The organism is Kitasatospora sp. NPDC053057, from assembly GCF_044546945.1.
Classification (GTDB): domain Bacteria; phylum Actinomycetota; class Actinomycetes; order Streptomycetales; family Streptomycetaceae; genus Kitasatospora.
The window spans coordinates 1-57,671 of record NZ_JBITZP010000006.1; the positions used below are offsets into that span (position 1 = coordinate 1).

A 57,671-nucleotide genomic window follows, 5' to 3' on the forward strand; every position below is an offset into this window, starting at 1 on the left:
GACACCCCCGTCATCACCCTCGACGCCCGCCGCCGGGACAGCGCCAAGAGCGCCCTCATCACCCTGGTCGAGCACGCCCTGCTCGCCCGGCTCCGCTGACGAACGTGCCTGTGGCCCACGGAACTTCGCCAAGTCCCGCGGGCCACAGGGGGTTTCGTGGCGGCTACTCGGTCGGCTCCAGCCCGGAGCGGATCAGGCCGTAGGTGTACGCGTCCTCAAGTGCCAGCCAGGAGGCGGCGACCACGTTGTCGGCCACTCCGACCGTGGACCAGGTGGCGGTGCCGTCGGTGGACTCGATCAGCACCCGGGTCTTGGAGCCGGTGCCGTGCTGCCCCTCCAGGATGCGGACCTTGTAGTCCACCAACTCGAAGGTGGCCAGCGGCGGGTAGATGCCCTCCAGAGCCGTCCGCAGCGCCTGGTCCAGCGCGTTGACCGGGCCGTTGCCCTCGCCGATGGCGATCCGGCGCTCGCCCTTGGCCCACAGCTTGACGGTCGCCTCGTTGCCGGAAACCCCGTGCGGCCCCTGCTCGCTGATGGTCCGCCAGGACTCCAGGCGGTAGAAGCGGTCCCGGCTGCCGCGCACCTCGTCGCGCAGCAGCAGCTCGAAGGAGGCGTCGGCGGACTCGTAGGTGTAGCCGAGGTTCTCCTGCTCCTTCACCTTCGCCACCACCCGGCCCGCGAGATCCCGGTCGGTGGACAGGTCGTAGCCGAGCTCCTTGCCCTTGAGCTCCACCGAGGCCCGGCCGGCCATGTCGGACACCAGCATCCGCATGGTGTTGCCGACCAGTTCGGGGTCGGTGTGCTGGTACAGGTCCGGGTCGACCTTGATCGCGGAGGCGTGCAGGCCCGCCTTGTGGGCGAAGGCCGAGAAGCCGACGTACGGCTGGTGGGTGGACGGGGCCAGGTTGACCAGCTCGGCGATCGCGTGCGAGATCCGGGTCATCTCGGCCAGCCGGCCCACGGGCAGCACCCGGCGGTCGTACTTCAGCTCCAGTGCGCCGACCACCGGGAACAGGTTGGCGTTGCCGACCCGCTCGCCGTAGCCGTTCGCGGTGCACTGCACGTGGGTGGCGCCGGCGTCCACCGCGGCCAGGGTGTTGGCCACCGCGCAGCCGGTGTCGTCCTGGGCGTGCATGCCGATCCGGGCGCCGGTCGCGGCGATCACGTCCGCGACGGTGTCCCGGACGCCGGCCGGCAGCATCCCGCCGTTGGTGTCGCACAGCACCACCACGTCCGCCCCGGCCCGGTACGCGGTGCGGACCACCGCGAGGGCGTACTCGCGGTTCGCCCGGTACCCGTCGAAGAAGTGCTCGCAGTCCAGGAACACCCGACGGCCCTGGGCGCGCAGGAACTCGACGCTGTCCCGGATCATCTCCAGGTTCTCGTCCAGCGTGGTGCGCAGCGCCAGCTCGACGTGCCGGTCGTGCGACTTGGCGACCAGGGTGACCACGGGCGCGCCGGAGGCGACCAGCGCGGCCAGCTGCGGGTCCTCGGCCGCCTTGCCGCCGGCCCGGCGGGTGGCGCCGAAGGCGACCAGCTGGGCGCTGCGCAGCTCCAACTCGGCGGCGGCGCGGGCGAAGAACTCGGTGTCCCGGGGGTTGGCGCCGGGCCAGCCGCCCTCGATGAAGCCGACCCCGAACTCGTCCAGGTGCCGGGCGATGGCCAGCTTGTCCGCCACCGTCAGGTTGATGCCCTCCCGCTGCGCGCCGTCGCGCAGGGTGGTGTCGAACACGTGGAAGCTGTCGTCGGTACGGCTGACCTCGGTCATGACCCCTGGTTCTCCGTTCGGGAGGTTCGTACTGCTCTGCCGGATTCTCGTCCCGGCTCCACTGTCCAGGATCCCGTGCGCGGCCCCGGTGTCCCCGGGCCCCTTGTGGGGGCCTTCGGCCGGTCCGGGCTGTGCTCGTCGGGGCTGCGCCCCAAAAGCAAAAGACCCCTCGCGGGTGCGAGAGGTCTGCGCGCGGGTCTGGACGCTCGTGGTCGCTCCGCATCGGGTCCTGCGGAAGCGGTCACTGCGGACCGGCGCGCCTGCTGCTAATAATCAGCGAAAGCGAGGACACGCTCGCAGTCTGGCACAGCCCCCGGGATCCGGCCCGCCCGTCTCGCGATGCGAAACGGGGCAGGCCGGAGGGGTTTCCGGCGTCCGGATGGTCAGACGATCTTGTGCAGCCAGTTGTGGGTGTCCGGCTGCTGGCCGCCCTGGATGGCCAGCAGGGCGCGGCGCAGCTCCATGGTGATCGGGCCGGGCTCGCCGGTGCCGACGGTCCAGTCGGCGGCCGCGGACTTCACCGAGCCGACCGGGGTGATGACGGCGGCGGTGCCGCACGCGAAGACCTCGGTGAGGGTGCCGTCGGCGTTCGCCTGCTGCCACTCGTCGGTGGAGATCTTCCGCTCCTCGACCGCGTAGCCCAGGTCGGCGGCGAGCTGGAGCAGCGAGTCGCGGGTGATGCCGGGCAGCAGCGCGCCGGACAGCTCCGGGGTGACGATCCTGGCGTCCTTGCCCTCGCCGAAGACGAAGTAGAGGTTCATGCCGCCCATCTCCTCGACCCACCGGTGCTCGGCGGCGTCGAGCCAGACCACCTGGTCGCAGCCCTTCTCGGCGGCCTGGGCCTGGGCGACCAGCGAGGCCGCGTAGTTGCCCGCGCACTTGGCGGCGCCGGTGCCGCCGGGCGCGGCCCGGACGTACTCCTTGGACAGCCAGACCGAGACGGGCTTGATGCCGCCCTGGAAGTAGGCGCCGGCCGGGGAGGCGATGATCATGAAGAGGTAGGAGTTCGCCGGACGGACACCCAGGCCGACCTCGGTGGCGAACATGAACGGGCGCAGGTAGAGGCTCTGCTCCTGCTCGCTCGGAACCCACTCCCGCTCCTGCTGGACCAGCAGCTCGACGGCCTCGACGAAGGTCTCCACCGGCAGCTCCGGCATCGCCAGGCGGCGGGCCGAGGCCTGGAAGCGCAGGGCGTTGGCCTCCGGGCGGAACGTCGCGATCGAGCCGTCGGCCTGGCGGTAGGCCTTCAGGCCCTCGAAGATCGCCTGGCCGTAGTGCAGGGTCATGTTCGCCGGGTCCATCTCCACCGGCGCGTAGGGGACCAGCTGGGCGTCGTGCCAGCCACGGCCCTCCGTCCAGCGGATGGTGACCATGTGGTCGGTGAAGACGCGGCCGAAGCCGGGGTTGGTCAGCCGGGCCTCGCGCTCCGCTGCGGACAGCGGGTGGGCGGAGGGCTTGAGGTCGAACGTGATGGGCGCCTGGGTGGGCGTGCTCATGGCTGTTTCCTTCACCGTGGGGTTCGTTCGGGCCGCCACCGCCGAAGGGACGTCACGGCGATCCAACGCCGAACGAACGCACAACGGCACGGCCCACTGTCGATACTCGCATCCAGAGGGCCGTGCCGAACAGCTGCCCGCTCCTTGGGGAGCTGCAAGCTGTGGTTATGCGGTCCGGCCCACCTGGCCGGATCCTTGTGGGTCCGGCCCGCTAGCCGGCTACTCGCTCGGCGAGCGCGTCGCCGACCTCGGAGGTGGAGCGGGCGCCGGTGCGCTCGGTGAGGTCCGCCGCGACGGCGGCCTCGACCTTCGCGGCCTCGGCGGCGTAGCCGAGGTGCTCCAGCAGCATGGCGACCGACAGCACGGTGGCGGTCGGGTCGGCCTTGCCCTGGCCGGCGATGTCCGGCGCCGAGCCGTGCACCGGCTCGAACATGGACGGGAACTCGCCGCTCGGGTTGATGTTGCCGCTCGCCGCCAGGCCGATGCCGCCGGTCACGGCGGCGGCCAGGTCGGTCAGGATGTCGCCGAACAGGTTGTCGGTGACGATGACGTCGAAGCGCTCCGGCTGGGTCACGAAGAAGATGGTGGCCGCGTCGACGTGCAGGTAGTCGGTGGTGACCTCCGGGAACTCCCGGCCGACCTCGGCGAAGATCCGCGACCACAGGTGCCCGGCGTGCACCAGCACGTTGTTCTTGTGCACCAGGGTGAGCTTCTTGCGCGGCCGCGCCTGGGCCCGGCGGTAGGCGTCGCGCACCACGCGCTCGATGCCGTACGCGGTGTTCAGGCTGACCTCGGTGGCCACCTCGTGCGGCGTGCCGGTGCGCAGCGAGCCGCCGTTGCCGACGTACGGGCCCTCGGTGCCCTCGCGGACGACCACGAAGTCGATCTCCGGCTGCCCGGCCAGCGGGGACGACACCCCGGGGAACAGCCGGCCCGGCCGGAGGTTGATGTGGTGGTCGAAGGCGAACCGCAGCTTGAGCAGCAGCCCCCGCTCCAGCACCCCGGACGGGACGCTCGGGTCCCCGATGGCGCCCAGCAGGATGGCGTCGAAGGCCTTGAGCTCGGCCAGCACGCTGTCCGGCAGCGTCTCCCCGGTCCGGTGGTAGCGCCGGGCCCCGAGGTCGTACTCGGTGGTCTCCAGCTTCACGTCGGCGGGAAGCACGGCGCCGAGGACCTTGAGGCCTTCGGCCACCACTTCCTGGCCGATGCCGTCACCCGGGACAACTGCGAGACGAATGGTGCGAGACATGCTCGGACCCTACTCCGCCGTCCCAGGGGCTGACACCTCGCGTCCAGCATCTGGACCAGTCAGGTCAGATCGATCTCCACCGGGAACGGCTGATCGACCTTCAACTGCTTGTGGTAGATCCCGGTCGGGAAATACCGCTTGGATGCCGGCTCAAGCTCGAACGTGTAAACGACCGGGCGGCCCTCGTCACATTCGACGCGCCAGAAATGACGAATGCCGGCTGCCGCGTACTTGCCAGGCTTGATCTCCCGGTCACGCTCGCGGGACTCCTCCGAAACGACCTCGATCGCGAGCAGGACATGCTCGGCGGAGAATCCCGTTTGGCGATAGCCCGTGTCCGAGTCCTCGTGGACCACAAGGAGATCGGGCTCCGGCCGGTTCCGCCGGTCTAGCGTGACGGTCATCTCCGGCCACACCTCCCAGCCCTCCGGAACCGCCTTCTCCAGCCCTCGTTCGAGCACGCGCTTCGCTCGGACATGGAACTTCGTCTGCGGACTCACGAAGATCAGGCTCCCGTCGATCAGCTCGGTGTGCGGCGGGAGATCAGGCAGCCGGTCAAGATCCTCTGCGGTGTAGCCACCAGCAGGAGGCCGAATCCAGTCGGGGTACGGCGCGATGCTCATGGTTCCTCCCATACGGGCATCCTGGGGGCGCTCCCAGGCTACTCGGCAAAGCCTCCTCAGACGCCACTCCTTCGAGGGAGCGCGGGTGGCCCATGGTGCGCTGGGGGCGCGCTTAGGGTGGCGTGGTCTGGGGTTCCTGGCAGAACGGGGCGCGTGGGTGAGGGCCGAGCGGCGGCGGGAGGTGCTGGTCTGCGGGGGTGCGGCCGGGCTGGCGATGGGCGGGTTCGCGCTGGCGGCGGGGCTGCGCGGGCGGTGGCCGGCCGGGGCGGGCGCGGTCGCCGTGCCGTACCACGCGCACCTGTGGGACCTGCTGCACGGGCAGGCGGCCGGGGACCTGCTGTTCAACTGGAACAGCGGCTACGGCGTCCCGTTCCTGGCGGACTTCTTCGCCTACCTGATGAATCCGTTCTCCTGGCCGACCGCCCTGCTCCCCCGCGACCAGGGGCAGCTCGCCGTCTTCCTGGTCGCCCTGGCCACCATCGGCCTCGGCACCGCCCTGATGGCCCACCTGCTCGGCCGGGTGCACCCCGGCCCCCGGTGGCTGCGGGTGCTCGCCGCCGTCGGGTACGGGCTCTGCGCCTGGGTGCTGGACGTGGGCGGGGCCGCGCCGATGTGGCTCTGGGGCCTGGTCTCGCTGCCGCTGCTCGGCCTGGTCGGGGACTGGTGCCTGCACGAGCGCCGCTGGGTGGCCGGCTCGCTGTGCGTCGCCCTCGTCTGGGCGGGCAACCTCTACACCGCCGCGCTGGCCACCCTGATGGCCGGACTCCTGCTCGCCGTACGGCTGTTCGCCACCCCGCGCGCCTTCCGGCACCGGGTCCGGGCGACCGGGCGGGCGATCACCCTGACCACCGCCGGGGTGCTGCTCGCCTCGCCCGTGCTGTTCGTCGCCGTCCGGGCCGCGCGCGGCGCCCAGCCGGAGTCCCCGGTGCAGCCGCTCGGCCCGTCCGGGCTCGGCGGGCACCTCGCCCAGCTGCTGCCCACCACCACCGGCGGGCGGCCGCTGCCGGACATCGCGATCGGGGTGCTGGGGCTGCTGCTGGTGTGCGGGCTTCCGTTCAACCGCAGGGTGCGGATCCGCGAGCGGGCGGTCTGGTGCGCGGCGCTGGCGCTGATCGTGCTCAGCTTCGTCTGGACCCCGACCGTGCTGGTCTGGCACGGCCTGGCGATCCCGGCCGGCGGGCCGTACCGGGTCGCCTTCGTGCTCAGCGGGCTGCTGGTGCTGGCCGGCTGGGTCTCGCTCGCCCACCGGCCGGACCCGCTCACCCTGCTGGGCGGCGCCGCCCTGGTCGCGCTGATCGCCGCGCTGGCGGCCACCCGGCACTCGGTGCACACCTCCACCTGGGTGCTGCTGGGCGTCGGCGGCGCCGTCGTGCTCGCCGCGCTCTGGCTGCTGGAGCACCGGCACACCGACCGCCGGGCGAACGCCCTGGCCACCTGGGTGCTCGGCGGCGCGGTGCTCGGCAACGCCGTCTGGTCCGGGTACGCGGCGCTCGGCGCGGCCCCCGAGGACTCCGTCCCCCCGGCCGCCGTCCGGGCCGGGCACGCGGCCGTCCGGGCCGGCGCCGACTGGCCGGACGGGCGCAGCGACCCCGGCCCGCACGCCTTCACCCCCAACGACCCGCTGCTGCTGAACGGCCAGGGCGGCGGCTACTTCAGCGGCTACCTGCCGACCGTCGTCGCCCAGCTGCTGCACGACCTCGGCGCGGGCTGGACGGCCGGCGGTCGGCAGACCGGGAGCGTCACCGACCCGGTCGGGCAGGCGCTGTTCGGGATCCGCGCCCACCTGGACGACGGACCGCCGCCGCACGGCTTCACCCCCGGGCGGGCGCCCGCCCCGCCGCTGGTCACCGTGCTGCCGCCGGGCGCCCGGCCGGAGACCTCCTCGGTCTGGTCCCGGCAGGAGTCGCTGCTCGGCAGCCAGGTGTACGACGCCCCGCTGCCCGTCCCGGCCGGCGGCCCGGCGCCCACCCTGCACGGCACCAGCGGCTGGTCGGTGCCGGGCGGCGGGGACGGCACGGTGTTCACCGCCGCCTGCACCCCGGGCTCGACGGCCTACTTCCACGGGGTCTGGTACAACGGCACGGTCAGCGGCCTGGGCACCACCTACCGCAGCGACGGCGAGCAGCCCACCACGGCGGTGGCCGTCCACCGGCTCGGGACCGTCCCGGCGGACGGAGTGGTCCGGGTGACCCTGCGGTCGGACGCCATCAGCCAGGTCCCCGCCCGCCCGATCGGCTGCCTGCGGGCCGACGCCCTGGCGGCCGCGGTCACCCGCCTCACCGCCACCGGCGCCGGCCACGTCGAGGCCGGCGGCCACACCGTCTCGGCCACCCTCCCTCCGGGCTCAACCGGCACCGCGCTGCTGTCCGTCCCCGCCACCGAGGGCTGGACCTGCGCCACCGACGGCGGCGCCCGCACCGCGCCCACGCCGGTCCTCGGCATGATCGGCGTCCCCCTCGGCGGCGGTGCCTCCCGCGTCTCCTGCGCCTTCCGCCCGCCCGGCCTCACCGAGGGCCTCACCGTCACCTCCGGCACGGCCGCCGCCCTCGCGCTGGTCGCCGTCTTCGGCCGCCTCTCCCGCCGGCCCACCCGCACCCCCCGGCGCCGGCGCCGCCTGGCCGCCGCCCCCTGATCCGGACACCGTGGGAGCCCCCGAGGAGCGGCGGGACACGGGAAGGGGCGGCCCGCCGGTCGGTGCCGACGGGCCGCCCCTCGGTACCGGCTACGGCAGGGTGAGGACCTGGGCCCTCCGGTCGGCCGGGTTGAGGTGGTACAGCAGCAGGAGCCGCGAGGTGTCGCCCGGGGCGCGGTGCACGTCGAGGACGGTGCCGGGGCCGGCCGGGGTCACCATCGCGGTCGGGCCGGTGAGTCCGGACCGGACGGTGAGGGCCGGGTGCAGGACGTCCACCGGGACGGTGGGGCGGGTGCCGCGCAGGCCGATGGCGGAGTAGGCGTCGGCCGGGTCGGGCTTGCCGGAGGCGGCGCCGGCCCAGACGCCGTAACGGACGGTGCTGTGGCCGGGCTTGACCCCGGGCAGGGCGCTCAGCCGGACCGGCAGGACCACGACGTCGCTGTCCAGCAGCTCGGTGTCGGTGTCGCCCCAGTGGGCGTTGAGCGGCTGGACGTCGAGTTCGGCGCCGGTGCGGGCGTCGAGGGCGCGGGAGACCAGGACGTCGCTGCCGCGCAGCCGGTCGGCCTTGAGGATCACGTCGGTGACGCCGTCCCCGTCGGTGTCCAGCGACACCCGCACCCCGTACAGCCCGACCGGCGTGGCCGCCGGGGCCCACAGTCGCGCGCCGACGTACAGCAGGTCGGAGTCGACAGCGGCGCCCGCAGCCCGCAGGTCGGCGGCCCGGTCGCCGGGGTGTTCGACGCAGAGGTCCTGGGGCGGGTCCTCCGGCTCCGTCGCGCCCTCGGGCCGGATGCCCGCGCCGGGGCCGACGGCCTTGCCGCTGCCGGGCGGGCAGTCGGGCCAGCGGGGGCCCTCGCCGCCGAGCGCGAGGGCGCTGACCAGCCCGGGCGCCTCGCCGGGGGCGGCGCTGCCGCCGAGGGTGACGAGGGTGCCGTCCCGGGCGGTGCGGGCGGAGGCGGTGACGCCGAGGTCGCCGGTCGGGCGCGGGGCGGCGAGCACCGGGACCCGCAGCTGCGGCAGGGTCTGGTCGCCGAGCGGGCTGAACAGCACCCGCCCGGAGAGCTCGCCCCGGTAGCTGCGGGCCCGGCCGCCCTGCTGGGTGTCGATGGTCGGGTCGGGCGTGCGCCCCAACTCCCCCGGTACGGACAGCGTCACCCGCACCCGGGCGGTGCCGCCGGCCGGCACGTCGATCTGAGTCGGTGTCACCTGGAAGGCGGCGCCGGGCAGTTCGGTGGCCGCCGCATAGCCGGTGCGGTAACTCAGCGGCGCTGAGGAGTGGTTGCGCAGCTCGATCTCGCGGTCGAGGGCCGTCGGCCCGCCGATCTCGACCGGCCCGTAGGAGACCCCGACGCTGCCCGCCCGGGCGCCCTCCCCCGCGGCGTAGGCGACGACGGGGGTGTGGACGGCCCGGTCGGCCTGGGCCCGTCCGGCGCCGGTGCGCTCGGGCCCGTAGACCGGCCCGCCGTGGTCGTCGCCGAGGTAGGTGTCCGTGCTGGTGTTCATCAGCGCGGCCTTGACCTGCTCGACCGGCCAGTCCGGGTGGGCGGCGCGGACCAGCGCGGCCAGTCCGGCGACGTGCGGGGCGGCCATCGAGGTGCCGTTCTCGCGCTGGCCGCCGCTGCCGCTGCCGACCAGGGCTGACCAGATGGTCTCCCCGGGGGCGGCGAGGTCGGGCTTGATCACGCCGGGCAGGCCGATCCCCCGGGAGGTGAAGTCGGTGAGGGTGTCGGCCCGGGCCGGCTGGTTCTCCGCGACGGAGCCGTGCAGCGGGTTGCCAGGCGCGGCGAGCCGGACCTGTGCGCCGCCCTCGGCGGCGGCGTGCCGCAGCCGTTCGCCGTCCGCGTGGCCGAGCAGGACGGCGGGGATCCGGTCGTTGCCGGAGATCTCCGCGAGGTGGTCGGTGTCGGCGGCGTAGAGCGCGCCGATCGCCCCGGCGTCGGCGGCGTGGTCGGCGCGCGGGCCGGAGTTGCAGGCCCGGTCGGCATCGCGGGTGAGCCAGGTGAGCACCGCGATCCTCCCCTTGAGCCGCTGCTTGTCTGCCGCGCTGAAGTCCGTGCAGCCGTCCGTCTGGTCGACGGGCGCGGCGAGGGCGCCGCTCACCTCGGTGGTGGACCAGCCCTGGTAGCGCTCGCTCCAGTGGCCGGGCACGACCCCGGCCAGCGCGGCGGGGGCGAGCACGGTGATGCCGTCCACGTCGGCGTGCCCGTGCACGGAGGCGGCGACGGTGATCGCCCGGACGGCGGTGCCGGGGCTGCCGCCGACGCCGTACACGTCGCCCTCGTTGCCGGCGGCCGCGACCACCACGGTGCCCAGTTCGGCGAGCCGGTCGACGGCGAGCGCGTCGGCGTCGTCGGGGCTGCCGAAGCGGCTGCCGAGCGACAGGTTGACCACGTCGAGCCGGTCGCCGAGGTCGCCGTCGCCGTTCGGGTCCGCGGCCAGGTCGAGCGCCTGGGCGAGCCGGTCGGTGGAGCCGTCGCAGCCGAACACCCGGATCGCGTACAGCTGCGCGCCGGGGGCGGCGCCGGGGCCGATCCGGAACGAGGCCGGGTCGAGCCCGGGCCGGTACGGGCCGGCGTACGGGTGGCCGTCGGCGGTGACGCCGTACCCGGCGGCCGTCCCGGCGACGTGGGTGCCGTGCCCGTTGCGCACGCAGTCGAGCGGGTTGTCGCTGGGGTGCGGGACGGGCTGGTGGTTCGGTGCGGTCGGGTCGGGGTTGTAGTCGTCGCCGACCAGGTCCTTGCCGCCGACCACCTTGGCGTTGGGGAACAGCGCGGCGGGCGCGGGCTTGCCGCGCTCGACCGAGCGGAAGGCCTCCTCGGTGCCGGGGCCGCCGAAGTCGGCGTGGGTGTAGTCGATGCCGCTGTCGATGATGCCGATCCGCATGCCCTGGCCGGTGTTCCCGGCCACCGCCGCGTCCCCGGACCAGACCTGCGGGGCGCCGGTCAGCGGGACGGAGTACGCGTTGTCGCGCTGCTTGTTCACGATCGGGTGGACGGCCCGGACGCCGGGCAGCGCCCGCAGCGCGGGCAGCCGCTCGGCGGGGGCGTCGACCGCCAGGCCGGTGAGCAGGGTGTGGGTGCGGTAGAGCTCGCGGGCGGCGGGGGCCGACCGGTGGACGGCCTCGGCGAGCCGGTCGAGCGCGTCCCCGGCCCGGGCCCGTTGGGTGGCGCCGGCCTGGGCGGCGTCCCGGCGGACGGCCTCCGGCGAGCGCTGGGCCCGCCGGGCGCTGTCGGCGGCGCGCCGCCAGGCGGGACCGGCCGCCTCGGTGGTGAGTTCGAGCAGGACGGAGGCCGTACGGCCCTGACCGGGCGGTCCGGCGCTGGACGGGCCGCCCGCGGCCGGGGTGGCGGCGAGCGCCGCGCCCCCGGCCAGCAGGGTCAGGGTGAGGCCGATCCGGGCGAGCGGTCGGCGGACGGGTGGCAGGCGCACGAGGGACCCTCTCCCCCGGCAGGGGGGAATGATCCGCACACCGAGGAGGTCGCTGGCGCCCGCCCACACGGACGTCGATCACCCTTCCGGGGGCCCCAAATTAGGATGATCGCGCCATCCGGTGCGAGCAACTTCCCTCGAACGGACCTCGGTTGCACTCTACGGGGTGACAGGGCGTCAACCCGGTCGGCCCAGTAGCCCGATGAACGCCAGCCACCGGCGGCACCGCCCAGGCGCCGCTCAGCTGTGGCCGCGCTCAGTGGTGACCGGTGGCGCCACCGTTGTCCCGGCGGTCCAGCGAGCGCTGCAGCGCGGCGGCGGCGAAGGGGTTCCGCTCGGCGGCCCGGCGGCGGCGCGGGGCGCGGACGGGGGTGGCGGCGGGGGCGGGGGTGGCGTGGCGGTCGGCGGTGGTGGGCATACCGGGCTCCTTGGAAGCGGCGCCGTACAACAGCGCGATGAGGGGAGGTGGGTACGCGCGGAGCAGGGATCGCCTGCCCGTGGGGGCGCACGCGCACACGGGCCGCGTGCCCTGGCTACAGGGGCGGCACGCCGTATGGCCCTTCCACGGTACGACCCCGCCCCGGCCGTGTCTGCACGAATACTTGGATTTCCTAGTATCTGAGACGGGCGACACCCGGGAGAACGCAGCAGGGCCCGGACCGCCGTTCGAAACGCGGTCCGGGCCCTGCTCAGGGCGGGAAACTCAGCCCAGGTCGACCGAGCGCGCGAAGTGGGCGCCGATCTCGGCGGCGATCACCGTCAGGACGTCCTGCGGGATCTCGCTGTCCACCGTGATGGAGGCGAGGGCGCTGCCGCCGTCCCGGGCGACCTGCATGCCCGCGATGTTGATGCCCGCGTCGCCGAGGTGGCGGCCGAGCACGCCGACCACACCGGGGCGGTCCTCGTACTTGAAGAAGGCCATGTGGTCGGTGAGCGCCACGTCGACGTCGAAGGTGTCCACGCCGACGATCTTCTGGGTCTGCTTCGGGCCGGCCAGCGTGCCGGAGATGGCGATCTCCTCGCCGTTCGCCAGCGTGCCGCGCACGGTGATCACGTTGCGGTGCTCGGGGCTCTCGCTGGAGGTGGTCAGGCGGACCTCGACGCCGCGCTCCTGGGCGAACAGCGGGGCGTTGACGTAGGACACCGTCTCCGCCACCACGTCCTCGAACACGCCCTTCAGCGCGGACAGTTCGAGTACCTTCACGTCGTGCTGGGTGATCTCGCCGCGGACCTCGACGTCCAGGCGGACGGCCACCTCGCCGGCCAGCGCGGTGAAGATCCGGCCGAGCTTCTCGGCCAGCGGCAGGCCCGGGCGCACGTCCTCGGCGATCACGCCGCCCTGGACGTTGACGGCGTCCGGCACCAGCTCGCCGGCCAGCGCCAGGCGCACCGACTTGGCGACCGCGATGCCGGCCTTCTCCTGCGCCTCGTCGGTGGAGGCGCCCAGGTGCGGGGTGGCGACCACGTTGTCGAAGGCGAACAGCGGGGAGTCGGTGCACGGCTCCTTGGCGTACACGTCCAGACCCGCACCGGCCACCCGGCCGTCGCGCAGGGCGCCGGCGAGCGCCTCCTCGTCCACGATGCCGCCGCGGGCGGCGTTGACGATACGCACGCTCGGCTTGACCTTGTGCAGCGCCTCGTCGCCGATCAGGCCGATCGTCTCGGGGGTCTTGGGGAGGTGGACGGTGATGAAGTCCGAGGTCTCCAGCAGCTCCTCCAGCGAGACCAGCTTGACGCCCATCTGCGCGGCGCGGGCGGCCTGGATGTAGGGGTCGTACGCGACGATCTTCATCCCGAACGCGGACATCCGCTGGGCGACCAGGACGCCGATCCGGCCGAGACCGACCACGCCGAGGGTCTTCTCGCTCAGCTCGACGCCGGTGTACTTGTTGCGCTTCCACTCGCCCTGCTTGAGCGCCGCGTTGGCGGGGGCGATGTTGCGGGCGACGGAGATCAGCAGACCGCAGGCGAGCTCGGCGGCGGTGACGATGTTGGAGGTCGGCGCGTTGACGACCATCACGCCGGCCTTGGTCGCGGCGGCGACGTCCACGTTGTCCAGGCCGACGCCGGCCCGGGCGACCACCTTGAGCTTGCGGGCGGCGGCCAGCGCCTCGGCGTCGACCTTGGTGGCCGAGCGGATCAGGATCGCGTCCACGTCGGCGATCGCGGTGAGCAGCTCGTTGCGGTCGGCGCCGTTGCAGTGGCGGATCTCGAAGTCGGGGCCGAGGGCGTCGACGGTGGCGGGCGACAGCTCTTCGGCGATCAGAACTACGGATTTGCTCACGACAGTGGGGTCCTTAACTGTCCGGTTCCCCCGGGCACGTAGGTGGCGTGGCGGGCGGGGGAAGGTGGCATGGCCGCGTAGGTAGACGCACGACGCTGTGGGCCTGACGCGCACTCGGGAGTGTATCGGCGGGCAGGGTACGGGGCTGCTCCCGTCCGGCGAAATCACCCGGACGGGAGCAGCCTACTTGTACAAGGGCCCTGCGAAATCGGGCCTTGGCGAAATGGTGGGGCGAAAAGGCTCAGGCCTTGTCGTTGACCCAGCTCATCAGCGAGCGCAGCTTCTTGCCGGTGGTCTCCAGCAGGTGGTCCTCGTCGGCCTTCTTGTACTCGTTGTACTTGGGCAGGCCCGCCTTGTACTCGGCGATCCAGGTCTTGGCGAAGGTGCCGTCCTGGATCTCTTCGAGGACCTTCTTCATCTCGGCCTTGGTGTCGGCGGTGATGATGCGCGGGCCGGTGACGTAGTCGCCCCACTCGGCGGTCTCGGAGACCGACCAGCGCATCTTCTCCAGGCCGCCCTCGTACATCAGGTCGACGATCAGCTTCAGCTCGTGCAGGCACTCGAAGTAGGCGATCTCCGGCTGGTAGCCGGCCTCGACCAGGGTCTCGAAACCGGCCTTCACCAGGGCGGCGGTGCCACCGCAGAGGACGGCCTGCTCACCGAACAGGTCGGTCTCGGTCTCCTCGGTGAAGGTGGTCTTGATGACGCCGGCCTTGGTGGCGCCCAGGCCCTTGGCGTACGACAGGGCCAGGTCGAACGCCTTGCCCGAGGCGTTCTGCTCGACCGCGACGATCGCCGGGACGCCGCGGCCCTCCTCGTACTGGCGGCGGACCAGGTGGCCCGGGCCCTTCGGGGCGACCATGCAGACGTCGACGTCCGCCGGGGGCTTGATGAAGCCGTAGCGGATGTTCAGGCCGTGGCCGAAGAACAGGGCGTCGCCCGCCTTCAGGTGCGGGGCGATGTCGGCCTCGTAGACGTCGGCCTGGATCGGGTCCGGCACCAGGATCATGATGACGTCGGCCTCGGCCGCGGCCTCGGCCGGGGTGACCACGCGCAGGCCGGCCTCCTCGGCCTTGGCACGGGACTTGGACTCCGGCTTCAGGCCGACCCGGACGTCGGCGCCGGAGTCGCGCAGGGACAGCGCGTGGGCGTGACCCTGGCTGCCGTAGCCGATGACCGCGACCTTGCGGCCCTGGATGATGGACAGGTCGGCGTCGTCTTCGTAGAACAGCTCGGCCACGGGGGCACATCTCCTTGCGTGATGGGTGCCGGGGGTTCCTACCGTAGGCGCACCCGGCGGGGTACGGATCGTTGCTTCAGAAGGTGAGACGGTTACGCGCTACGGTCGAGGGCGCGCAGCGAGCGGTCCGTGATGGAACGCGCGCCGCGGCCGATGGCGACCAGGCCGGACTGGACCAACTCCTTGATGCCGTACGGCTCCAGCATCCGGAGCATGGCCTCCAGCTTGTCCGAACTGCCGGTGGCCTCGATGGTCACCGCTTCGGGCGACACGTCGACGGTCTTGGCACGGAACAGCTGGACGATCTCGACGATCTGCGACCGGGTCTCGTTGTCGGCGCGGACCTTCACCAGGACCAGTTCCCGCTGGATCGCAGCGGACTGGTCGAGTTCGACGATCTTTATCACGTTCACGAGCTTGTTGAGCTGCTTGGTGACCTGTTCCAGCGGGAGGTCCTCGACGTTGACCACGATCGTCATCCGGGACACGTCCGGGTGCTCGGTCGGGCCGACGGCGAGGGAGTCGATGTTGAAGCCCCGACGGGAGAACAGCGCGGCGATGCGGGCGAGCACGCCGGGCTTGTTCTCGACCAGGACGGAGAGGGTGTGCTTGGACATGTGGTTCCTCAGTCGTTCTGGGCAGGGGGCAGTCAGTCGAGATCGTCGCCGAAGTCGGGGCGGACGCCCTTGGCGAACTGGATCTCGTCGTTGCTGGTGCCGGCCGCGACCATCGGCCACACCATCGCGTCCTGGTGGACGATGAAGTCGATGACCACCGGGCGGTCGTTGATCTCCATCGCCTGCTTGATGACCGCGTCCAGGTCCTCGGGGCGCTCGCAGCGCAGGCCGACGCAGCCCATCGCCTCGGACAGCAGGACGAAGTCGGGGATCCGGGTGCCCTGGGCCGGCGGCGCGATGCCGTCGTGCCCGGGGCCGGAGTGCAGCACGGTGTTGGAGTAGCGCTGGTTGTAGAACAGCGTCTGCCACTGCCGGACCATGCCCAGCGAGCCGTTGTTGATGACCGCGACCTTGATCGGGATGTCGTTCAGGGCGCAGGTGACCAGCTCCTGGTTGGTCATCTGGAAGCAGCCGTCGCCGTCGATGGCCCAGACCGCCGACTCCGGGCGGCCCGCCTTGGCGCCCATCGCCGCCGGGACGGCGTAGCCCATGGTGCCGGCGCCGCCGGAGTTGAGCCAGGTGCCGGGCTTCTCGAAGCGGATGTACTGCGAGCTCCACATCTGGTGCTGGCCGACGCCCGCGGCGTAGATGGCCTCCGGGCCGACCAGCTGTCCGATCCGCTCGATGACCTGCTGCGGGGAGAGCTGGCCGTTCGGGGCCGGCTCGAAGCCCAGCGGATAGGTCTTCTTCCACTCGTCGAGCTTCTCCCACCATTCCGCGTAGTCGCCCTTGTGGCCGGCGTCGAACTCGGCCTGGACGGCGACGATCAGGTCGGCCAGCACCTCGCGGGCGTCGCCGACGATCGGCACGTCCGCCGGGCGGTTCTTGCCGATCTCGGCCGGGTCGATGTCCGCGTGCACGACCTTGGCGTACGGGGCGAAGCCGTCCAGCTTGCCGGTGACCCGGTCGTCGAAGCGGGCGCCGAGGGTGAACAGCAGGTCCGACTTCTGCAGCGCGGTGACGGCCGGGACGGAGCCGTGCATGCCGGGCATGCCCAGGTGCTGCGGGTGGCTGTCCGGGAAGGCGCCGAGCGCCATCAGGGTGGTGACGACCGGCGCGCCGGTCAGCTCGGCGAGGATCCGCAGCTCGGCGGTGGCCTGCGCCTTGATCACGCCGCCGCCGACGTACAGCACCGGGCGCTTGCTGCTGACCAGCATCTTCGCGGCCTCGCGGATCTGCTTGGCGTGCGGCTTGGTGACCGGCCGGTAGCCCGGCAGCGCGGTCTCGACCGGCCACCGGAAGGTGGTGGTGGCCTGCAGGGCGTCCTTGGCGATGTCGACCAGGACCGGGCCGGGGCGGCCGGTGGCGGCGATGTGGAAGGCCTCGGCGATCACCCGGGGGATCTCGGCCGGGTCGGTGACCAGGTAGTTGTGCTTGGTGATCGGCATCGTGATGCCGCAGATGTCAGCCTCCTGGAAGGCGTCGGTGCCGATCGCCTTGGAGGAGACCTGACCGGTGATCGCGACGATCGGCACGGAGTCCATGTAGGCGTCGGCGATCGGGGTGACCAGGTTGGTCGCGCCGGGGCCGGAGGTGGCCATGCAGACCCCGACCTTGCCGGTGGCCTGGGCGTAGCCGGTGGCGGCGTGGCCGGCGCCCTGCTCGTGGCGAACCAGGATGTGGCGCACCTTGACCGAGTCCATCAGCGGGTCGTACGCGGGAAGGATGGCCCCGCCCGGGATGCCGAAGACGGTGTCCGCGCCCACGGCCTCGAGCGAGCGGATGAGCGACTGGGCTCCGGTCATGGTCTCGGCGACGTGCTGGGGAGCGGGAGCGTGGGCGGCCGGGTTGTCCCCGCGGCGGGGGGATGCGGCGTGCTCGGTCATCTGCCTGTCTCTTCTCGGGTTTTGCCGGCCCGGTACTGCGGGCCCCGGTGGTGCGAGGGTGGGGTCCCGGTCCGGGCCGATCGCCGGCTCTGCCTCAATCGTCCCGCTCGATCCGACGAATCGGACGCTCCGGGGCGGTCGGGGCCAGGGGTCTTGCGGTGGGAACAGCGTCAGTGCAACAAAAAACCCCTCGTGCCCAAGGGCATGCGAGGGGTGGCGCGTCGGTCTGTCACGAGCGGGGCGTGCGAGCCCACTCAGCCGACGCGCCCGCCAAGTACGAGAATTCGGGTGCGCATGGCAACGACCTTCCTCCCGTCCGGGGTGGCGTGTCAAGCAGGTGGGATGACCGTCTCGCCATGCGGACCGGCTCCCGGACCGGCGGCGGCCGGGTGTTCGGGCAGGTCGGAGGCCCCGTGGTGATGTGCGACACGACCCCCCGCGGCGTCCGGGCGGCCACTCGTACGGGCGTCCGCTGCCAGGTGGGCGCGGCGGGCGGACAGCGAGCCGAGCGGCTTGGGCAGCGGGTAGCCGCGGCGGGCCAGCGCCCGGCGCAGCCGGGTCTCGTCCAGCGGCGGGGCGAAGGCCGAGCCCTGGGCCAGCCGGCAGCCCAGCTCCTGCAGCGCGGTGACCTGCCGGGGCAGGTCCACCCCCTCGGCGGCGGTGGCCATCCCGAGGTCCCGGCCGAGCCGCAGGGCGTGCCCGGCCAGGGTGCGGCCGAGCGCGGACTGGCCGAGGTCCTGGACCAGCGTGCGGTCCAGCTTGAGCCCGTCCAGCGGCAGCCGGGCGAGCGCCCCCAGCGAGCCGCTGCCGGCGCCGTAGCCGGCCAGCCAGGTGGAGACGCCGAGTCTGCGCAGGGCGGTCAGCCGGCGGCCGAGTTCGTCGGCGACCTGGTCCGGGCCCATCCGGGCCACCTCGATCACCAGCTCGCCGGCGGGCAGCCCACTGTCGCGCAGCACAGCGGCCACCGTCTCGTACAGGCCGGGTGAGCAGAGCCGCTCGGCGGAGAGCCGGACGGCCACCGGGACGGGCACCGGCACACCGCCGCGGATCCGCCCGGACACGGCGCGCCGGTCGGCGGCGGCCGCGACCGCCTCCTGCACCAGCCAGCGGGAGAACCTGGTGCCCGCGTCGCCGTGTTCGGCCGAGCGCAGGAACTCGGCGGGGGTGAGCAGCAGGCCGCCCGCCGAGCGCCAGCGGGCCTGGGCCTCGACGCCGGTCACCGCGCCGCTGGCGAGGTCCACCACGGGCTGGTGGAGCAGGGTGAAGCCGCCCTCGCGGACGGCCACCCGCAGCCGGTCCTCCAGCTCGGTGCGGCGCTCCAGGTCGGCTCGCATCGCGGGGGCGTAGAGCACCACCCGGCCCTTGCCCTCGGACTTGGCCCGGTACATCGCGAGGTCGGCGTTGCGCATCAGCTCGTCGGCGGCGGCCCTGGGGTCGGCGGCCGGGCCGCGTTCGGGGGTGCCGAAGGCGATGCCGATGCTGGCGGCGACGCCCAATTCGACGCCGCCGATCCAGTACGGCTCGGAGAGCGCGACCCGCAGTCGTTCGGCCAGCTCCTGGACCTGCAGCTTGCCGAGCGGGCCGCAGACCAGCGCGGCGAACTCGTCGCCGCCGAACCGGGCCACGGTGTCCCCGCAGCGGACGGCGCCCTGCAGCCGGCGGGCGGCCTGCACCAGGAGTTCGTCGCCGACCTGGTGGCCGGCGGTGTCGTTGACCGCCTTGAAGCCGTCCAGGTCGAGGAAGAGCACCGCGATGCCGGCGCCCGTCCCGCCCTGCTGGCCGCGGTTGCCGAGGGCGGCGCGCAGCCGCTGGGCGAACAGGGCGCGGTTGGGCAGGTCGGTGAGCGGGTCGTGGAACGCGTTGTGCTGCAACTGGGCCTGGAGCATGACGCGTTCGGTGACGTCCCGGCTGTTGAGCAGCAGCCCGTCGCGGTGCCGGCTGACCGTCGACTCGACGTGCAGCCACTCGCCGATGCCGGAGCTGATCCGGCACTCCACCCGGGCCGAGGGCTCGACGGTGCCCGGGGTGCGGTGGGCGGCCAGCCGGACCCGCGCGAGGTAGCGGCGGACCTCGGAGAGCACCCGGCCCACGTCCTCGGGGTGGACCAGGTCCAGCAGGTTGCCGCCGACCAGCTCCTCCGGGTCCCGCCCGTAGACGCCGAGCGCCGCCGGGGAGACGTACGAGAGCACGCCGTTGGCCCCGGCGATCATGATGACGTCGCTGGAGCCCTGCACCAGGGAGCGGAAGTGCGCCTCCTTGTGGGCGAGTTCCTGGGCCAGCGACAGGTTGTCGAGCAGCATTACGCCTTGCCTGAGGATCAGTGCCAGCCCGACGGTGCACGCGGCCGCGGCCACCACGCGGTCCAACTCGCGCCCCCCGAGGGCGTTGTAGAGGATTCCGGCGGTGCACACCGCGGCGGCCGCGTACGGGGTGAGCGCACTGAAGGTGGTGGCCACCCGGCGGCGCGGCAGGCCGCCGGCCGAGGGGTGCTCGCGCAGCGGACGGCGCCGGCGCGAGGACCACGGCGCCCACGCGAGCAGCAGGCTGCCGGAGAACCAGCCCGCGTCCAGCAGTTCGCCGGAGTGGTAGCTGCTGTGCAGCTCCGGGGTGGTGAACAGGGCGTCGCAGATCACGGTGACGGCGAGCGCGAGCATCGCGGTGTGCACCGCCGCCCGGTTGCCGTCCCGGCCGCCGAAGCGCAGCCCCACCACCAGGCTGACCAGCAGGATGTCCAGCACCGGGTAGGCCAGGTTTAGGGCCAGCCGCAGCGGGGAGCCGCTCTCGCCGGCCGCGATCCGGCCGAGCGCCAGGCTCCAGCTGAGGGTGAACAGCGAGCCGGCGATCAGCCAGCCGTCGAGCAGCAGGCACAGCCAGCCGGCCGCCGAGCGGGGGTGCTGGGCGAGCACCAGGACACCGGTGATGGCGAGCGGGGCGAACAGCAGGAAGGCGTAGTCGGCCAGCGAGTCCCGCGGCGGCGGGGTGCGCACGACCAGTTCGTACCAGCCCCAGGTGCCGTTGCCGAAGGCGACCATGAACGAGGAGAGGCCGAACAGCAGCCAGGCCGGGCGGGTGTGGCCGCCGACCGCGCAGCCGTACACCAGGCAGGACAGCGCGGCCGCGAGGGCGGCCGCAGCCAGCCCGAAGTCGCCCATGAAGATGGCGAGTTGATGCGATCCCCAGCCGGTGGCGGCGCCCAGCGCATAGGCCAGGCAGAGCCCGCCGAGGGCGAGGCCGGGCAGCGCGCGACTCTCCCGGAGCCCGCGCAGCGGGCCGCGCCCGACGGGCACCGGCAGGTCGGCGGCGGACGTGTCGGCGGGCGGTACGCCCGGTCGTCCGGATCCGGGCAGCACCGTATCGGTGGAGCTCACTGGGCCTCTCCCCCTCTGGCCCGGGGCCTGGCGCCCCGACCACGGGCCACCGGCCGCGCACCTCTCGGCCGTACGCGGTGGCCTGGCACCCCGTCAGGACGGTGGCCCAGGGGGCGGGCGGCCTTCCGGCCGCCACACCGCACCGATGCTCCCGCTCGGGACCCTACACCAAATCCGTCACTCAATGACACGCACACTCAACTTAGAGTAATGGCGACAGAGCGGGGAAATGCAGCCGATTCCGACCGATCGGCCCGGTTGGCGGCGGCGCGCGGGCAGGGGCTCACGCGGCGCGCACGGGAGCACGCGACGGCGCCCGCCCACCGGACAGGCTCTGGTCGCCGACCGTACGGGTACGGTCGGCGACCTGCGGGTTCACCGGCCCGAGGGGGCCAGGTCGTCGGGGAACAGCCGCAGCCGGTGGGCCAGCGCGGCCGCCTCGCCGCGGCCGCCGACCTCGAGCTTGCCGAGGATGTTGGACACGTGCACGCTTGCGGTCTTCGGAGAGATGTACAGCTCCTCGGCGATCTGCCGGTTGGTCCACCCCCGCGCGAGCAACCGGAGCACGTCCCGCTCACGGGGGGTGAGCCCGAAGGAGTCCCCGACCGCCTGCACCGGGGCGGCCGCCACGGTGGGGCGCACGGCCGGAGCCAGCGTGAGCCCGGCCCGCTCGGCCAGGGCGGCGATCTGCGCCCCGAGCGGCCGGTCTCCCCGGGCGTCCGCCAGTTCGGCCGCCTCGCGCAGCAGTTCGGTAGCGGCCTCGCGCCGGCCGGCCCGGACCTCCGCCTCGGCGCCCCGCAGCAGCGCGAGGGCCAACGGGTACGGCAGGCCGGTCGGCCGCAGCTCGGCGACCGCCCGCGCCCACTGCTCCGGTGTGTCCGCGGCCGCGGCGCGCGCCAGTTCGGCCTCCAGTAGCCGGGCCCAGCCGTGGTGCAGCGGAGACTGGGGCCGCAGGTCGGCGCCCGCCGCGGCGATCGCGGCCAGCGCCTCGGCCCGGCCCGCCTCGGCCTCCGGCAGCCCCAGGCTGTCCGCCTCCACCCCAGCGGCCTCCACCAGCAGCGGGTAGACGTCGGACTCGTAGCCGAGCCGCCCCTCCTCGGCGAGCGCGGCGAGCAGTTCGGCCCGGGCCTCCAGCGGCCGCCCGCCGTACGCGGCGAGCCGCACGCCCAGCCGGCTGATCGGCACGCTGTGCTGCGCCTGGCCGACCCGGTTCGCCGCCCGGGCCTGCGCCAGCAGGGTCGCCGCGGTGGCGAAGTCCCCCCGCAGCACGGCGAGGTCGCCGCGCATCCGGTCCAGGAACTCGGCGTGGGAGCCGGGCAGGCCGATCAGCTCGCTGGCGGCGAGCAGTTCCTCGGCCTCCCGCACCTGCCCGAGGTCGGCCAGCGCCTCGACCAGGTTGCCGGTCAGGATGTTGCCGATGTTGCGCTGCAGCCCGTTGCCGTCCGCGTACTCCAGGCCCTCCCGGGCCAGCCGGACGGCCTCCTCGGCCCGGCCCAGTCCGCGCTGCATGCTGGCCAGGTTGTTGATACCGCGCAGCAGGAGGTCCGGCACGCCCAGCTGCCGGGCCCGCTCGACCGCCGCGGTCAGCTCGGCCAGCCCGCCCTCGGCGTCGCCCAGGAGGTCGTAGCGCAGGCTGCCGAGGGTCATCCGGGCGTGCACCTCGACCGAGTGCGCGCCGACCTGCTCGGCGATCCGGATCGCCCGCTCGGCCAGCGCCAGGTGTTCGAGGGTGGGCGATCTGACCACCCCCACGCCGGCGGCCAGGGCGAACACCTCGGCCTGCACGGCGGACGGCGGCAGGTCCTCCACCAGCCGGTGGGCGCGCGCGATCTCCTCGTCGTCCCCCGAGCGGCGCAGATTGCCCAGCATCCGGGCCCGGTTGATCCGGAACCAGGCCGAGCGCACCGGGTGCTCCGCCTCGTCGACCAGCCGGAGGCCGCGCTTGGCCAGGCTCAGGCCGCGCTCGCGGTCGCCGCAGCGCCGGGCCGCGACCACCGCCTCGGCCAGCACGTCGACCAGCTGGATCCGGTCGCAGTCCGCGCCGGCGGAGCTGTGGTCGCAGGAGCCGGGCGGGTAGGTCTCGGCCCAGTCGTACGGGCGCAGGGTGTGCGTCAGCACGTCCTCGGAGACCTGGTCCCACAGCTCCAGGGCTCGTTCCAGCATGCCGAGTTGCTCGGCGAAGGCGTTGCGGCGCCGGGCCGCGCGGGCGGCGTCCAGGGCGGTCGACAGGGCGCGGGCCGGGTCGTGCGCGTGGTACCAGTAGTTGGCCAGCCGGGCGGGAAGCGCGTCGCCGGGGACGAGCTGCGGCCGGGCCTCCACGGCGAGCGCGAACTTGCGGTTGATCCGGTGCCGTTCGCCGGGCAGCAGGTCGTCCGAGACCGCCTCGCGGACCAGCGCGTGCCGGAAGCGGTAACCCTCGCCCTCGCTGTCCGGGCGCAGGATGTTGGCGCCGACGGCCGCCCGCAGCGCCTCGATCAGCGCCTCCTCGTCGTCGGCCAGGACGGCGGCCAGCAGGGCGTGTTCGACGTGCGAGCCGCCCTCGGCGGCGATCCGCACCACCCGCTGGGCCTCCTCGTCCAGCCCCTCGACCCGGACCAGCAGGATGTCCCTCAGCGAGTCGGTCAGACCGGCGCCGCAGCCGTCCTCGAAGGCGGTGGCCAGCTCCTCGACGAAGAACGGATTGCCCTCCGAGCGGCGCAGGATGCGGTCCACCAGCTGGCGGTCGGGGGCGGCGGTGCCGAGGATGCCGGCCAGCTGGGCCGCGACCTCGCGGCGGCCGAACCGCTCCAGCTCCAGCCGCTGGACGGTGCGCAGCCGTTCGAGCTCGGCCAGGAAGGGGCGCAGCGGGTGGCGGCGGTGCAGGTCGTCGGTGCGGTAGGTGGCGACCAGCAGCACCCGGGAGCGGTGCAGGGTGCGCACCAGGAAGGCGAGCAGTTCCCGGGTGGAGCGGTCGGACCAGTGCAGGTCCTCGACGGCGAGGACGAGGGTACGGTCCGCGCCGAACCGTTCGAACAGTCTCGCGGTGTGCTCGAACAGCCGGGCCCGGCCGTACTCGTCGTTGGGTTCGCCGTCCGCCTCGCCGAACTCGGAGAGCAGCCGGGCGAGATGGCCCTCGCTGCCGGCGGCCGCGGCCTCGAACTCGGCGCCCAGCGAGCGGTGCAGCCGGCGCAGCGCGGCGGCCAGCGGCGCGTACGGCAGACCCTCGGCGCCGACCTCCAGACAGCTGCCGAGGGTGGTGACCGCTCCCCCGTCGCAGGCCCGCTGCAGGAACTCCTCCAGCAGCCGGGTCTTGCCGATGCCGGCCTCGCCGCCGATCAGCACCGCCTGCGGGCTGCCGGTGCCCGCGCGGCGCAGCGCATCGGTCAGTTCGGTGATCTCGCTGCCGCGGCCGACGAAGACGGGACTGACCGATATCTGCTGCATGGAGGCGAGCATGCCATAGCCGGAGCCGCCGGTGAGAGGGGTTATCTCCCCAGGCGAACGCCCGGAGGGGGAGGCGCTCTCCCGCGGCGCCTCCCCCTCCGGAACTCCTTCGGCACCGTCGCGGTGCCGGACCGTCAGCATTCCGGCTGACGCACGGGGCGCCGCTGGAAGCGGGCGGCCACCGGACGGCGGCCGAGGCGACGGGCCTCCTTGGCCTCGCGGACCAGACGCTCGTGCTCGGCGCGGAGCTCGAGCTCGTGAGCCTGCTGCTGGATGAGCTGGTACTCGATCACTTCGGATTCCCCTTTGGGTTTCACCTTCGTTTCCCTGACATGTAAGAGCTTCCTCCCCCAGTGGGGGGTGCCACATCGGGAGCGTGCCCCATCTTCCGAAGGCCGGATGCCTTAGATAGGGCGCCAAAAAAGGTTTAAGGCCCTGCCTCACCTAGATACATAGGTGAGACAGGGCCTTAGGCCTTACTTAGAGGGCCTTAGATGCCTTAGGCGCCTTAGGAAGGCGGGCTTGACGGCGTAGGAGGCTCAGGCAGAGACGCCCAGCTTCTCCAAACTGTGCCTACTGTCCTTCCGCGGCAAGCCGCTCCAGGATCAGATCCTTCACGCGCGCCGCGTCCGCCTGGCCGCGGGTGGCCTTCATGACCGCGCCGACCAGCGCGCCCACGGCCGCGATCTTGCCGTCGCGGATCTTGGCGGCGACGGCCTCGTTCTCGGCGATGGCCTGGTCGACGGCCGCGCCCAGGGCGGAGTCGTCCGAGACCACGGCCAGGCCGCGCTTCTCGACGACCTCGTCCGGCTCGCCCTCGCCGGCCAGCACGGCCTCGATGACCTGACGGGCCAGCTTGTCGTTCAGCTTGCCCTCGGCGACCAGCGCGGTGACCCGGGCGACCTGCGCCGGGGTGATCGGCTGCTCGCTCAGCTCGGTGCCGGTCTCGTTGGCGCGGCGGGCCAGCTCGCCCATCCACCACTTGCGGGCCTGGTCCGCCGGGGCACCGGCCGCGATGGTCTGCTGGATCGGCTCGACCGCACCGGCGTTGAGCACGGACTGCATGTCCTTGTCGGACAGGCCCCACTCGGCCTGCAGCCGGGCGCGACGCACCCGCGGCAGCTCCGGCAGCGCGGCGCGCAGCTCCTCGACCCACTCGCGCGAGGGGGCCACCGGCACGAGGTCCGGCTCGGGGAAGTAGCGGTAGTCCTCGGCGTTGTCCTTGATCCGGCCCGAGGTGGTGCTGCCGTCCTCCTCGTGGAAGTGGCGCGTCTCCTGGACGATGGTGCCGCCGTCGGTCAGCACGGTGGCGTGGCGCTGGATCTCGAACCGGGCGGCCCGCTCCACGCTGCGCAGCGAGTTGACGTTCTTGGTCTCCGAGCGGGTGCCGAAGGTCTCGGTGCCGTTCGGGCGCAGCGACAGGTTGACGTCGCAGCGCATCTGGCCCTTGTCCATCCGGGCCTCGGAGACGCCCAGCGACTTGATCAGCTCGCGCAGCTCGGCGACGTACGCCTTGGCGACCTCGGGGGCGCGCTCGCCCGCGCCGGTGATCGGCTTGGTGACGATCTCGATCAGCGGGATGCCGGCCCGGTTGTAGTCGAGCAGCGAGTGGGTGGCCCCGTGGATGCGACCGGTGGCGCCGCCGACGTGGCTGGACTTGCCGGTGTCCTCCTCCATGTGGGCGCGCTCGATCTCCACGCGGAAGGTCGAGCCGTCCTCCAGCTGCACGTCGAGGTAGCCGTTGAAGGCGATCGGCTCGTCGTACTGCGAGGTCTGGAAGTTCTTGGGCATGTCCGGGTAGAAGTAGTTCTTCCGCGCGAACCGGCACCACTCGGCGATCTCGCAGTTCAGCGCCAGGCCGATCTTGACCGCCGACTCCACGCCCACCGCGTTGACCACCGGGAGCGAGCCCGGCAGGCCCAGGCAGGTCGGGCAGGTCTGGCTGTTCGGCTCGGCGCCCAGCTCGGTCGAGCAACCGCAGAACATCTTGGTCTTGGTACCGAGCTCGACGTGGACCTCAAGGCCCATCACCGGGTCGTACGACGCGAGAGCGTCCTCGTAGGAGACCAGGTTCATGACGCTCACAGCGTCCCTTCTCAACTTAAAGACTCGGGAGGTACGGGCCCGGCCGCCGCCGTGCGCGGGGCCGGGCCGGGCGCTCAGCTCGGCTCAGCCCAGCAGCACGTCGTCGGAGCCCAGCTGGCGCAGCTCGCGCACCAGCAGGGCGGTGCCGGTGATCAGCGCGGCCGCGCCGACCAGGGCGTTGACCAGCTTGAGGGTGTCGTTCTCCTCGCGGGCCTTGCGGACGTCCTTGACCACGGAGATCGCACCGAACGCGCTGGTGCCGATGGACAGCCAGAGACCGGGCTTCGAGTGCTTGAAGCCCTTGGCCTTCTCGATCGTGCTCACAGTGCCGGTACCTCCTCCAGCAGGGTGTGCCCCCACTTGTCGTTGAGTGCGGCCTCGACGGCGCCGCCCACTCGGTACAGGCGGTCGTCCGCCATCGCGGGAGCGATGATCTGCAGGCCGACCGGGAGATTGTCCTCCGGGGCCAGGCCGACCGGCAGCGACATGGCCGCGTTGCCCGCCAGGTTGGACGGAATCGTGCACAGGTCGGCCAGGTACATCGCCATCGGGTCGTCGGCGCGCTCGCCGATCGGGAAGGCGGTGGTCGGCGTGGTCGGCGAGACCAGGACGTCCACACCGGCGAAGGCTGCGTCGAAGTCGCGCGAGATCAGCGTGCGCACCTTCTGGGCCGAGCCGTAGTAGGCGTCGTAGTAGCCCGAGGAGAGGGCGTAGGTGCCCAGGATGATGCGGCGCTTGACCTCGTCGCCGAAGCCGGCCTCGCGGGTCAGCGCGGTGACCTCCTCGGCCGAGCGCGAGCCGTCGTCGCCGACCCGCAGGCCGTAGCGCATGGCGTCGAAACGGGCCAGGTTGGAGGAGCACTCCGACGGGGCGATCAGGTAGTACGCCGGCAGCGCCAGGGTGAAGGACGGGCAGGACACCTCGACGACCTCGGCGCCCAGCTCGCGCAGCAGCTCCACCGACTCGTTGAAGCGCTGCATCACGCCGGTCTGGTAGCCCTCGCCGGCGAACTCCTTGACGACGCCGATCCGCATGCCGCGGATGTCGCGCATCTTCGCGGCCTCGACCACGGCCGGGACGGGCGCGTCGATCGAGGTGGAGTCCAGCGGGTCGTGTCCGGCGATGGCCTCGTGCAGCAGCGCCGCGTCCAGCACCGTACGGGCGCACGGGCCACCCTGGTCCAGGCTGCTGGAGAAGGCGACCAGGCCGTAGCGGGACACCGAGCCGTAGGTCGGCTTGACGCCGACGGTGCCGGTGACGGCGCCGGGCTGGCGGATCGAGCCGCCGGTGTCGGTGCCGATCGCCAGCGGGGCCTCGAAGGCGGCCAGCGCGGCGGCCGAACCGCCGCCGGAGCCGCCGGGGATGCGGGTGAGGTCCCACGGGTTGCCGGTCGGGCCGTAGGCGGAGTTCTCGGTGGAGGAGCCCATCGCGAACTCGTCCATGTTGGTCTTGCCGAGGATGACCACACCGGCGTCCTTGAGACGGGTGGTCAGGGTGGCGTCGTAGGGCGGGATCCAGCCCTCCAGCATCTTCGACCCGCAGGTGGTCGGGATGCCCTTGGTGGTGAAGACGTCCTTGAGCGCGAGCGGGACGCCGGCCAGCGGGCCCAGCTCCTCGCCCTTGGCGCGCTTCTCGTCGACGGCCTTGGCGGCGGCCAGCGCGCCCTCGGTGTCGACGTGCAGGAAGGCGTTGACCTTCTTGTCGACGGCCTCGATGCGGTCCAGGTGCGCCTGGGCGACCTCGACGGCGGACACCTCGCCCTTGGCGATGGCGCCGGCGGTCTCGGCGGCGGTGTAGCGGATCAGCTCGGTCATCTCGGTCATCTCGGTCAGTCCTCCCCGAGGATCTGCGGCACGCGGAAACGCTGCTCCTCGGCGGCGGGGGCGCCGGACAGCGCCTGCTCCGGGGTGAGCGACGGCCGCACCTCGTCCGCGCGCATGACGTTGGTCAGCGGCAGCGGGTGGGAGGTCGGCGGGACGTCCTGTCCGGCGACCTCGGAAACGCGGGCGACCGCGCCGATGATCACGTCGAGCTGCTCGGCGAAGTGGTCCAGCTCTTCGGGCTTCAGCTCAAGACGCGACAGCCGGGCGAGGTGGGCGACCTCCTCGCGCGTGATGCCAGGCATGCAGCGATCCTCAGGGTGAGTTCTGGTGAGACCCGGCGACGCCTGGGGCGGTGCCGGGCCCGGGCAGGAGCAGCCGGGTTCGGCGCTCCGTCCTCGTGGTCTTTGGACCCCATCCTATGGGGCCCGGCCCGGCCACCGGCCAACGAGTAACCGCGCAGCCGCGTCACTGGGGCCTGGTACGGGCCCAACCCTGGGTGCCGGGCGCCGTGATGCCCAGTTGCGCGGCCGGGAGCGCCTGGCTGCGCTGCACGGCCTGGACGGCCGGCGGCAGCACCGGCGGGAGGGACGGCGGCAGCACCGGGGGCCGCGCGGCGGGCTGGACCGCCGGCTTGATCGCGGCGGGCTGGCCGACCGGCTTGACGAACGACGGGAGCTGCGGCGGGGCGCCGAGGCGCTCCACCGTCGGGGCACCGGTGGTGCGGTGCACCCGCAGCCAGGCGGTGGCCTGCTCGGCGGGCAGTGCGGCCGACACCAGCCAGCCCTGGACTGCGTCCACACCCATGCAGTGCAGCCGCTCCCAGGTCTCGTCGTCCTCGACGCCCTCGGCGACCACGGTCAGGCCGAGCGAGTGGGCCAGCTCCACCGAGCAGCGGACCACCGCCGCGTCGTGGTCGTCGACGACCATCCGGGAGACGAAGGAGCGGTCGATCTTCAGCTCGCCGACCGGCAGGCTGCGCAGCCGCACCAGCGAGGAGTGGCCGGTGCCGAAGTCGTCCAGGGACATCCCGACGCCGTAGCCGCGCAGCTCGGCCAGGGTGTCGGCGGCGCGCCGGGAGTCGTCCAGCAGCAGCCGCTCGGTGATCTCCAGCTGGAGTGCGTGGGCCGGCACCTGGTGGCGGACCAGGTGCCCGGCGACGCGCTGGGCGAAGCCGGGGTTGAGCACGTCGCGCGGCGAGACGTTGACCGCGACCTGCACCTGCAGGCCCTGGTCGCGCCAGTAGGCCAGCTGGCCGACGGCCGCCTCCAGCACGTAGTCGGTGAGCCGGGGCATCAGGCCGCTGGACTCGGCGAGCCCGACGAACTCGTCCGGCGAGACCTTCCCCTGCCCGGGCCGCTCCCAGCGCAGCAGCGCCTCCAGGCCGACCACCCGGCCGTCGAAGGCCACCTTCGGCTGGTAGTGCAGCTGCACCTCGCCGGTCTCCAGGGCCCGGCGCAGGTCCCCGAGCAGGCCGATCCGGTACGGGGTGTCGGCGTCCTGGGTCTCGTCGTACTGGGCCACCCCGCTGCACTCGCGCTGGGCGTGGCCCATCGCCACGTCGGCGCGGCGCAGCAGCGACTCGGCGTCCTGGGCACCCTGCGGGTAGACGCAGACGCCGGCGCTGGCCTCCAGCACGAGCAGCAGCCCGTCCAGGCGGATCGGCGCGGCGAGTTCGGCGATCAGCGCCTTGGCCACCCGCTCCAGGCTGTCGGGGCAGTTGATGCCGGGCATCAGGACGGCGAACTCGTCGCCGCCCATCCGGGCCACCATCGGACGGCCGCGCCGGTAGTGCCGGGGCAGGCCGGCGAAGACGTCGTCGATGGACTCCCGGGTGGCGCTGCCGGCCGGACCGCCGGAGCGCAGCGCCCGGTGGAGTCGGCGGGCGATGTGAACCAGCAGCCGGTCACCCGCCGTATGACCGAGTGTGTCGTTGAGTGATCGGAAGCGGTCGAGGTCAAGCAGGATGAGACCGACGCTGTAGCCCTCCTCGCGTTCGACGATGGCCTCCTGGGCGGCCATCAGTAAGGCCTGACGGTTGGGCAGGTCCGTCAGCGGGTCGGTCAGCTGGTCGCGGGCGCGGTCCCGGGCGATCCGCCAGGCCGCCACCAGCACGGCCAGCGGCACCGCGAACAGCGGCAGCAGTTCGGGTTCGTACCGGTAGACCAGGACGGCCAGCGGGATGAGCGGCGCGGCTCCGGCCAGCAGCACGCCGAGCAGCAGGACCGCACCTGCCACCCCCTGCGGCGGGCGTGTGGGCGCGCCGCCGGTCGTACGATCCATAAGCCCTGTCCTCCGTCGGGCCCGCCCCGTCAGGCCGCCTTTCGGTGAGGCACCGTGCCGGTACCGACAGCTGCCGGGCATGGAGCGACCCCGAGGAGCACCGGCTCAGCCGGTGCCCCCACCCCTGCTGACACTCTGTTGCGCTCCAGGGTATGCCGGGGTCCACCCGGTGGGCAGACTTTCGGACAACCGGAAACGCGCCACCGCGCCTGGGTGCCGCACAGTGACACAATGCCCGCTTTCACTGAACGGCATCCGGTGACGTTGCATCAGGACGATAACAACACGGATCCGGTCACCGGCCGCTCGGGTCCGCTCCGGATCAGCCCTCGGCGGGGGTGTCGGCGGGCCCGGCGGCCTCCTCGGGCTCCGGAAGTCCCAGGTGGGCGCGGGCGGCCGACGGCCCGTCGGCCAGCAGCACGGCGAAGCCCGCGTCGTCCAGGACCGGCAGTTTGAGCTGAACTGCCTTGTCGTACTTGGACCCTGGGTTGTCACCAGCGACCACAAAATCGGTCTTCTTCGAAACCGAACCGGTCACCTTCGCTCCGCGCGAGGTCAGCGCCTCCTTGGCACCGTCCCGGGTGTGGCCGGACAGCGTCCCCGTCACGACCACCGTCAGGCCCTCCAGCGGGCGCTCGGCCGCCTCCTCGTCCGCGAACTCCTCGGTGAAGCGGACGCCCGCGGCGCGCCACTTCTCCAGGATGTCCCGGTGCCACTCCTCCTCGAACCACTCCTTGATCGAGCGGGCGATGGTCGGACCGACGCCCTCGACCGCGGCCAGCTCCTCCTCGGTGGCCGAGAAGACCCGGTCCAGGTCACGGAACTCCCGGGCCAGCTCCTGGGCCGCGACCGGGCCGACGTGCCGGATCGACAGGCCGTTGAGGAAGCGCCAGAGCGGACGCTCCTTCGCCCCCTCCAGGTTGTCCAGCAGCGTCCGGAGCGACTTCTTCGGCTCGCCCTTGGTGGTCGCGAAGAAGAACACCTCCTTCTCCTTGCCGGTCCGGTCGTCCAGCTTGGGCATGCCGGTCTTCTGGTCGCGCACCAGCACCTTGATCGGCAGCAGCTGCTCCTCGGTCAGCCCGAAGACGTCGCCCTCGTTGCGCACCGGCGCCTCGGCCGGCTCCAGCGGCTGGGTCAGCGCGGTGGCCGCGACGTAACCGAGCCCCTCGACGTCCAGGCAGGAGCGCCCGCCGAGGAAGGCGATCCGCTCCCGGATCTGGGCCGGGCAGTGCTGCGCGTTGGGGCAGCGCAGATCGATGTCCCCCTCGGACATCGGGCGCAGCTCGGTGTCGCACTCCGGGCAGTGCGAGGGCATCACGAAGGCCTGCTCGGTGCCGTCCCGCAGGTCGTAGACCGGGCCGAGGATCTCCGGGATGACGTCACCGGCCTTGCGCAGCACCACGGTGTCGCCCAGCAGCACGTCCTTGGCCTTGACGATCTCCTGGTTGTGCAGCGTCGCGTACTGCACCATCGAGCCGGCCACCTTCACCGGCTCGGCCAGCACCGCGTACGGGGTGGCCCGGCCGGTGCGGCCGATGCCGACCTTGATCTCGGCGAGCTTGCCGGTGACCTCCTCCGGCGGGTACTTCCAGGCGATCGCCCAGCGCGGGGACTTGGAGGTGGCGCCGAGCCGGCCCTGCAGGGCGATCTCGTCGACCTTGACCACGACGCCGTCGATCTCGTGCTCGACCGAGTGCCGCTGCTCGCCGAAGTGCTTGATGAAGGACCGCACTTCGGCCAGCGTGCCGACCACCTTGTTGTGCCGGGCGGTGGGCAGGCCCCAGTCGTGCAGCAGCTGGTAGGCCTGCGACTGGTTGTCGATGTCGAAGCCGGCCCGGGCCCCGATGCCGTGCACCACCATGTGCAGCGGGCGGGAGGCGGTGACGTGCGGGTCCTTCTGGCGCAGCGAACCGGCGGCGGCGTTGCGGGGGTTCATGAACAGCCGGATCATCGCCCGGGGCCGCTTGCCCTCCTTGGCGCGCTCCTCGTTCTCCTGCCGGCGGCGCTCGTTCTCCTCCGAGAAGGAGGCGTTGAGCGCGAGGAACTCCTCGGTCGGGAAGTAGACCTCACCGCGGATCTCCACCAGCTCGGGGACGCGGTCGCCCTTGAGCCGGTGCGGGATCTCCTTGATGGTGCGGATGTTGGCGGTGATGTCCTCGCCGACCCGGCCGTCGCCGCGGGTCGCCGCCTGCACCAACTGGCCCTTCTCGTAGGTGAGGTTGACGGCCAGGCCGTCCACCTTGAGCTCGCACAGGTAGTGGTAGTCGATGCCGTGCAGCTCGGTGGCGACCCGGTCCGCCCAGGCGCCCAACTCCTCGTCGTCCATCGCGTTGTCGAGGCTGAGCAGGCGCTCGCGGTGCTCGACCGCGGCGAACAGCGTGGTCGGGGCGCCGCCGACCCGCTGGGTGGGCGAGTCCGGCGTCACCAGGGCCGGGTGCTCGGCCTCGATCGCCTCCAGCTCGCGCATCAGGGCGTCGAACTCGGCGTCGCTGACGACCGGCGCGTCCTGCTCGTAGTACCGGACGCGGTGGTCGGTGATCTCCTGCGCCAGCTCGGCGTGCCGTCGGCGCACCTCCGCCGGAACGTCCTCCCAGCCCTCGACAGCCGTCACCGCAAGCCCTCCTACGTTCTCATTCCGGGTTGTCCACCAGGCTCTGCGCCGCCCGCGCCGCGAGCGACAGCGCCCTGCGCGCGTACGCCGGGGAGGCCCCGGCGAGCCCGCAGGTCGGCGTCACCAGCACGCGGCGGCCCAGCAGCTCCGGAGCGAACCCGAGCCTGCGCCACAAGGTCCTGACCCCCTGGACACTACCGGCCGGGTCGGACACCGCCTGGTCAGTGGCGGGGACGACACCAGCGAGGAACACCGTGCCGTCCTCCACCGCCTCGCCGAGGTCGTCGTCCTGGCGCTCGGTGAGGAGGGAGAAGTCCAGCGAGATCCCGGCGACCCCGGCCCGGCGCAGCAGCGGGACCGGGACGTCCGGGGCGCAGGAGTGCACGACGACGGGCGCGTCCAGGCCGCGGATCAGCTCCCGCAGCACCTCCTCGGCGACCTGCCGGTCCACGGCGCGCAGCCGCTGGAAGCCGCTGGCGGTCTTCACCGCGCCCGCGAGGACGGCGGGCAGCGAGGGCTCGTCCAGCTGGAGGATCACCTCCGCGCCCGGCACCCGCTTGCGGACCTCCGCGAGGTGGCGGCGCAGGCCCTCGGTGAGCGAGCCGGCGATGTCCCGGCAGGCGCCGGGGTCGGCGAGCGCCTTCTCGCCGTGCTTGAGCTCGATGTTCGCCGCCAGCGTCCACGGGCCGACGGCCTGGACCTTCAGCGCGCCCTGGTGGCCCTGGGTGAACTCCTCCAGGGCGTCCAGATCCTCGCCGAGCCAGGAGTGGGCGCGGCGGGTGTCCCGGCCGGGGCGGTCGGCGAACCGCCAGCCGCTGGGCTCGGTCTGCGCGAACAGCTCGACCAGCAGGCCTGCGCTGCGGCCGATCATGTCGGCGCCCGGGCCGCGCGCGGGCAGCTCGGGCAGGAACGGCAGCTGCTCCAGCGCGCCGGTGGAGGTCTTGGCGGCCTCCCGGGCGTCGGTGCCGGGCAGCGAGCCGACGCCGGTGGCGGCGCCGCGCAGGTCGGGGAAGGGGTGTCCGGTGCTCACCCGTCCGAGCCTAGTGCGCGGCGCCGCCTGCGCTTTTCAGAGCCCCGTTCGGCGGCTTTCAGAGCCCCGTTCGGCGCCCTGTTCAGCGACTCAAAGCCCCGTTCAGCGCCCCGGGCGGACGGTGAGGTCGGTGATCTCGGCGTCCCGGGAGGCGTCCAGGGCGGCGAGGACGGCCTTCGCGACGGACTCCGGCTCGATCCAGCGGTCGGCGTCGTACTCCTTGCCCTCCTGCTGGTGCACCTTGGCCTGCATCGCGGTGGCGGTGCGGCCGGGGTAGACCGAGGTGACCCGGACGCCGTTGGCGTGCTCCTCCTGGCGCAGCGCGTCGGCGAGCGCCTTCAGGCCGTGCTTGCTGGCCGCGTACGCCGACCAGTCGGCGTGGGCGGTGAGGCCGGCGCCGGAGTTGACGAACACCACGTGGCCCTTGGCCTGCCGCAGCGAGGGCAGCAGCAGTCGGGTCAGCTCGGCGGGGGCGAGCAGGTTGACGTTCAGCGTCTCCTGCCAGGCTTTCACCGGCAGTTCGCCCACCGGCCCGAGCTCGACCGTGCCCGCGACGTGCAGCAGCGAGTCGAGGGTGACGGGCAGCGCCTGGTGCCCGAACGCCCAGGACAGCTTGCCCGGGTCGCCGAGGTCACCGACCACGGTGCGGGCGCCCGGGAAGCGGTCGCGCAGCTCGGCGGCCCGGCGGGCGTCACGGGCGAGCAGCCAGAGCTCGTCCCCGCGCTCGGCGAGCTTCTCGGTCAGGACGGCGCCGATGCCGGAACCGGCGCCGGTGATCAGATGTGCAGCCATGGCTCCGATCCTCTCAGGCCTTGAGCTGCGCAAACACCTCGGCGGGCGTGTCGGCGAAGCTGATCAGTTCGGTGAGCGACCGCGGCAGGAAGCCCTCGGCGTCCATCCGCTCCAGCTGGGTGCGCAGCCCCGAGTAGAAACCCTCGGTGTCCAGGACGACGACCGGCTTCTCGAACATCCCGTGCTTCTTGAGCTCCAGCACCTCGGTGACCTCGTCCAGGGTCCCGAGCCCGCCGACCAGGACGACGATGGCGTCCGCGCGGGCCGCCAGCTCCGCCTTCCGCTCGGCGAGGTCGCGGGTCATCACCAGCTCGTCGGCACCGACGTACCCCTTGTGCTTCAGCATCTCGACCAGCACCCCGACGAGCCGCCCGCCCGCGGCCTTCACCTCGTCGGCGAGCAGCCCCATCAGTCCGGCGTTCGAGCCTCCCCACACCAGGGTGTGCCCGCCCTCCCCGAGGAGCCGGGCGAACTCGGCGGCGGGGGCGGTGTAACGGTCGTCGAGCGAGTACGCGGAGCAGAAGACGCAGATATTCATAGTGCCGTCTGGTCTATCACGCCCACCCGCCCCCGCTCACCGGCATTACGCCCCGCCGCCGGTCAGCGCGGCCGGCGGAGCCCCGCGACGAGGAGCCCGGCCAGCCGGCGGGCGTCGTAGCGGGGGTCGCTGTCCGCGCCGATGCAGAGGTTGCCGACGCCGCGCATCAGCTCGTAGGCGTCGAGGCCGGGGCGGATCTCCCCGGCGGCGGCCGCGGCTTCCAGCAGTTCGGCGCAGACCGGCAGCAGCCGGTCGAGGAAGTGGGCGTGCAGGCCGTCGAAGGCGGGGTCGTCGGCCCGCAGCGCACCGGCCAGTCCGTGCTTGGTGACCAGGAAGTCGACGAAGAGGTCGATCCACCGGGCCAGTGCGGCGTGCGGGGTCGGCCCGGCCGCCAGCAGGGCCGGGCCGGCCTCGGCACAGGCGTCGATCTGGTGCCGGTAGACGGCGATGACCAGGTCCGCCCGGGTCGGGAAGTGCCGGTAGATGGTGCCCAGCCCGACGCCGGCCCGGGCCGCGATGTCGCGTACCGGCGCTTCCACGCCCGAGGCGACGAACACCGCGGCGGCCGCGTCGAGCAGGGCCTCCTTGTTGCGCCGGGCGTCCTTCCGCTGGGCCGGGGCCGCACCCCGGGCGCCGTCGTCCATCACGCCGTTCCTTCCACCTGCCGCGTTCGTCACCCTGCCATCTTGCCGCCCCGGCGCCTTCCGGCTCACGGGTGCTGGAAGAGCACCTCCGGGTTCGCCGCCGACGGGCCGTCCAGCAGGGGCTGGTCGGTGCCCTTCAGGGTCCGGTCGAAGAAGGCCCCGACGTACTCCCGGGTCAGCTGCATGCCGCGATCCGGCGAGGTGGTCGTCCCCGGCGGGAGCGGGAGGCCGAGCTCGGCGGCCAGGACCGGGACGTCCGTGAAGCTGGAGTGGTTGGTGCCCGCGACGGCCAGCCAGGGCTTGTACCCCTTCCAGCCCGCCCAGGCCTTCCCCCAGGAGGTCTCGCCGCCGCCGACGGCGTGGTCGCTCTCCTTTCCGAGCAGCAGGAACGAGCGCCCGGCGAGGTCGTCGGTCGGGACCGGCGGCCAGAACCCGCCGTCCATGTTCACCCCGGCCAGGATCCGCCGGTCCTCGGCCATCGCGTTCAGCGTCGAGGCGCCGCCGATCGAGTGCCCGGCCATGCCGATCCGGTCACGGTCGATCAGGTGCGCCAGGCGCCAGGCCGGGTGCTGCCCGGTCAGCCGGTCCAGCACGAACGACACGTCCTTCGCCCGGCTGTCGGGCAGCGAGTCCGGTGCGCCGGTGTCGCACAGCGCGCACCCCGGGGTGCTGCCGTCGGCGAGGGTCTCACCGGAGTCCTCGTAGGTGTGGCCGACCAGGGCCACCACGTAGCCGTGGCTGGCCAGGTCGGTCGCCAGGCCGGTCAGCGTGGCGCGGGGGTTCTCGAAGCCAGGGGAGAGCACCACCAGCGGGAACTTCCCGCCCGCGGCCTTCGCACCGGTGTAGGCGTACGTCCTGGTGTCCACGACGTCCTGCGGCTGGAGCCCGGTACCGGCCGGGACCCGCGTCGCCACGAAGCCCTGCGCCTCGCCGGGGCTCATGTACGGAGCGGGCTCACCGGTGCCCGGCCGGGCCGGGTAGAACATCGACACCGCCAGCTGCCGGGGCCCGGCCGAGGGCACCCAGGGATCGGTGCGGGCCTGATCGGTCAGGTGCAGCACCTCCTCCCCGGCCGCGTACTGCCCGGTCGGCCGGGGCAGCTCCCCGTGGAAGACGGCAGGCGCAACGGCCGTGGCCGCAGGCGCGGTTGCGGACGGCGACGGCGAGGCCATCGCGGCCCCGGCGATCGGAAGCGGCAGAGCGAGGACAAGGGCGGCGACGGCCGCGATACGGCGGGATCGGTTCATGCCCCCGACGTTAGATTCGCCGCCCGCGCCCTCGAATCAGCCCGATGAATGCCTTCTCCGCCCGTGGTCATCCCCGCGATTCAGCACCATCATCCATCCGGATGACACCCCTGCCGCGGACCGGATCAGGGCCCGCTCAGACGTGGACGGCCGGGCGTTCGGTGGTGGCGATGGTGGCGGAGCCGATGACGCGGGTGCCGTCGTAGAGGACGACGGCCTGGCCGGGGGCGATGCCGCGGGCCGGGGCGTCGAGGCGGACGTGGAGGGTGTCGTCGACCATCGAGGCGGACACCGGCACCTCCTCGCCGTGGGCGCGGAGCTGGGCGGTGTAGCGGCCCTCCGTGAGGGGCTCGGTGCCGCACCAGCGGGGGCGGATGGCGGTCAGGGCGGTGACGTCGAGGCCCTCGACGGGGCCGACGGTGACGGTGTTGTTCACCGGGGAGATGTCGAGGACGTAGCGCGGCTTGCCGTCGGCGGCCGGGCGGCCGATCCGCAGGCCCTTGCGCTGGCCGATGGTGAAGCCGTAGGCGCCGTCGTGCTCGCCGAGCTTGGTGCCGTCGACGTCGAGGATGTCGCCGGTGGCGGTGCCGAGGTGCCGGGCCAGGAAGCCCTGGGTGTCGCCGTCGGCGATGAAGCAGATGTCGTGGCTGTCGGGCTTCTTGGCGACGGCCAGGCCGCGGCGCTCGGCCTCGGCCCGGATCTCCTCCTTGGTGGTGTCACCGAGCGGGAAGAGGGAGTGGGCGAGCTGGTCGGCGTCGAGCACGCCGAGGACGTAGGACTGGTCCTTGGCGCCGTCCACCGCGCGGTGCAGCTCGCGCTCGCCGGAGGGCAGGTCGACGATCCGGGCGTAGTGGCCGGTGCAGACGGCGTCGAAGCCGAGTGCGATCGCCTTGTCCAGCAGCGCGGCGAACTTGATCTTCTCGTTGCAGCGCAGGCAGGGGTTCGGGGTCCGCCCGGCCGCGTACTCGGCGACGAAGTCGTCGATCACGTCCTCGCGGAAGCGCTCGGCTAGGTCCCAGACGTAGAAGGGGATGCCGATCACGTCGGCGGCCCGCCAGGCGTCCCGGGAGTCCTCGATGGTGCAGCAGCCGCGCGCGCCGGTGCGGAAGGACTGCGGGTTCGCGGAGAGCGCCAGGTGGACGCCGGTCACCTCGTGCCCGGCTTCGACGGCGCGGGCGGCGGCGACGGCGGAGTCGACTCCGCCGGACATCGCCGCGAGCACGCGCAGGCGGCCGGTGGACGGAGTGGTCGGGGCACCCGGGAAGTCAGTCATGGTGAGTACAAGCGTACGGGGCCGCCGGACATGCCCGGCCCCGCACGGGACTACCGGCGTACCGTCGCCAGCCCGGCGTTGCGGGCCCGCTGCACCGCCGGGCCGATGGCGGCCGCCAGCGCCGTGACGTCCTCGCGCACCGAGGTGTGCCCGAGCGAGAACCGCAGCGAGGCGCGCGCCAGCAGCGGGTCGACGCCCATCGCGAGCAGCACGTGGCTGGGCTGCGGCACCCCGGCCGAGCAGGCCGAGCCGGTGGAGCACTCGATGCCCTGGGCGTCCAGCAGCATCAGCAGGGCGTCGCCCTCGCAGCCGGGGAAGGAGAAGTGGGCGTTGGCGGGCAGCCTGCCCTCCGCCGCCGGGTCGCCGTTGAGCACCGCGTCCGGGACGGCGGCCAGCACCCCGGCCACCAGTTCGTCGCGCAGCGCGCCCAGCGTCACCGCGTGCTCGGCCCGGTGCTCGACGGCCCAGGCCGCGGCGGCCGCGAAGCCGGCGGCGGCGGGGGCGTCCAGGGTGCCGGAGCGCACGTCGCGCTCCTGGCCGCCGCCGTGCAGCAGCGGTACGGGCGTGGCACCGCGGGAGAGCAGCAGCGCGCCGATGCCGAACGGGCCGCCGATCTTGTGCCCGGTGACGGTGAGCGCGGTGAGCCCCGACTCGGCGAAGGAGACCGGGACCTGACCGAGCGCCTGCACCGCGTCGGCGTGCATCGGGATGCCGTACTCAGCGGCCACGGCGGCGAGTTCGCGCACCGGCTGGACGGTGCCGACCTCGTTGTTGGCCCACATCACGGTGACCAGGGCCACCGATGCGGGGTCACGCTCGATCGCCGACCGCAGCTCCGCGGGGTGCACCCGGCCGTACTCGTCCACCGGCAGGTACTCGACCGTGGCGCCCTCGTGCTCGGAGAGCCAGTGCACCGCGTCCAGCACCGCGTGGTGCTCGACCGGGCTGCACAGCACCCGGGTGCGGGCCGGGTCGGCGTCCCGGCGGGACCAGTACAGGCCCTTGACCGCCAGGTTGTCAGACTCGGTGCCGCCACCGGTGAACACGATCTCGCTCGGGCGGGCGCCCAGCGACTCGGCCAGCGACTCGCGGGACTCCTCGACCACCCGGCGGGCCCGGCGGCCGGCCGCGTGCAGGGCCGAGGCGTTGCCGACCACCCCCAGGTGCGCCGTCATCGCGGCGATCGCCTCGGGCAGCATCGGCGTGGTCGCCGCATGGTCCAGGTATGGCATAACCATCCGATTGTAGAGGCCGTGCCCCGAGGCCCCACCAGGTGCGCACCGATCCGGCCACTGACCCGCCGAGCCGCGGCGGCCGGACGGCGGCATCCGGCACTGGTTTGTACCACTGTGCCGCCCAGCGGTTAGCCTGACGAACACTTCTCGAACGAGTTCCAGGGGGGGGTCCATGTCGCAGTCGGTCGACCGCGCGCTGACGCTGCTCGGCTCGCTCGGCGACGGACCGCTCTCGCTGGAGCAGGCCGCGAGCAGCCTCGGGGTGCACAAGTCCACCGCGCTGCGGCTGCTGCGCACCCTGGAGGAGCACGGTTTCGTCCGGCGCCAGCCCGACCTGCGCTACCGGGTCGGCGGCCGGGTGCTCTCGCTGGCCCACCGCGCGCTGGAGGACTTCGACGTCCGGCAGGTGGCCGCGCCCTACCTGGCCGCGCTCAACGCCCGCTGCGGCTACACCGTCCAGTTGGCCGTGCTGCACGACGGCGAGGTGCTCTACCTGGACGAGGTGGGCCCGCCGCCGGCCGCCCTGTCGCCGCGGATCGGGCGCCGCGCCCCGGTGACCGGGACGGCGGTCGGGCGGGTGCTGCTCGCCGGGCTGCCGGCGGACGGCGCCCGCGAGGAGGAGCTGCCGGCCGAGCTGGCGGCGGTGCGCCGCCGGGGCTGGGCGGCCGAGTCGGCCGAGCACCGGGAGCCGGTGACCTGCGTGGCCGCGCCGGTCGCGGGCAGCGGCGGGCGGACGGTCGCGGCCTGCGCGCTGAGCGCCCCGGCCGGCCAGGTGCCGCCGGCCGAACTGGCCCGGATGCTGCCGGAGCTGCTCTGCACGGCCGAGGCGATCTCGCTCGCGTACGGCGGCTCGCCTACTCCTCGCTGGTGCGAGAACCGTTGCGGTGCCAGGCCCGCGGGGCGCGCCAGCCGTACTTCAGGGCGAGCATCCGCAGCCCGAAGGCGGTGAGCGCGGCAGCGGTGCCGGTGGCGCCGGTGAGCCGGTCGGCGCCGATCAGCACGGCCACCAGGGCGGCGCCGACCAGGGCCGGGACGGCGTAGATCTCGCGGTCCCAGCGCAGCAGCGAGGGGATCTCCCCGGCCAGCACGTCGCGGATCACGCCGCCGCCGGCCGCGGTCACCATGCCGAGCGCGATCGCGGCGACCGCGCCCAGCCCGTAGTCGTGCGCCTTGGCGGTGCCGGTGACGCAGAACAGCCCGAGGCCGAGGGCGTCCAGGGTCTGCACCGCGCGGTTGATCCGCTCGACCTCGGGGTGCAGGAAGAACACCACCAGCGCGGCCGCGAGCGGGGTCACGAAGTAGCCGAGGTTGGTGAAGGCGGCCACCGGCGTCGCCCCGATGACCAGGTCGCGGATCACCCCGCCGCCCAGGGCGGTGGCCTCCGCCAGCACACAGATCCCGAAGATGTCCATGTTCTTGCGGACGGCTAGCAGCCCCCCGGAGAGGGCGAAGACGAAGATGCCGGCCAGGTCGAGCGATTGCTGCACGTCGGAGGGGAAGATCTGCGAACTCACCGTCCATGTGTACCCGATGCGCCGCACCTTCCCGGACAACGGTCACAGTTCGGATGAAACCGTCTCGCGGAACGCCCGGCGCCCCGGCACGGCCGCGCGCCCGCCCGCACTCCGCTAACCTCCCGCGTGTGAAGCTCATCGGACGCGCATCCCAACGCCAGAAATCCCGTACCGCCGCGGGCGGCGCAGCCTCCGCTGCCTCGTCGAGGCTCGGCTGGCTCGACGCCCTGCGCGGCATAGCCGCGCTCTCCGTCGCGATCTACCACCTGGCAGTGCCGTTCCAGTGGCTCCACATCGACCACGAACCGCGCAACTTCGGGGACCCGGGCATCTTCGGCGTGATGCTGTTCTTCCTGGTGAGCGGGTACATCATCCCGGCCTCGCTGGAGCGGCGCGGCGACGTGCGCTCGTTCTGGGCGGGCCGGTACTTCCGGATCTACCCGGTGGTGATCGTCACCGTGATCCTGAGCCTGCTGGTCCTGCCGCGCAACCACCAGGTCGTCCAGGGCTGGGCCTTCGACCACCCGCTGCTCGCGCTGGCGGGCAACGGCCTGATGGTCCAGGACCTGATGGGCATCACCAATGTCATCGGGGTGATGTGGACGCTCTCCTACGAGATGCTCTTCTACTTCTTCGTGACGGCCCTGTTCGTCAACGGCCGGCACCGGCAGAGCGCCCCGCTCGCGATCACCTTCTCGGGCGCCGCGCTGCTCCTCGGCGCCTGGCTGCCGCTCGGCACGCTCACGAACGGCGGCCTGGCGTCCAACCGGCACCTGGTGCTGGCCGCCGGGGCCATCGTGGTCACCGCGATGGTCGGCATCTTCAGCGGCCGGGCCGACCTGACCCGCTGGGGCGGGACGATGCTCGGCGGGCTGGGTCTGGTGCTGGTGCTGCTGAACAGCCGGTCCACGGCCTTCGAGACCCTGATGATCTTCGCCACGATGTTCGCCGGGACGGTCCTGTACCGGATGGAACACGGCCAGATCGACCGCCTGCCGGCCCTGCTGTGCTGCGGCTTCGTCCTCACCGCGGGCGTCCTGTGCGGCTACATGTACAACCGCGACCAGGCGCTGTGGCGGACCTGGAGCGAGTCCTGGCAGGCCTTCTCCGGCGCCTACCTGGCCGCCTGGGTCGTCTTCGCGATCGGCATGCTGCTGCGGCGCCGCCGCTTCCCGCGCTGGCTGACCTGGACGGGCACGATCAGCTACTCGGTGTACCTGCTGCACAACCCGCTCATCCACTTCATGAACTGGAAGCTGGAGGGCCGCCCGCCCTTCACCTCCTGGCAGGACCGCAGCCTGCAGTTCTTCGGCCTGATGGCCGCCCTGCTGCTGATCAGCTACCTCAGCTACCGGCTGATCGAGATCCCGTTCCAGAACCTGGGCCGCAAGGTGATCAAGGCGCTGAACCGCCGCTTCCCGTCCGACCTGCCGCCCGCCCGTCCGGCCGCCCCGGCCGCGCGTGAGCCGCAGCCGGTCGAGACCGCCCGGGAGGCGGAGCCCGTCGCCGGCCGCGGCTGACGCCCACGGCGCGCACGACACGAGGCCGCCCGCCCCCGGGAACGGGGGCGGGCGGCCTTTGCGTGAGTGTTCCGCCTAGTCGTTCTCCGGGAAGTGGCACGCCACCTGGTGCCCGGTCTTCAGCGCCGTCAGCGGCGGCTCCTGGCTCGCGCACACGTCCTGCGCCTTCCAGCACCGCGTGCGGAACCGGCAGCCGCTCGGCGGGTTGATCGGCGAGGGCACGTCGCCCTTGAGCAGGATCCGCTCGCGGCCGCCGCTCTGGCGCCGGCGCGGGTCCGGCACCGGGACGGCCGACATCAGGGCGTTGGTGTACGGGTGCATCGGGCTGCGGTAGAGCGAGTCGCGGTCGGCGATCTCGACGATCTTGCCGAGGTACATCACCGCCACCCGGTCCGAGACGTGCCGGACCACCGAGAGGTCGTGCGCGATGATCAGGTAGGTCAGGCCGAGCTCCTGCTGGAGGTCGTCCAGCAGGTTGACCACCTGCGCCTGGATCGACACGTCGAGCGCCGAGACCGGCTCGTCCGCGACGATCATCTTCGGCTTCAGCGCGAGTGCCCGGGCGATGCCGATGCGCTGGCGCTGGCCGCCGGAGAACTCGTGCGGGTAGCGGTTGTAGTGCTCGGGGCTGAGCCCGCACAGCTCCAGCAGGTCCTGGACGGCCTTCTTGACCCCACCCTCCGGCTGGACGCCCTGGAGCTTGAACGGCGCGCTGACGATGGTGCCGACGGTGTGCCGCGGGTTCAGCGAGGAGTACGGGTCCTGGAAGATCATCTGGATGTCGCGGCGCAGCGGTCGCATCGCGCCGACGCCCAGGTGGCTGATGTCGGTGCCCTCGAACTCGATCTTCCCGCCGGTGGGTTCGTCGAGCCGGGTGATCAGCCGCCCCATGGTGGACTTGCCGCAGCCGGACTCGCCGACCACGCCCAGCGTCTCACCGGCGTTGACGGTGAAGTCGATGCCGTCGACGGCCCGCACCGCGCCGGTCTGGCGCCGCAGCAGTCCGCCGCGGATCGGGAAGTGCCGCGTCAGGCCGGTCACCTTCAGCAGCGGCTCGCGCTCGGGCGCGGGTACCGGGGAAGCCCCATCGCCGATCGAGAGAGGCGTGGCCCCCTGAGTGTCCGTCATCGGTTCTCTCCAGAAAGGTGGTACGGGGCCGGGCTCACAGCCGGGGCGCGATCTCTTCGGCGAAGATGCGGTGCCGCTCGTCGGCCGGCAGGTGGCAGGCCGCGAGGTGCCCGGGCGTGGCCTCGGCCAGCAGCGGGACTTCGCTCGTGGAGCGCCCGCCGGTCAGGGCGGCGTACGGGCAGCGCGGGTGGAAGGCGCAGCCGGACGGCACGTTGATCAGGCTGGGCGGGGTGCCCTTCACCGGGACGAGCCGTTCCTGCAGCTCCCGGTCCAGTCGCGGCATCGAGCCCAACAGTCCCCAGGTGTAGGGGTGTTCGGGCGCGTCGAAGAGGCTCTCGGCGGGGCCGCGCTCGATGCACTTGCCGCCGTACATGACCAGGATGTCGTCGGCGAGCTCGGCGACCACCCCGAGGTCGTGGGTGATGATGATGACGGCGGAGCCGAACTCCCCCTGGAGGTCGCGGATGAGGTCCAGGATCTGCGCCTGGACGGTGACGTCCAGGGCGGTGGTGGGCTCGTCGGCGATCAGCAGCGAGGGGTCGTTGACCAGGGCCATGGCGATCATCGCGCGCTGGCGCATGCCGCCGGAGAACTGGTGCGGGTAGTCGTCCAGCCGGCGGTCGGGCTGCGGGATGCCGACCCGGTCGAGCATCTCGATCGCCCGGGCCTTGGCCTCCTTCTTGGAGGCCTTCGGGTGGTGCACCCGGTACGCCTCGATGATCTGCGCGCCGACCGTGTAGTACGGGTGCATCGCGGTCAGCGGGTCCTGGAAGATCATCGCCAGTTCGCGGCCGCGCAGTTGGCGCACCCGGTCCGGTCCGGCCGCGATCAGGTCCTCGCCGTCGAGCAGGATCTCGCCGCTGATCCGGGCCCGCTTGGAGCGGTGCAGGCCCATGATGCCGAGCGAGGTGACGGACTTGCCGGAGCCGGACTCGCCGACGATGCCCAGGGTGCGGCCCTTGTGCAGGTCGAAGCTGACCCCGTCCACCGAGCGGACCAGGCCGTCGTCGGTGTCGAAGTGGATCCGCAGGTCGCGGACGGACAGGAAGGGGTCTCCCAGAGGAGCGGGAGCGGCGTCCGCCGGGGTCTTCTGGAGGTCGGTCACGAGAGCCTCACGCGGGGGTCGACGAGGGCGTACAGGAGGTCGACCACGAGGTTGCAGGCGACGATGAAGAAGGCGGCGAGCAGCGTGACGCCGAGGACCTTGGGCAGGTCGTTGTCGGTGATCGCCTGGACGGCGAACTGGCCGACGCCGTTGAGCGAGAAGACCTGCTCGGTGATCAGCGCACCGCCGAGCAGCAGACCGAGGTCCATGCCGAAGATGGTGACGATCGGGGTGAGCGCGGAGCGCAGTCCGTGCTTGACGACCACCTTGCGCTCGACCAGGCCCTTGGCCCGGGCGGTGCGGATGTAGTCCTCGCTCATCGTCTCCAGCATTCCGGCGCGGGTGAGCCGGGCGTAGAGCGCGGAGTAGAGGAAGGCCAGCGAGATCCACGGGAGGATCAGGTTGCGGGCCCACATCAGCGGGTCGTCGGTGAAGTTGACGTAGTGCAGGTTGTCCAGGATCGGCCACTCGTAGCTGAACACCGTCAGCAGCAGGGCGCCGGTGAAGAAGACCGGCAGCGAGACACCGGCCAGGGCGACGCCCATGGAGAGCCGGTCGAAGATCGACCGCGGCTTGAGGGCGGAGATCACGCCGGTGGTGATGCCGGAGATCAGCCAGAGCACCGCCGCGCCGATGGCGAGCGAGATGGTGACCGGGATCCGGCTGGTCATCTCCGGCCAGACCTCCAGGTGGTTCTTGAAGGAGTAGCCGAAGCAGGGCACGTGGCAGGTGGCCGGTTCCGGGCCGAACTTGTACTCGGCGCCGCTGACCAGCGCCTTCAGGAAGTTCCCGTACTGGGTGTACAGCGGCTGGTCGAAGCCGAGGTTCTGCTTGACCGCCGCGATCGCCTCGGGCGACGGGTTCTTCCCGATGTACTGCGCGGCCAGCTGGTCGGTGGTCTCGCCGGCGATGCGCGGGAGCAGGAAGAAGATCGCGAAGGTGACCGCGCTGACGACCAGCAGCAGCACCGCGGCCGCGAGGATCCTGCGAACGATGTAGGCAAACACAGTTGGGCGGCTCCGGCGGCCCGCCGCCGTCCGGGATCTTCCGGACGGCGGCGGGCGCCGCTGCCTTCACCTGCCTTCAGGGATGCGGAGCCAGGCTCTTTACTTGGTGGTGCCGATGTTCAGGTAGTCGTACTCCCCCGACCAGGCCGGGTTGGACGCGACGTTGGTGGCGCTGTCCGGGCGGTACAGGAAGACCTTGAAGTCGGTCAGCGGGACGTACACCGCGGACTCCATGACCTTCTTGTCGATGTCGCCGTAGATCTTCTCGCGGGCGCTCTTGTCCGGGTTGATCGCGGCGTCGTCGATCATCTTGTTGACGGCCGGGTCGTTCAGCTGGGCCAGGTTGCTGTTGCCGGACGGCTTGATCGCGCGGCCGTCGACGATCTGCTGCAGGAAGCCGTAGCCGGTCGGCCAGTCGGCGCCCCACTGCATCATCATCAGACCGATGTTGTGGTCCTGGGTGTACTGCGGGGCACCGGCCGAGTCGGTCAGGTACTTGCCCTGCGGGAACTGCTGGATCTCGACGTTGATGCCGATGCTCTTCAGCTGCGCCTGGATCTGGGTGGCTGCGGCGACCTCGGTCGCGCGCTCGGTGCGGGCGGTCAGGACGGTGCTGAAGCCGCCGTCCTTGCCGCAGGCCTTCAGGGAGTCCTTGGCCTTGGCCTGGTCACCCTTGTTGTCCTTGGTCTCGTACAGGTTGAAGTCCTGGTGGCCCGGGATGTCCGGCGGGAGCACGGTGTTGGCCACCTGCCCGCGGATCGGGCCGCCGAGCGCGGTCTGCACCGCGACCTTGTCGATCGCGTACTGGACGGCCTTGCGGCAGTCGATGTTGTCGAACGGCGCGACCTTGGTGTTGATCGCCATGTAGACCAGGCGGCCGCCGTAGGCGTTGTCGGTCTTGGCCTTGAGCTTCGGGTCGCGCAGGATCTGCGCCTGGGTCTGCGGGTCGACGCCGCCGCCCACCAGGTCGACCTGGGCGTTGCCGGCCAGCAGGTCCTTGTCGATGGTGGCCTGGTCGATGTTCATCTTGAGCACGATCTTGTCCGCCAGCTGCTTGCGGATCGGGTCGGTGCTCTTGTCCCAGTTGGTGTTCGGCACCAGGACGGCCTGCTTGCCGTCCTCGTAGGTCTCGAACTTATAGGCGCCCGAGGCCACGATGTGCTTCACGTAGTCGGCACCGGTGTCCTTGGCCTGCGGGACCGGCACGGTCTGCGGGGCGCTGACCAGGTAGTCGAAGTCGGCGAAGGGGTGCTGCAGGTGGAAGACGATCGTGGTGTCGTCCGGGGTCTCGATCGACTTCAGGTCGCCGGTCTTGTCCTTGTACGGGCCCTGGTACGGCGTCGGGTTGTCGACCAGCAGGTCGTGGAAGTACGTCGGGCCGTTGGAGTTCACCTCGGGCGCGTAGTTCGAGCGCTCCACGGCGTACTTGACGTCCTTGGAGGTGATCGGGGTGCCGTCGTCGTACTTCAGGCCGGCACGCAGCTTGTACGTCCAGGTCAGGCCGTCCGCGCTGGGCTGGCCCATCGACTCGGCGAGGTCCGGGACCAGCTTGTTGCCGTCCGCGCCGGCGGCCGGGTTGAAGGTGGTCAGCGGACGACCGTACAGGCGCGAGAAGTTGTAGATGTACGCGTAGTAGGTGTTGCCCGGGTCGAGGGAGTCCGGGGTGCCCTTCATCTCGTAGGTGACCGTCCCGCCCTTCTTGTCCGAGGCGTTGACGATCTGCTTGGTGGCCGCGTCGGCACCGCCGCCGCTCGCGTTGCTTGAGCCGGAGGAGGACGAGCTGTCGCTGCTCTTCGAGCTGGACGAGCAGCCGGTGACGACCAGGACCGCGGCGGCGGCCGCGGCGGTCAGCGCGACGGTACGGGACCTACGCATGGGTGAGATCAACCCCTTGAGGTGTGGAGGAGGGAGGGTACTGACGCGGAGTCAGTTGCTCTTGGGATCGAGGGCGTCACGCAGCCCGTCGCCGAGCAGGTTGAACGCGAGCACGGTGATGAAGATCGCCAGGCCGGGGACCACCATGTACTGGGGGTCCACCTGGTAGTAGTTCTTCGCGTCGGCGAGCATGCCGCCCCAGGAGGACTGCGGGGGCTGGATGCCGACGCCGAGGAAGCTCAGGCCGGCCTCGAAGAGGATGTTGGTCGGGATCAGCAGGGTCGAGTAGACCAGGATCGGGCCGACCAGGTTCGGCAGCAGCTCCTTGAACAGGATGAACGGGCCGCGGGCGCCGAGGCTGCGGGCCGCGTGGACGAACTCCCGCTCGCGCAGCGAGAGGGTCTGTCCGCGCACGATCCGGCCCATGTAGGGCCAGTTGAAGAAGCCGATCACGAAGATCAGCACCATGATGTGCAGCGGGAGGCCGTGCAGGCCGAACGCGCCGCCCTGGAGCGAGGCGGAGATCGCGATGGCGAACAGCAGCAGCGGGAACGCCAGGAAGACGTCCATCAACCGGCTGATCACGGTGTCCACCCAGCCGCCGTAGTAGCCGGCCATCACGCCGAGCACGGTGCCGAGGGTGTTGGACAGCACGGTCGCGCCGAAGGCGACCAGCAGGGAGACCCAGGAGCCGTCGACCACGCGGGCGAGCAGGTCACGGCCCTGCAGCGGGTCGATTCCGAGCGGGTGGTCCCCGCTCATCCCGCCCCAGTCGCCGAGCGGGAGTCCACCGAGGTCGGCGTCCAGCAGGTCGGTGTTCGGCTGGTCGGGGTCGAGCCCGAACAGGGACTCCAACGGCCCGGCCAGCAGGGCCAGCAGGATCAGCAGGATCACCACGATGCCGCCGGCGACGGCGGCCTTGTCCCGCTTGAAGCGGGTCCAGGCGATCCGACCGAGGGAGCGGCCCTCGATCGTCTTGGCCGGGCTCGGGGAGGCGGGTGCCTCGGGTTCGTTCCCGGCGGTTGTCATGGGTGCGGTCATGGTCAGTTGGTCCCCTCGCCGACGGTGGCCGGCCCACGGGTGCCGGGCGCCGGTTCGGCGGTACGGCTGCGGACGTGCGGAGGTGCTAGGAGCAGGTGTTCGCGGCAGTACGTCGTGCACGGGTACTGCCTCCACGCGGGATGGGCGTCGCGTGGATCGAGCGGTCGGCGTGCGCGTTCACCTTCGTGGGGTTTCCAGTACGCGCGATGCGTTGCGCAGAACTCTCTGCCATCCGAACTGGCTTGCGCCAGCCCTGACAACCGACAGATGCCCAACTGTGATCTGCCCGCATGCATCTCCCCGATCTTCGGCATATCCCTCTTCACGCGGGTGTAACTGCCATGTCAAGATGTGCTGGCGCCAAGAGCGGAAAATTCGTCCCGAAAGCACCGAAGCCGACCTGATCAGGGATCAAGTCGGCATCGGTGCAAAGGTTCTAACAAGAACCGATTCTGGCAATCAGCGGCCCGGGTATCCGGGCCACGGCGACTGGGGCTGCTGCCCCCAGCCCGGCGCGGGCGGCTGGGTGCCGTACGCGTAACCGGGCATCGACTGCCCCGGAATCGGCCGGCCCGGCATCGACTGCCCCGGGTACGGCGGCGGCACCGACGGGTACGGGCCCGTCGCCGGGCGGCCGGCCTCCCGGTCGAAGAACGGCCGCGCGTTGGCGCGCATCCACAGCGCCACCGGGTCGTACTCGTCCGCCATCGCCACCGTGGACACCGCGAGCCCCTCCGGGGCCACCGCGATCGCCCGCTGCATCAGCGCCCGCACCGCCTCCACCGCCGGCGGCGAACTCTCGTACAGGTCAAGACCGATCGCCAGGTACGGCTCCCCCACCGACGGCTGCACCCAGGCCCGGCGCAGCGCCCGGACCGCGCGCACCTCGCCCGCCTGCCGCTCCAGCAGCGCGAAGAACTGCTGGGCGTTCACCTGCGGCTCGCTCAGCTTCAACGGACCGGCCGGCAGCCGGTCCAGGCCCGCGGCGATCCGCCGCAGGTCCGCCCACGGCACCCCGACCCCGCCACCCGGCGCGTGCGGATTGAGCCACAGGCCCCAGCGGGTGCGGTACAGCGAAGCGGCGATCTCCCGCCCGGAGATGACCTCGTGGGCCCGCGCCCAGCCGGAGGCCGTCAGCTGCTCGGACGAGGTGACGGCCGGCGCGTAGCCGTGACCGCTGATCTCCATGTTCCCGTACTGGGCGTCCGGACTGCCCGGGCTGCCGTGCCACAGCAGCATCAAGACCTGGCCCTCGGCCAGCGCGTGCAGCAGCCGCTCGTACGCGTCCCAGCGCTCCGGCGCGACCTCGCGCAGGGCCTGCTCCAACGCGCCCGGATCCGCGCCCGGGCGCCCGGCCGGTGCCTGGCCCCAGGGCCCCGGCACCCCGCCCGCTCCCGTTCCCGCACTCATGCGCCCACCTCGCCGCGCCTCTTTCCTGAACCCGCCGGCCCGTCAGCCGCCTGCACGCACCCTATGGCGCGGCACCGGCCGCCGCCACGGCGACGTGCCTGTGAAGCGTCCCCGCTCACGCCCGCGAGTAGAAGGGCATGACCCGGGTCAGCAGCCACTCGACCACCGGGTCGTCGGCGAGGTCGAGCAGCACGAGGTGGACGCCGCCCGGCAGCGGCGCGGTTCCCAGCGCCCGCCCGAGCGCCTCGTTCACCGCCCCCGGGTCGGCCGGGGCCACCGGATCCAGCTGGACGCCCACGAACATCACGGTCGGCTCGCCCTCGACGCTGGCCAGCGCCCGGCGCGCGGTCAGCACTCCCGGCAGGGCCGACAGTTCGGCCCGGCAGGCGGCCAGGAAGTGCTCCGGGTCCTCGCCCGGCACCGGCTCGCGCAGCGCCACCCGGCCGCCGGTCGGCGCCTCGGGCTGCTGCTCCCACCGGTCCTCCCGCGGGCCCCGGCGCAGCTCGGCCACGCCCTGCGGCGGCACCGGGATGCCCACCGCCGCCTCCGGGTTGACCGCGATGCCCACGCCCAGCGGCAGCCCGCGGGCGAACTCCCAGGCCGGGGCGATCGCGAAGGCCATCCCCGGCGCCTGCTGCAGGAACACCTCCTGCGAGGAGAACACCGGCACGTACGGGGCCCCGGCCAGCTCGATGGTCGGCAGGTCCAGCGACTGTCCGTTCGGGTCGCCCCCGGCCGGCAGCGGGATCCACACCTGGCTGCGGGCCAGCACCTCGATCACCCGCGGCGTCGCCCCCGGGTCGCCCAGCGCGGCCGTCAGCACCTGCTCCAGCTCGTTCGCCGGCCACGCGCCGCCCGACGGCGCCGCCTGCGGCCCGTCCCACCCCTGCTGCTCCACCGGGTACTCCATGCGCTGCCGATCCGCCCTCGTGCCGGGTCGGCCGCCCACTGCTGCGCCGACGCGGAGAAGTTTAGGGCTCGTGTTCGCCGTGACCGGGTCCCCTCTCCCCTCCTTCGCGCGGACGTGCCATGATGTGCGCGTCCGACGGCATGCGCCGCGGGCCCCCACAACTCCACACCGGCCGCTCGAACCCGCGCGGGAGAGCCCGGAGTGCCCCCCAGGGGGCACGGCCGGCGCCGAAGGAGCAAGTCCTCCCCGGAATCTCTCAGGCCCCCCTACCGCGCGGGTTAGGCACATCTGGAAAGCGGCGCACGGCCCTGTCGCGCGCCCACCCACGGTGCAAGCCGCCGTCCTGTCCCCGATGCTGGAACCAGCTGATGCTGGTAGCAGCTGCGGGCAGGTGGGCGGTGAAGCTCTCAGGTTCGACGACAGATGGGGAGACCCACGCCGCCGCATGCCCGCGCGCAGGGTCGGTCCCCGTGCGGGTCCGGTTCCGGCGCGCGCACCCCTGAGTGCCCCGACCGAGGAGTTCCTGGCCATGTCGTCCCTCCGCCTGACCGCGCTCGACGCGCTGCACCGCGCCCTCGGCGCGACCATGACCGACTTCGCCGGCTGGGACATGCCGCTGCGCTACGGCAGCGAGCGCGAGGAGCACCTCGCCGTCCGCACCAAGGCCGGCCTGTTCGACCTCTCGCACATGGGCGAGATCACCGTCACCGGCCCGCAGGCCGGCGAGATGCTGGACCACGCCCTGGTCGGCTTCGTCTCCGCGCTCGGCGTGCTGCGCGCCCGCTACACCATGATCTGCGCCGAGGACGGCGGGATCCTGGACGACCTGATCGTCTACCGCCTGCGCGAGGACGCCTTCCTGGTCGTCGCCAACGCCTCCAACGCCCAGCTGGTGCTGGACGAGCTGATCGCCCGCGCCAAGGGCTTCGACGCCGTCGTCACCGACGACCGCGACACCTACGCGCTGATCGCCGTCCAGGGCCCGGAGGCCACCGGCATCCTGGCGAAGACCACCGACGCCGACCTGCCCGGCCTGAAGTACTACGCGATCCTCCCGGCCAAGGTGGCCGGCAAGGACGTGCTGCTGGCCCGCACCGGCTACACCGGCGAGGACGGCTTCGAGATCTTCTGCCACCCGGTCGACGCCGAGCCCGTCTGGCAGGCGCTGACCGCCGCGGGCGAGGGCCACGGCCTGGTCCCGTGCGGCCTGTCCTGCCGCGACACGCTGCGCCTGGAGGCGGGCATGCCGCTGTACGGGCACGAGCTGTCCACCGACCTGACCCCGTTCGACGCGGGCCTGGGCCGGGTCGTCCGCTTCGACAAGACCACCAACGAGGGCGCGTTCGTCGGCCGCAAGGCGCTGGAGCAGGCCGCCGCCGCGGCCGAGACCAACCCCCCGAAGGTGCTGGTCGGCCTGGTCTCCGAGGGCAAGCGCGTGCCGCGCGCCGAGTACACGGTGGTCTCCGCCGACGGCGACCCGATCGGCCGGATCACCTCGGGCGCGCCGTCCCCGACGCTGGGGCAGCCGATCGCGATGGCCTACGTCGACGCGGCCCACGCCGCCCCGGGCACCACCGTCGCGGTGGACGTGCGCGGCAAGCACGAGCCCGTCCAGGTCGTGGCGCTGCCGTTCTACAAGCGCGCCCGCTGAGGCCTGCGGGCCCGCCGAGTTTCCCGTTCACGCACGTCGGAGCCGTCCGTGCGGCGGCCCGCTGCGTCGTCCCCGCTTCCCATCCTGGAGAATGACGCCATGAGCAACCCCCAGCACCTGCAGTACACCAAGGAGCACGAGTGGCTGACCGCCGCCGTGGACGGTGTCTCCACGATCGGCATCACCAAGCACGCCGCCGACGCGCTCGGTGACATCGTCTACGTGCAGCTGCCCGAGGTCGGCGACACCGTGACCGCCGGCGAGACCTGTGGCGAGCTGGAGTCGACCAAGTCGGTCAGCGACCTGTTCTCCCCGGTGACCGGCGAGGTCGTCGAGGTCAACCAGGACGTCCTGGACGACAACGCCCTCGTCAACAGCGCCCCCTTCGAGGGCGGCTGGCTGTTCAAGGTCAAGGTCGAGGCCACCGACACGCTGCTCAGCGCCGCCGAGTACGACGCGCTCACCCACGCCCAGGGCTGAGCCACCCGCCGGGACGGGCCGCCGTGCCGCGGTCCGTCCCGATCCGCCGTCCCTCCGCTCTCCTCCTCCCGGGAAGACCACACCATGACGGTTCTCAACCAGTCCCTGCACGCCCTCGACCCGGAGATCGCCGCCGCGGTCGACGCCGAGCTGCACCGCCAGCAGACCACCCTGGAGATGATCGCCTCCGAGAACTTCGCCCCGGTGGCGGTCATGGAGGCCCAGGGCTCGGTGCTCACCAACAAGTACGCCGAGGGTTACCCCGGCCGCCGGTACTACGGCGGTTGCGAGCACGTCGACGTGGTCGAGCAGATCGCGATCGACCGGGTCAAGGCCCTGTTCGGCGCCGAGCACGCCAACGTCCAGCCGCACTCCGGCGCGCAGGCCAACGCCGCCGCGATGTTCGCGCTGATCCAGCCGGGCGACACCATCCTGGGCCTGAACCTGGCCCACGGCGGTCACCTGACCCACGGCATGAAGATCAACTTCTCCGGCAAGCTCTACAACGTGGTCGCGTACCACGTCGACGAGAAGACCGGCCAGGTCGACATGGCCGAGGTCGAGCGCCTGGCCAAGGAGCACCAGCCGAAGCTGATCATCGCCGGCTGGTCCGCCTACCCGCGCCAGCTGGACTTCGCCGAGTTCCGCCGGGTCGCCGACGAGGTCGGCGCGCTGCTCATGGTGGACATGGCACACTTCGCCGGCCTGGTGGCCGCGGGCCTGCACCCGAACCCGGTGCCGTACGCGGACGTGGTCACCACCACCACCCACAAGACCCTGGGCGGCCCCCGCGGCGGCGTCATCCTGTCCAAGGCCGAGTGGGCGAAGAAGATCAACTCCGCGGTCTTCCCCGGCCAGCAGGGCGGTCCGCTGGAGCACGTGATCGCGGGCAAGGCCGTCGCCTTCAAGGTCGCCGCCTCGGAGGAGTTCAAGGAGCGCCAGCAGCGCACCCTGGAGGGCGCCAGGATCCTCGCCGAGCGTCTGCTGCAGGCCGACGTCGCCGAGGCCGGCGCCTCCGTGCTGTCCGGCGGCACCGACGTCCACCTGGTCCTGGTCGACCTGCGCAACAGCCAGCTCGACGGCCAGCAGGCGGAGGACCGGCTGCACGAGGTCGGCATCACCGTCAACCGCAACGCCATCCCGAACGACCCGCGCCCGCCGATGGTCACCTCCGGCCTGCGCATCGGCACCCCGGCCCTGGCCACCCGCGGCTTCCAGGCCGAGGACTTCCGCGAGGTCGCCGACATCATCGCCGAGGCGCTCAAGCCCGCCTTCGACGAGACCGTCGCCGCCGCGCTGAAGGCCCGGGTCACCGCCCTGGCCGAGAAGTACCCGCTCTACCCGAACCTGGCCGGCCAGGAGTGATCCCGTTCGGGATGAGGTGACCGGCCTCACCCCGCCGGTGTACCGGGGACCCCGGGGCACCGCGCACACTGGACAGTGCGCGCGGTGCCCCGTCCCGTGTCATCCCCTGCCCGCAAGTCCTTCCACGAGACCAGACAAGGACGTCCTCCGTGGCCATCAGCGTCTTCGACCTCTTCTCCATCGGCATCGGCCCGTCGAGCTCCCACACCGTCGGCCCGATGCGCGCGGCCCGGATGTTCGCCCGCCGGCTGCGCTCCGAAGGCCTGCTGGACCGGGTCACCGGCGTGCGCGCCGAGCTGTACGGCTCGCTGGGCGCCACCGGCCACGGCCACGGCACCCCGAAGGCCGTCCTGCTGGGCCTGGAGAACAACTCCCCCCGCACCGTCGACGTCGACCAGGCGGACAAGGACGTCGAGCGGATCACCGCCGAGAAGCGGCTCAGCCTGCTCGGTGAGCACCCCATCGACTTCGACCCCGACACCCAGCTGATCCTGCACCGGCGCCGCTCGCTGCCGTACCACGCCAACGGGATGACCCTGTGGGCGTTCGCGGCGGACGGCTCGACGCTGCTGGAGAAGACCTACTACTCGGTCGGCGGCGGCTTCGTCGTGGACGAGGACGCGATCGGCGCGGACCGGGTCAAGCCCGACGACACGGCGCTGCGCTACCCCTTCCGCACCGGCGAGGAGCTACTGCGGCTCACCCGGGAGACCGGGCTGTCGATCTCCGGCCTGATGCTGGAGAACGAGAAGGCCTGGCGCAGCGAGGAGGAGATCCGGACCGGGCTGCTGGAGATCTGGTCCGTGATGCAGGAGTGCGTGCGGGCCGGCATGACCCGTGAGGGCATCCTGCCGGGCGGGCTGAAGGTCCGCCGCCGGGCCGCCGCGGCCGCGCGGGCGCTGCGCGCCGAGGGGATCGGGCCGGCCAACGCGATGGAGTGGGTGACCCTCTACGCGATGGCGGTCAACGAGGAGAACGCCTCCGGCCGCCGGGTGGTCACCGCGCCGACCAACGGCGCGGCCGGGATCATCCCCGCCACCCTGCACTACTACCTGAACTTCATCCCGGGCGCCGACGACGACGGCATCGTCCGCTTCCTGCTCGCGGCCGGCGCCATCGGCATGCTGTTCAAGGAGAACGCCTCCATCTCCGGCGCCGAGGTCGGGTGCCAGGGCGAGGTCGGCTCCGCCTGCTCGATGGCCGCGGGCGGCCTCGCCGAGGTCCTCGGCGGCACCCCCGAGCAGGTCGAGAACGCCGCCGAGATCGGCATCGAGCACAACCTCGGCCTCACCTGCGACCCGGTCGGCGGCCTGGTCCAGATCCCCTGCATCGAGCGCAACGGCATGGCGTCGGTCAAGGCCGTCACCGCGGCCCGGATGGCGCTGCGCGGCGACGGGCGCCACCACGTCTCGCTGGACAAGGCGATCAAGACGATGAAGGAGACCGGGGCCGACATGAAGATCAAGTACAAGGAGACCTCGCGCGGCGGCCTCGCCGTGAACGTCATCGAGTGCTGATCGCGGCGGCCTGACGGCCCGGCCCCCGGGTGGAGCCCCCTTGGGTTCCAAGGGAACTCCACCCGGGGGCTTTCGCACGCCTGCGGTCCGGGGCCGCGGCCGGTCAGCTCCGTACCGCCGCTTCCCCCGTCGGCGTGCCGGCTCCCTGCCGCTCGGGGCTCCGGCCCGGGCCCTCGGCCGGGCTCCGGCTCGGCCGGGCCAGGCAGGCGACCGCCGTCGCCACCGCCGCCAGGGCGACGCCCCCGGCCACCGTGCCGTGCAGCCCGCTGGTGACCGCCGTGCCGACGGCGTCCCGGACGGCCGAGGGCAGCCCCGCCAGCGAGGCCGGGGTGAGCCCGCCGCCGCCGGTCAGGTGGGCGGCCTCGGCCGGGCTCAGCCGCGCCCCCAGCGAGGCCGTCAGCCGCGCCGTGTAGACCGCGCCGAGGGCGGCCATCCCGAGCGACCCGCCGATGCTGCGCAGCAGGGTCACCACGCCCATCGCCGCGCCCATGTCCTCGCGCGGCACGGCGGCCATCGAGGTCAGCATGGTGCTCTGCATCAGCAGTCCGATGCCGACCCCGGCGACCGCGGTGAGCCCGGAGGCCAGCGCCACCGGCGTGTCCGTCCCCAGGAGCAGCAGGAGCGCCGACCCGGCCAGTGCCAGCACCCCGCCCAGCAGCGGGTAGCGCCGCTCGCCGCCGGGCCGGCCCATCAGCCGGGCGGTGACCAGCTGGGTGCCCATCATGCCGAGCATCAGCGGCAGCAGGAGCAGCCCGCCGGTGGTCGGTGACAAGCCCTGGACGAGCTGGAGGTACTGCGGCAGGTATCCGATCAGGGCGAGCATGACCGCGCCGGTGAGGAAGCCCAGCACCTGGGACACCGTGAAGTTGCGGTTGCGGAACAGCGCGGGCGGGATCAGCGGCCCGGCGGCGCGCAGTTCGGTCCGGACGAAGAGGGCCAGCGCGGCGATCGCGACCGCTCCCGTCCCGAGGATCAGCGGCGAGGTCCAGGCGTACAGCGTCCCGCCCCAGCTGCTGACCAGGGTGAGCCCGAGGATGCCGGTGGTCAGCAGGGCGACCCCGGCCCAGTCGAAGGGGGCGCGGACCCGCTCGGCCTTCCGCAGCCGCACCCCGGCGCCGACCGCGAGCAGGGCGAACACGCCGACCGGCAGGTTGACGTAGAAGGCCCAGCGCCAGCTGAGCCGGTCGGTGAGGAAGCCGCCGAGCAGCGGCCCGCCGACGAACGCGATCGGCATCAGCACGCCGACCACCGACTGCACCCGGCCCCGGTCGGAGGCGGGCACGAGCACCCCGATCACCGAGAGCGCGCCGACCATCAGCCCGCCCGCGCCGACCCCCTGGAGCGCCCGGAAGGCGATCAACTGGCCCATGGTCTGGGAGAGTCCGGACAGCATCGAGCCGACCAGGAACACCGCGACGGCCCACTGGTACGCGCCCTTGCGCCCGTACAGGTCGCCGAGCCGGCCCCACAGCGGGGTGGCGGCGGCGGAGGTGAGCAGATAGGCGGTGACCGCCCAGGCGAGGTGTTCCAGTCCGCCGAGGTCGCCGACGATGGTCGGCAGCGCGGTGCCGATGA

General features: G+C 72.6%; 41 protein-coding genes, 2 pseudogenes and 1 riboswitch (1 of these 44 running past the window's edge). Of the genes and pseudogenes, 8 read left to right on the forward strand and 35 right to left on the reverse strand.

What is annotated here, in order from left to right; translation table 11 throughout:
• Positions 1 to 99, forward strand: a pseudogene (locus ACIG5E_RS08960) (ATP-binding protein); the annotation flags it as partial.
• 64 nt (positions 100 to 163) lie between these two features.
• On the opposite strand, the gene cimA reads toward ACIG5E_RS08960, so the two are convergent.
• From cimA to ACIG5E_RS08980, 4 genes are all read right to left on the reverse strand, one after another.
• On the reverse strand, positions 164 to 1,768 hold the full coding sequence (cimA, locus tag ACIG5E_RS08965) for a citramalate synthase (protein ID WP_396532531.1): 1,605 nt from the start codon (positions 1,766 to 1,768) through the stop codon (positions 164 to 166).
• Positions 1,769 to 2,151: 383 nt separating this feature from the next.
• Complete coding sequence (locus ACIG5E_RS08970; RefSeq protein WP_396532532.1) at positions 2,152 to 3,264, reverse strand: branched-chain amino acid aminotransferase; 1,113 nt, start codon at positions 3,262 to 3,264, stop codon at positions 2,152 to 2,154.
• 211 nt (positions 3,265 to 3,475) lie between these two features.
• Positions 3,476 to 4,513 carry a 3-isopropylmalate dehydrogenase gene (locus ACIG5E_RS08975; RefSeq protein WP_396532533.1) on the reverse strand — a complete coding sequence of 346 codons (1,038 nt, stop codon included), beginning with the start codon at positions 4,511 to 4,513 and terminating at the stop codon, positions 3,476 to 3,478.
• 59 nt (positions 4,514 to 4,572) lie between these two features.
• A complete protein-coding gene (locus ACIG5E_RS08980; RefSeq protein WP_380612416.1) occupies positions 4,573 to 5,136 on the reverse strand; it encodes a Uma2 family endonuclease in 564 nt (187 codons plus the stop codon).
• Positions 5,137 to 5,293: 157 nt separating this feature from the next.
• On the opposite strand from ACIG5E_RS08980, the gene ACIG5E_RS08985 reads away from it, so the two are divergent.
• On the forward strand, positions 5,294 to 7,768 hold the full coding sequence (locus tag ACIG5E_RS08985; RefSeq protein WP_396532534.1) for a YfhO family protein: 2,475 nt from the start codon (positions 5,294 to 5,296) through the stop codon (positions 7,766 to 7,768).
• 90 nt (positions 7,769 to 7,858) lie between these two features.
• On the opposite strand, the gene ACIG5E_RS08990 is transcribed toward ACIG5E_RS08985, so the two are convergent.
• From ACIG5E_RS08990 to ACIG5E_RS09095, 22 genes and pseudogenes are all read right to left on the reverse strand, one after another.
• Positions 7,859 to 11,197 carry a S8 family serine peptidase gene (locus ACIG5E_RS08990; protein WP_396532535.1) on the reverse strand — a complete coding sequence of 1,113 codons (3,339 nt, stop codon included), beginning with the start codon at positions 11,195 to 11,197 and terminating at the stop codon, positions 7,859 to 7,861.
• Between the two features lie 256 nt (positions 11,198 to 11,453).
• On the reverse strand, positions 11,454 to 11,615 hold the full coding sequence (locus ACIG5E_RS08995; RefSeq protein WP_167344945.1) for a hypothetical protein: 162 nt from the start codon (positions 11,613 to 11,615) through the stop codon (positions 11,454 to 11,456).
• Between the two features lie 285 nt (positions 11,616 to 11,900).
• On the reverse strand, positions 11,901 to 13,481 hold the full coding sequence (gene serA, locus ACIG5E_RS09000; protein ID WP_396532536.1) for a phosphoglycerate dehydrogenase: 1,581 nt from the start codon (positions 13,479 to 13,481) through the stop codon (positions 11,901 to 11,903).
• Positions 13,482 to 13,722: 241 nt separating this feature from the next.
• Positions 13,723 to 14,721 (reverse strand): ketol-acid reductoisomerase, encoded by a 999-nt coding sequence (gene ilvC, locus ACIG5E_RS09005; RefSeq protein ID WP_396532538.1) that lies wholly within the window; start codon positions 14,719 to 14,721, stop codon positions 13,723 to 13,725.
• 92 nt (positions 14,722 to 14,813) lie between these two features.
• A complete protein-coding gene (gene ilvN / locus ACIG5E_RS09010) occupies positions 14,814 to 15,338 on the reverse strand; it encodes an acetolactate synthase small subunit (RefSeq protein WP_030286969.1) in 525 nt (174 codons plus the stop codon).
• 32 nt (positions 15,339 to 15,370) lie between these two features.
• The gene (locus tag ACIG5E_RS09015; RefSeq protein WP_396532539.1) at positions 15,371 to 17,224 is read right to left on the reverse strand and encodes an acetolactate synthase large subunit; all 1,854 of its coding nucleotides are present in this window, start codon (positions 17,222 to 17,224) and stop codon (positions 15,371 to 15,373) included.
• A gap of 329 nt (positions 17,225 to 17,553) precedes the next feature.
• Positions 17,554 to 20,511, reverse strand: a complete 2,958-nt coding sequence (locus tag ACIG5E_RS09020) for a putative bifunctional diguanylate cyclase/phosphodiesterase (RefSeq protein ID WP_396532733.1) — start codon at positions 20,509 to 20,511, stop codon at positions 17,554 to 17,556.
• Between the two features lie 456 nt (positions 20,512 to 20,967).
• On the reverse strand, positions 20,968 to 24,015 hold the full coding sequence (locus ACIG5E_RS09025; protein WP_396532540.1) for a helix-turn-helix transcriptional regulator: 3,048 nt from the start codon (positions 24,013 to 24,015) through the stop codon (positions 20,968 to 20,970).
• Between the two features lie 134 nt (positions 24,016 to 24,149).
• On the reverse strand, positions 24,150 to 24,308 hold the full coding sequence (locus ACIG5E_RS09030) for a hypothetical protein (protein WP_396532542.1): 159 nt from the start codon (positions 24,306 to 24,308) through the stop codon (positions 24,150 to 24,152).
• A 280-nt stretch (positions 24,309 to 24,588) separates the two neighbouring features.
• Positions 24,589 to 26,100 carry an Asp-tRNA(Asn)/Glu-tRNA(Gln) amidotransferase subunit GatB gene (gene gatB / locus ACIG5E_RS09035; RefSeq protein ID WP_396532544.1) on the reverse strand — a complete coding sequence of 504 codons (1,512 nt, stop codon included), beginning with the start codon at positions 26,098 to 26,100 and terminating at the stop codon, positions 24,589 to 24,591.
• An 84-nt stretch (positions 26,101 to 26,184) separates the two neighbouring features.
• Positions 26,185 to 26,424 (reverse strand): hypothetical protein, encoded by a 240-nt coding sequence (locus ACIG5E_RS09040; protein WP_396532545.1) that lies wholly within the window; start codon positions 26,422 to 26,424, stop codon positions 26,185 to 26,187.
• Positions 26,421 to 27,914 carry an Asp-tRNA(Asn)/Glu-tRNA(Gln) amidotransferase subunit GatA gene (gene gatA, locus ACIG5E_RS09045; RefSeq protein ID WP_396532734.1) on the reverse strand — a complete coding sequence of 498 codons (1,494 nt, stop codon included), beginning with the start codon at positions 27,912 to 27,914 and terminating at the stop codon, positions 26,421 to 26,423. The genes ACIG5E_RS09040 and gatA overlap by 4 nt, the downstream gene beginning before the upstream one ends.
• Positions 27,915 to 27,928: 14 nt before the next feature.
• Positions 27,929 to 28,225: an Asp-tRNA(Asn)/Glu-tRNA(Gln) amidotransferase subunit GatC gene (gene gatC, locus ACIG5E_RS09050; protein WP_030057414.1), complete on the reverse strand. Its 297-nt coding sequence runs from the start codon at positions 28,223 to 28,225 to the stop codon at positions 27,929 to 27,931.
• A 409-nt stretch (positions 28,226 to 28,634) separates the two neighbouring features.
• Positions 28,635 to 30,140, reverse strand: a pseudogene (locus ACIG5E_RS09055) (putative bifunctional diguanylate cyclase/phosphodiesterase); the annotation flags it as partial.
• 385 nt (positions 30,141 to 30,525) lie between these two features.
• Positions 30,526 to 32,814, reverse strand: coding sequence for an NAD-dependent DNA ligase LigA (gene ligA / locus ACIG5E_RS09060; protein WP_396532546.1), 2,289 nt, complete (start codon positions 32,812 to 32,814; stop codon positions 30,526 to 30,528).
• A gap of 19 nt (positions 32,815 to 32,833) precedes the next feature.
• On the reverse strand, positions 32,834 to 33,844 hold the full coding sequence (locus ACIG5E_RS09065) for a methionine synthase (RefSeq protein ID WP_396532547.1): 1,011 nt from the start codon (positions 33,842 to 33,844) through the stop codon (positions 32,834 to 32,836).
• 102 nt (positions 33,845 to 33,946) lie between these two features.
• Positions 33,947 to 34,636 carry an SDR family oxidoreductase gene (locus ACIG5E_RS09070; protein WP_396532548.1) on the reverse strand — a complete coding sequence of 230 codons (690 nt, stop codon included), beginning with the start codon at positions 34,634 to 34,636 and terminating at the stop codon, positions 33,947 to 33,949.
• Between the two features lie 13 nt (positions 34,637 to 34,649).
• The gene (locus tag ACIG5E_RS09075; protein WP_396532549.1) at positions 34,650 to 35,174 is read right to left on the reverse strand and encodes a TIGR00730 family Rossman fold protein; all 525 of its coding nucleotides are present in this window, start codon (positions 35,172 to 35,174) and stop codon (positions 34,650 to 34,652) included.
• Between the two features lie 62 nt (positions 35,175 to 35,236).
• Positions 35,237 to 35,818, reverse strand: coding sequence for a TetR/AcrR family transcriptional regulator (locus tag ACIG5E_RS09080; protein ID WP_396532550.1), 582 nt, complete (start codon positions 35,816 to 35,818; stop codon positions 35,237 to 35,239).
• Between the two features lie 65 nt (positions 35,819 to 35,883).
• Positions 35,884 to 37,065, reverse strand: coding sequence for an alpha/beta hydrolase family protein (locus tag ACIG5E_RS09085; RefSeq protein ID WP_396532551.1), 1,182 nt, complete (start codon positions 37,063 to 37,065; stop codon positions 35,884 to 35,886).
• A 136-nt stretch (positions 37,066 to 37,201) separates the two neighbouring features.
• Entirely contained in the window at positions 37,202 to 38,338 is a 1,137-nt protein-coding gene (gene mnmA / locus ACIG5E_RS09090) for a tRNA 2-thiouridine(34) synthase MnmA (protein ID WP_396532552.1), read from the reverse strand.
• Between the two features lie 50 nt (positions 38,339 to 38,388).
• A complete protein-coding gene (locus ACIG5E_RS09095; RefSeq protein ID WP_396532735.1) occupies positions 38,389 to 39,570 on the reverse strand; it encodes a cysteine desulfurase family protein in 1,182 nt (393 codons plus the stop codon).
• 175 nt (positions 39,571 to 39,745) lie between these two features.
• On the opposite strand from ACIG5E_RS09095, the gene ACIG5E_RS09100 reads away from it, so the two are divergent.
• Positions 39,746 to 40,522: an IclR family transcriptional regulator gene (locus ACIG5E_RS09100; protein WP_396532554.1), complete on the forward strand. Its 777-nt coding sequence runs from the start codon at positions 39,746 to 39,748 to the stop codon at positions 40,520 to 40,522.
• On the opposite strand, the gene ACIG5E_RS09105 is transcribed toward ACIG5E_RS09100, so the two are convergent.
• Positions 40,428 to 41,087: a trimeric intracellular cation channel family protein gene (locus ACIG5E_RS09105; protein WP_380420617.1), complete on the reverse strand. Its 660-nt coding sequence runs from the start codon at positions 41,085 to 41,087 to the stop codon at positions 40,428 to 40,430. The genes ACIG5E_RS09100 and ACIG5E_RS09105 overlap by 95 nt on opposite strands.
• Positions 41,088 to 41,215: 128 nt before the next feature.
• On the opposite strand from ACIG5E_RS09105, the gene ACIG5E_RS09110 reads away from it, so the two are divergent.
• Complete coding sequence (locus tag ACIG5E_RS09110; RefSeq protein WP_396532555.1) at positions 41,216 to 42,607, forward strand: acyltransferase family protein; 1,392 nt, start codon at positions 41,216 to 41,218, stop codon at positions 42,605 to 42,607.
• Between the two features lie 75 nt (positions 42,608 to 42,682).
• Here ACIG5E_RS09110 and ACIG5E_RS09115 read toward each other — a convergent pair whose 3' ends face one another.
• From ACIG5E_RS09115 to ACIG5E_RS09145, 7 genes are all read right to left on the reverse strand, one after another.
• Positions 42,683 to 43,735 (reverse strand): ABC transporter ATP-binding protein, encoded by a 1,053-nt coding sequence (locus ACIG5E_RS09115; protein ID WP_396532556.1) that lies wholly within the window; start codon positions 43,733 to 43,735, stop codon positions 42,683 to 42,685.
• 34 nt (positions 43,736 to 43,769) lie between these two features.
• Positions 43,770 to 44,840, reverse strand: coding sequence for an ABC transporter ATP-binding protein (locus ACIG5E_RS09120; protein WP_396532558.1), 1,071 nt, complete (start codon positions 44,838 to 44,840; stop codon positions 43,770 to 43,772).
• A complete protein-coding gene (locus ACIG5E_RS09125) occupies positions 44,837 to 45,847 on the reverse strand; it encodes an ABC transporter permease (RefSeq protein ID WP_396532559.1) in 1,011 nt (336 codons plus the stop codon). The genes ACIG5E_RS09120 and ACIG5E_RS09125 overlap by 4 nt, the downstream gene beginning before the upstream one ends.
• Positions 45,848 to 45,946: 99 nt before the next feature.
• A complete protein-coding gene (locus tag ACIG5E_RS09130) occupies positions 45,947 to 47,722 on the reverse strand; it encodes an ABC transporter substrate-binding protein (protein ID WP_396532560.1) in 1,776 nt (591 codons plus the stop codon).
• 51 nt (positions 47,723 to 47,773) lie between these two features.
• Positions 47,774 to 48,763, reverse strand: a complete 990-nt coding sequence (locus tag ACIG5E_RS09135) for an ABC transporter permease (protein ID WP_396244671.1) — start codon at positions 48,761 to 48,763, stop codon at positions 47,774 to 47,776.
• A gap of 459 nt (positions 48,764 to 49,222) precedes the next feature.
• Entirely contained in the window at positions 49,223 to 50,173 is a 951-nt protein-coding gene (locus ACIG5E_RS09140) for an enhanced serine sensitivity protein SseB C-terminal domain-containing protein (protein WP_396532561.1), read from the reverse strand.
• 115 nt (positions 50,174 to 50,288) lie between these two features.
• Positions 50,289 to 51,083, reverse strand: a complete 795-nt coding sequence (locus tag ACIG5E_RS09145) for an enhanced serine sensitivity protein SseB C-terminal domain-containing protein (RefSeq protein ID WP_396532562.1) — start codon at positions 51,081 to 51,083, stop codon at positions 50,289 to 50,291.
• A gap of 177 nt (positions 51,084 to 51,260) precedes the next feature.
• A riboswitch (glycine riboswitch) is annotated at positions 51,261 to 51,365 on the forward strand.
• A gap of 247 nt (positions 51,366 to 51,612) precedes the next feature.
• Here ACIG5E_RS09145 and gcvT point away from each other — a divergent pair.
• The 4 genes from gcvT (at position 51,613) to ACIG5E_RS09165 (ending at position 56,096) form a co-directional block, all read left to right on the forward strand.
• A complete protein-coding gene (gene gcvT / locus ACIG5E_RS09150; protein WP_396532563.1) occupies positions 51,613 to 52,734 on the forward strand; it encodes a glycine cleavage system aminomethyltransferase GcvT in 1,122 nt (373 codons plus the stop codon).
• 99 nt (positions 52,735 to 52,833) lie between these two features.
• Positions 52,834 to 53,214 carry a glycine cleavage system protein GcvH gene (gcvH, locus tag ACIG5E_RS09155; RefSeq protein ID WP_396532564.1) on the forward strand — a complete coding sequence of 127 codons (381 nt, stop codon included), beginning with the start codon at positions 52,834 to 52,836 and terminating at the stop codon, positions 53,212 to 53,214.
• Positions 53,215 to 53,298: 84 nt separating this feature from the next.
• Positions 53,299 to 54,579, forward strand: coding sequence for a serine hydroxymethyltransferase (gene glyA, locus ACIG5E_RS09160; RefSeq protein WP_396532566.1), 1,281 nt, complete (start codon positions 53,299 to 53,301; stop codon positions 54,577 to 54,579).
• A 149-nt stretch (positions 54,580 to 54,728) separates the two neighbouring features.
• Entirely contained in the window at positions 54,729 to 56,096 is a 1,368-nt protein-coding gene (locus ACIG5E_RS09165; protein ID WP_396532567.1) for an L-serine ammonia-lyase, read from the forward strand.
• A 103-nt stretch (positions 56,097 to 56,199) separates the two neighbouring features.
• Here ACIG5E_RS09165 and ACIG5E_RS09170 read toward each other — a convergent pair whose 3' ends face one another.
• Positions 56,200 to 57,671, reverse strand: the 3' portion of a protein-coding gene (locus tag ACIG5E_RS09170; protein ID WP_396532568.1) for a DHA2 family efflux MFS transporter permease subunit. Its footprint extends 97 nt past the window's final position; 1,472 of the gene's 1,569 nt are visible here — the last part of the coding sequence; the start codon falls outside the window, past its right edge — the gene reads right to left on this strand; its stop codon occupies positions 56,200 to 56,202.

Bases quoted from the DNA above. Each gene is read 5' to 3' on its own strand.
- cimA (WP_396532531.1), bottom strand. From the start codon at position 1,768: ATGACCGAGGTCAGCCGTACCGACGACAGCTTCCACGTGTTCGACACC.
- ACIG5E_RS08970 (WP_396532532.1), bottom strand. From the start codon at position 3,264: ATGAGCACGCCCACCCAGGCGCCCATCACGTTCGACCTCAAGCCCTCC.
- ACIG5E_RS08975 (WP_396532533.1), bottom strand. From the start codon at position 4,513: ATGTCTCGCACCATTCGTCTCGCAGTTGTCCCGGGTGACGGCATCGGC.
- ACIG5E_RS08980 (WP_380612416.1), bottom strand. From the start codon at position 5,136: ATGAGCATCGCGCCGTACCCCGACTGGATTCGGCCTCCTGCTGGTGGC.
- ACIG5E_RS08995 (WP_167344945.1), bottom strand. From the start codon at position 11,615: ATGCCCACCACCGCCGACCGCCACGCCACCCCCGCCCCCGCCGCCACC.
- ilvN (WP_030286969.1), bottom strand. From the start codon at position 15,338: ATGTCCAAGCACACCCTCTCCGTCCTGGTCGAGAACAAGCCCGGCGTG.
- ACIG5E_RS09015 (WP_396532539.1), bottom strand. From the start codon at position 17,224: ATGACCGAGCACGCCGCATCCCCCCGCCGCGGGGACAACCCGGCCGCC.
- ACIG5E_RS09025 (WP_396532540.1), bottom strand. From the start codon at position 24,015: ATGCAGCAGATATCGGTCAGTCCCGTCTTCGTCGGCCGCGGCAGCGAG.
- gatA (WP_396532734.1), bottom strand. From the start codon at position 27,914: ATGACCGAGCTGATCCGCTACACCGCCGCCGAGACCGCCGGCGCCATC.
- gatC (WP_030057414.1), bottom strand. From the start codon at position 28,225: ATGCCTGGCATCACGCGCGAGGAGGTCGCCCACCTCGCCCGGCTGTCG.
- ACIG5E_RS09070 (WP_396532548.1), bottom strand. From the start codon at position 34,636: ATGGCTGCACATCTGATCACCGGCGCCGGTTCCGGCATCGGCGCCGTC.
- ACIG5E_RS09075 (WP_396532549.1), bottom strand. From the start codon at position 35,174: ATGAATATCTGCGTCTTCTGCTCCGCGTACTCGCTCGACGACCGTTAC.
- ACIG5E_RS09080 (WP_396532550.1), bottom strand. From the start codon at position 35,818: ATGGACGACGGCGCCCGGGGTGCGGCCCCGGCCCAGCGGAAGGACGCC.
- ACIG5E_RS09085 (WP_396532551.1), bottom strand. From the start codon at position 37,065: ATGAACCGATCCCGCCGTATCGCGGCCGTCGCCGCCCTTGTCCTCGCT.
- mnmA (WP_396532552.1), bottom strand. From the start codon at position 38,338: ATGACTGACTTCCCGGGTGCCCCGACCACTCCGTCCACCGGCCGCCTG.
- ACIG5E_RS09095 (WP_396532735.1), bottom strand. From the start codon at position 39,570: ATGCCATACCTGGACCATGCGGCGACCACGCCGATGCTGCCCGAGGCG.
- ACIG5E_RS09100 (WP_396532554.1), top strand. From the start codon at position 39,746: ATGTCGCAGTCGGTCGACCGCGCGCTGACGCTGCTCGGCTCGCTCGGC.
- ACIG5E_RS09115 (WP_396532556.1), bottom strand. From the start codon at position 43,735: ATGACGGACACTCAGGGGGCCACGCCTCTCTCGATCGGCGATGGGGCT.
- ACIG5E_RS09130 (WP_396532560.1), bottom strand. From the start codon at position 47,722: ATGCGTAGGTCCCGTACCGTCGCGCTGACCGCCGCGGCCGCCGCCGCG.
- ACIG5E_RS09135 (WP_396244671.1), bottom strand. From the start codon at position 48,763: ATGACCGCACCCATGACAACCGCCGGGAACGAACCCGAGGCACCCGCC.
- ACIG5E_RS09140 (WP_396532561.1), bottom strand. From the start codon at position 50,173: ATGAGTGCGGGAACGGGAGCGGGCGGGGTGCCGGGGCCCTGGGGCCAG.
- ACIG5E_RS09145 (WP_396532562.1), bottom strand. From the start codon at position 51,083: ATGGAGTACCCGGTGGAGCAGCAGGGGTGGGACGGGCCGCAGGCGGCG.
- gcvT (WP_396532563.1), top strand. From the start codon at position 51,613: ATGTCGTCCCTCCGCCTGACCGCGCTCGACGCGCTGCACCGCGCCCTC.
- gcvH (WP_396532564.1), top strand. From the start codon at position 52,834: ATGAGCAACCCCCAGCACCTGCAGTACACCAAGGAGCACGAGTGGCTG.
- glyA (WP_396532566.1), top strand. From the start codon at position 53,299: ATGACGGTTCTCAACCAGTCCCTGCACGCCCTCGACCCGGAGATCGCC.